General features: G+C 65.3%; 34 protein-coding genes and 1 other RNA gene (1 of these 35 cut by a window edge). 22 read left to right on the top strand and 13 right to left on the bottom strand.

The window, feature by feature from the left end:
• The first annotated feature begins 91 nt into the window (after positions 1 to 91).
• The 3 genes from mutM (at position 92) to XcodCFBP4690_RS12915 (ending at position 3,773) form a co-directional block, all read left to right on the top strand.
• Positions 92 to 907, top strand: a complete 816-nt coding sequence (gene mutM / locus XcodCFBP4690_RS12925) for a bifunctional DNA-formamidopyrimidine glycosylase/DNA-(apurinic or apyrimidinic site) lyase (RefSeq protein WP_104541316.1) — start codon at positions 92 to 94, stop codon at positions 905 to 907.
• Between the two features lie 93 nt (positions 908 to 1,000).
• Complete coding sequence (locus XcodCFBP4690_RS12920) at positions 1,001 to 2,104, top strand: DUF4380 domain-containing protein (protein WP_104541315.1); 1,104 nt, start codon at positions 1,001 to 1,003, stop codon at positions 2,102 to 2,104.
• A 67-nt stretch (positions 2,105 to 2,171) separates the two neighbouring features.
• Positions 2,172 to 3,773 (top strand): glucan biosynthesis protein D, encoded by a 1,602-nt coding sequence (locus XcodCFBP4690_RS12915; RefSeq protein ID WP_104541325.1) that lies wholly within the window; start codon positions 2,172 to 2,174, stop codon positions 3,771 to 3,773.
• A 103-nt stretch (positions 3,774 to 3,876) separates the two neighbouring features.
• On the opposite strand, the gene XcodCFBP4690_RS12910 is transcribed toward XcodCFBP4690_RS12915, so the two are convergent.
• Both XcodCFBP4690_RS12910 and XcodCFBP4690_RS12905 read right to left on the bottom strand, forming a co-directional pair.
• Positions 3,877 to 5,121, bottom strand: a complete 1,245-nt coding sequence (locus XcodCFBP4690_RS12910) for a GAF domain-containing sensor histidine kinase (RefSeq protein WP_104541314.1) — start codon at positions 5,119 to 5,121, stop codon at positions 3,877 to 3,879.
• A 261-nt stretch (positions 5,122 to 5,382) separates the two neighbouring features.
• Entirely contained in the window at positions 5,383 to 6,018 is a 636-nt protein-coding gene (locus XcodCFBP4690_RS12905) for a thymidine kinase (protein ID WP_104541313.1), read from the bottom strand.
• Between the two features lie 204 nt (positions 6,019 to 6,222).
• On the opposite strand from XcodCFBP4690_RS12905, the gene XcodCFBP4690_RS12900 reads away from it, so the two are divergent.
• The 8 genes from XcodCFBP4690_RS12900 to XcodCFBP4690_RS12865 all read left to right on the top strand — a co-directional run bounded on the left by XcodCFBP4690_RS12900 (position 6,223) and on the right by XcodCFBP4690_RS12865 (position 15,256).
• Positions 6,223 to 8,199: a UvrD-helicase domain-containing protein gene (locus XcodCFBP4690_RS12900; protein WP_104541312.1), complete on the top strand. Its 1,977-nt coding sequence runs from the start codon at positions 6,223 to 6,225 to the stop codon at positions 8,197 to 8,199.
• A gap of 176 nt (positions 8,200 to 8,375) precedes the next feature.
• Positions 8,376 to 8,912, top strand: coding sequence for a GNAT family N-acetyltransferase (locus tag XcodCFBP4690_RS12895; protein ID WP_104541324.1), 537 nt, complete (start codon positions 8,376 to 8,378; stop codon positions 8,910 to 8,912).
• Between the two features lie 49 nt (positions 8,913 to 8,961).
• The gene (locus XcodCFBP4690_RS12890) at positions 8,962 to 9,996 is read left to right on the top strand and encodes a DUF4272 domain-containing protein (RefSeq protein WP_104541311.1); all 1,035 of its coding nucleotides are present in this window, start codon (positions 8,962 to 8,964) and stop codon (positions 9,994 to 9,996) included.
• Between the two features lie 185 nt (positions 9,997 to 10,181).
• Complete coding sequence (locus tag XcodCFBP4690_RS12885) at positions 10,182 to 11,093, top strand: STM4015 family protein (protein WP_104541310.1); 912 nt, start codon at positions 10,182 to 10,184, stop codon at positions 11,091 to 11,093.
• A gap of 19 nt (positions 11,094 to 11,112) precedes the next feature.
• Entirely contained in the window at positions 11,113 to 12,228 is a 1,116-nt protein-coding gene (locus XcodCFBP4690_RS12880) for an STM4014 family protein (RefSeq protein ID WP_104541323.1), read from the top strand.
• On the top strand, positions 12,221 to 13,039 hold the full coding sequence (locus tag XcodCFBP4690_RS12875) for an STM4013/SEN3800 family hydrolase (protein ID WP_208622740.1): 819 nt from the start codon (positions 12,221 to 12,223) through the stop codon (positions 13,037 to 13,039). The genes XcodCFBP4690_RS12880 and XcodCFBP4690_RS12875 overlap by 8 nt, the downstream gene beginning before the upstream one ends.
• Positions 13,036 to 14,397 carry an STM4012 family radical SAM protein gene (locus tag XcodCFBP4690_RS12870; protein WP_104541308.1) on the top strand — a complete coding sequence of 454 codons (1,362 nt, stop codon included), beginning with the start codon at positions 13,036 to 13,038 and terminating at the stop codon, positions 14,395 to 14,397. The genes XcodCFBP4690_RS12875 and XcodCFBP4690_RS12870 overlap by 4 nt, the downstream gene beginning before the upstream one ends.
• Positions 14,398 to 14,404: 7 nt before the next feature.
• A complete protein-coding gene (locus XcodCFBP4690_RS12865; RefSeq protein ID WP_104541307.1) occupies positions 14,405 to 15,256 on the top strand; it encodes an STM4011 family radical SAM protein in 852 nt (283 codons plus the stop codon).
• Between the two features lie 13 nt (positions 15,257 to 15,269).
• On the opposite strand, the gene XcodCFBP4690_RS12860 is transcribed toward XcodCFBP4690_RS12865, so the two are convergent.
• The gene (locus XcodCFBP4690_RS12860) at positions 15,270 to 15,929 is read right to left on the bottom strand and encodes a YceH family protein (protein ID WP_104541306.1); all 660 of its coding nucleotides are present in this window, start codon (positions 15,927 to 15,929) and stop codon (positions 15,270 to 15,272) included.
• A gap of 355 nt (positions 15,930 to 16,284) precedes the next feature.
• Between XcodCFBP4690_RS12860 and XcodCFBP4690_RS12850 the strand changes: the two genes are divergently transcribed.
• The 3 genes from XcodCFBP4690_RS12850 (at position 16,285) to pyrF (ending at position 18,070) form a co-directional block, all read left to right on the top strand.
• Positions 16,285 to 16,372, top strand: a non-coding RNA gene (locus XcodCFBP4690_RS12850) — sX9 sRNA.
• A gap of 37 nt (positions 16,373 to 16,409) precedes the next feature.
• Positions 16,410 to 17,342, top strand: a complete 933-nt coding sequence (locus XcodCFBP4690_RS12845; RefSeq protein WP_104541304.1) for a 5'-nucleotidase, lipoprotein e(P4) family — start codon at positions 16,410 to 16,412, stop codon at positions 17,340 to 17,342.
• Positions 17,339 to 18,070, top strand: a complete 732-nt coding sequence (gene pyrF / locus XcodCFBP4690_RS12840; protein ID WP_104541303.1) for an orotidine-5'-phosphate decarboxylase — start codon at positions 17,339 to 17,341, stop codon at positions 18,068 to 18,070. Before XcodCFBP4690_RS12845 ends, pyrF begins: the two co-directional genes overlap by 4 nt.
• A gap of 359 nt (positions 18,071 to 18,429) precedes the next feature.
• On the opposite strand, the gene XcodCFBP4690_RS12835 is transcribed toward pyrF, so the two are convergent.
• The 4 genes from XcodCFBP4690_RS12835 to XcodCFBP4690_RS12820 form a co-directional block, all read right to left on the bottom strand.
• On the bottom strand, positions 18,430 to 19,950 hold the full coding sequence (locus tag XcodCFBP4690_RS12835; protein ID WP_104541302.1) for a tryptophan halogenase family protein: 1,521 nt from the start codon (positions 19,948 to 19,950) through the stop codon (positions 18,430 to 18,432).
• Between the two features lie 108 nt (positions 19,951 to 20,058).
• Complete coding sequence (locus tag XcodCFBP4690_RS12830) at positions 20,059 to 23,094, bottom strand: TonB-dependent receptor (RefSeq protein ID WP_104541301.1); 3,036 nt, start codon at positions 23,092 to 23,094, stop codon at positions 20,059 to 20,061.
• Between the two features lie 321 nt (positions 23,095 to 23,415).
• The gene (locus XcodCFBP4690_RS12825; RefSeq protein ID WP_104541300.1) at positions 23,416 to 26,454 is read right to left on the bottom strand and encodes a TonB-dependent receptor; all 3,039 of its coding nucleotides are present in this window, start codon (positions 26,452 to 26,454) and stop codon (positions 23,416 to 23,418) included.
• Between the two features lie 165 nt (positions 26,455 to 26,619).
• Entirely contained in the window at positions 26,620 to 27,672 is a 1,053-nt protein-coding gene (locus XcodCFBP4690_RS12820; RefSeq protein ID WP_104541299.1) for a LacI family DNA-binding transcriptional regulator, read from the bottom strand.
• Positions 27,673 to 28,078: 406 nt separating this feature from the next.
• On the opposite strand from XcodCFBP4690_RS12820, the gene XcodCFBP4690_RS12815 reads away from it, so the two are divergent.
• From XcodCFBP4690_RS12815 to XcodCFBP4690_RS12805, 3 genes are all read left to right on the top strand, one after another.
• On the top strand, positions 28,079 to 29,044 hold the full coding sequence (locus tag XcodCFBP4690_RS12815; RefSeq protein WP_104541298.1) for a hypothetical protein: 966 nt from the start codon (positions 28,079 to 28,081) through the stop codon (positions 29,042 to 29,044).
• Entirely contained in the window at positions 29,044 to 31,719 is a 2,676-nt protein-coding gene (gene plsB, locus XcodCFBP4690_RS12810) for a glycerol-3-phosphate 1-O-acyltransferase PlsB (RefSeq protein ID WP_104541297.1), read from the top strand. The genes XcodCFBP4690_RS12815 and plsB overlap by 1 nt, the downstream gene beginning before the upstream one ends.
• A 295-nt stretch (positions 31,720 to 32,014) precedes the next feature.
• Positions 32,015 to 32,995: a zinc-binding dehydrogenase gene (locus XcodCFBP4690_RS12805; protein WP_104541296.1), complete on the top strand. Its 981-nt coding sequence runs from the start codon at positions 32,015 to 32,017 to the stop codon at positions 32,993 to 32,995.
• 345 nt (positions 32,996 to 33,340) lie between these two features.
• Here the strand turns inward: XcodCFBP4690_RS12805 and XcodCFBP4690_RS12800 are convergent, their stop codons facing one another.
• Positions 33,341 to 33,544: a YdcH family protein gene (locus XcodCFBP4690_RS12800; protein ID WP_167394602.1), complete on the bottom strand. Its 204-nt coding sequence runs from the start codon at positions 33,542 to 33,544 to the stop codon at positions 33,341 to 33,343.
• A gap of 153 nt (positions 33,545 to 33,697) precedes the next feature.
• On the opposite strand from XcodCFBP4690_RS12800, the gene XcodCFBP4690_RS12795 reads away from it, so the two are divergent.
• The 3 genes from XcodCFBP4690_RS12795 (at position 33,698) to XcodCFBP4690_RS22435 (ending at position 35,897) form a co-directional block, all read left to right on the top strand.
• Positions 33,698 to 34,270 (top strand): hypothetical protein, encoded by a 573-nt coding sequence (locus XcodCFBP4690_RS12795; protein ID WP_104541294.1) that lies wholly within the window; start codon positions 33,698 to 33,700, stop codon positions 34,268 to 34,270.
• Between the two features lie 97 nt (positions 34,271 to 34,367).
• Positions 34,368 to 35,168, top strand: coding sequence for a type II toxin-antitoxin system death-on-curing family toxin (locus tag XcodCFBP4690_RS12790; RefSeq protein WP_104541293.1), 801 nt, complete (start codon positions 34,368 to 34,370; stop codon positions 35,166 to 35,168).
• 276 nt (positions 35,169 to 35,444) lie between these two features.
• A complete protein-coding gene (locus XcodCFBP4690_RS22435) occupies positions 35,445 to 35,897 on the top strand; it encodes a hypothetical protein (protein WP_167394601.1) in 453 nt (150 codons plus the stop codon).
• A 151-nt stretch (positions 35,898 to 36,048) separates the two neighbouring features.
• Here XcodCFBP4690_RS22435 and XcodCFBP4690_RS12785 read toward each other — a convergent pair whose 3' ends face one another.
• Entirely contained in the window at positions 36,049 to 36,459 is a 411-nt protein-coding gene (locus tag XcodCFBP4690_RS12785) for a hypothetical protein (RefSeq protein WP_244183643.1), read from the bottom strand.
• A gap of 854 nt (positions 36,460 to 37,313) precedes the next feature.
• On the opposite strand from XcodCFBP4690_RS12785, the gene XcodCFBP4690_RS12780 reads away from it, so the two are divergent.
• Entirely contained in the window at positions 37,314 to 37,667 is a 354-nt protein-coding gene (locus tag XcodCFBP4690_RS12780; RefSeq protein ID WP_104541292.1) for a ribonuclease E inhibitor RraB, read from the top strand.
• Between the two features lie 85 nt (positions 37,668 to 37,752).
• On the opposite strand, the gene XcodCFBP4690_RS12775 is transcribed toward XcodCFBP4690_RS12780, so the two are convergent.
• The 4 genes from XcodCFBP4690_RS12775 to XcodCFBP4690_RS12760 all read right to left on the bottom strand — a co-directional run bounded on the left by XcodCFBP4690_RS12775 (position 37,753) and on the right by XcodCFBP4690_RS12760 (position 44,003).
• Positions 37,753 to 38,286, bottom strand: coding sequence for a lipocalin family protein (locus XcodCFBP4690_RS12775; RefSeq protein ID WP_104541291.1), 534 nt, complete (start codon positions 38,284 to 38,286; stop codon positions 37,753 to 37,755).
• A 129-nt stretch (positions 38,287 to 38,415) separates the two neighbouring features.
• Positions 38,416 to 39,450 carry a glycoside hydrolase family 43 protein gene (locus tag XcodCFBP4690_RS12770; RefSeq protein ID WP_104541290.1) on the bottom strand — a complete coding sequence of 345 codons (1,035 nt, stop codon included), beginning with the start codon at positions 39,448 to 39,450 and terminating at the stop codon, positions 38,416 to 38,418.
• A gap of 30 nt (positions 39,451 to 39,480) precedes the next feature.
• Positions 39,481 to 40,971 (bottom strand): MFS transporter, encoded by a 1,491-nt coding sequence (locus tag XcodCFBP4690_RS12765; protein WP_104541289.1) that lies wholly within the window; start codon positions 40,969 to 40,971, stop codon positions 39,481 to 39,483.
• Positions 40,972 to 41,069: 98 nt separating this feature from the next.
• A complete protein-coding gene (locus XcodCFBP4690_RS12760) occupies positions 41,070 to 44,003 on the bottom strand; it encodes a TonB-dependent receptor (protein WP_167394600.1) in 2,934 nt (977 codons plus the stop codon).
• 461 nt (positions 44,004 to 44,464) lie between these two features.
• Between XcodCFBP4690_RS12760 and XcodCFBP4690_RS12755 the strand changes: the two genes are divergently transcribed.
• A protein-coding gene (locus tag XcodCFBP4690_RS12755; protein WP_208622739.1) for an MFS transporter crosses the window boundary here: on the top strand, positions 44,465 to 44,847 show its start. Its footprint extends 934 nt past the window's final position; 383 of the gene's 1,317 nt are visible here — the first part of the coding sequence; the start codon lies at positions 44,465 to 44,467; its stop codon lies off the right edge, out of view.

Here is a 44,847-nt window from a genome sequence, read left to right as displayed (position 1 = left end):
TCCGCCAATGCGGCAGCGCGCAGGTTGCTTTTGCTACGCATACCTCCATGTTCTGCTTTGCCGGGGACGACCGGCGGTACTGGATGATGCGATGCCGGAGTTGCCTGAAGTCGAAACTACTGTGCGTGGTCTGGCACCGCATCTGGTCGGGCAACGCATTCATGGCGTCATCCTGCGTCGTCCGGATCTGCGCTGGCCCATTGCCGAGCAGATCGAACGTCTGCTGCCCGGCGCCACCATCACACAGGTGCGTCGACGTGCGAAGTATGTCCTGATGGATACCGACGCTGGCGGGAGTGCGTTGCTGCACCTGGGCATGTCGGGCAGCCTGCGGGTACTGCCGGGCGATACCTTGCCGCGCGCGCACGACCACGTGGACATCAGCCTGCAGAATGGGCGTGTCCTGCGTTTCAACGACCCACGCCGGTTCGGCTGTTTGCTATGGCAGTCGGACACGCAAGCGCATGAATTGCTTGCTGACCTGGGGCCGGAACCATTATCCGATGCATTCACCGGCGATTATCTGCATGCGCTGTCGCGTGGGCGCCGCGCGGCCGTCAAGACCTATCTGATGGACCAGGCTGTGGTGGTTGGTGTCGGCAATATCTACGCGGCCGAAAGCCTGCATCGCGCGGGAATCAGTCCATTGCGCGAAGCCGGAAAGGTGTCGCTGGACCGGTATCGCCGGCTGGCCGCTGTCGTCAAAGAGATACTTGGCTACGCCATCCAGCGTGGCGGCACCACGTTGCGGGACTTTATCAACCCGGATGGCGCACCCGGCTATTTCGAGCAGGAATTGAGTGTGTATGGCCGTGAGGGCGAGCCCTGCAAACAGTGCGGGCGGGCCTTGAAGCACGCCACCATCGGGCAGCGGGCAACGGTGTGGTGCGGCAGCTGCCAGCGATAGGCGCTAGCGTGGTGGGCTGACGCCGTAGCTGGACGACTAGTGTCCTGGCAAGGACGGCGCGACAATCACGGGCCTTACGCCTGGAATTGCCACATGCCCGGAATGCCGCGCCGCTTGAAGTCGCTGTGGATAGCCGTGACGTTGACGCTGCTGCCCTGGAGCCTGGCGCAGGCCGATGCGCCGAATCACCAAGATACCGCAGCGGTGGAGCGCATCCGCCTGAGCAACGAGGTGCTGGAGCTGAGTCTGACGCCGGCATTCGGTGGGCGCGTGCTGTCCTTCAACCTGCGTGGGCAACCCAATGTGTTGAAAGTGGGAACCGCCATGGAGCGGCTGCCGGCACCGGTGGTGTCTGCCACCGCTGGCGATGTGCCGTATCTGGGACACGACGTGTGGGTGGGACCGCAGAGCCAGTGGTGGGTGCATCAGCAAGCCAATCCGCAGCGCCAGGCCGCGGCTGCGGTGTGGCCGCCGGACCCGTATCTGTCGCTGGCGACTACGCGCGTGGTCACCCATGGGCCGAGTCGGGCGAGTCTGCAAGGCGTACCCAGCCCGGTGACGGGCGTGCAGCTGGGCAAGCACATCGCGCTCTCCGGGACGCGCGCGGACACCGTGGAGCTGCGCGCCACCGCGCGCAATATCCGCAAGCAGGCGATCGCCTGGGATCTGTGGTTCAACACCCGGGTGGCAGCGAGCACGCGGGTCTTCGTGCCGGTGGCCAGCACGGCCGATGTGCGGGTGCAACCAGCAACAGAGCCGGGGACGACAGCGCCGACCTTCTCGCACCACGCAGGCGTCCTTGCACTGCGCGCCGACGCGCGTCACGACGGCCTGATCCAGCGTGGCAAGCTGTTGCTGCAGCCATCGGCAGGCTGGATGGCCGGGTTTGCCGGAACGCAGGTCCTGGTGATTCGCTTCGCGCACCAGCCATTGGCGTCGATCCATCCCGAGCAGGGTCAGGTGGAGTTGTATCTGGATGCGCCGCCACAGCATCCCGAACAGGGCTTGCTGGAAATGGAGGTGCACGCGCCGTATCGCCAGCTGGCGCCGGGCGCGCAGATGCAGGCGCAGGAGCAGTGGACGGTGTTGCCGTACGCCGGGCCCGATCAGGTGCAGGCACAGCGGCAGTTCCTGTGCAGCAAGGCCACGGAGCTGGGCCTGGACCATGCCTGCGTGGCTGCATCCGAGGGGCCTTGAACCCGCATGCGCGTCCACGCCGGGCTGTGGCTATGATGTCGCCATTCCTTAGCTCAGACCGATGCGCATGCAACGACGCCACTTCCTGAAAAATGCCGCTGCCGCCCTGGCCGCGCTCGGTTTACCGGCAGTGCCGCAGTGGGCATTGGCGGGCAAGGCCGTGGGCCTGCGTCGGCTCGGCCAGCCGCAACCCTTCGACTATGCCTGGCTCAAGGGACAGGCGCGCGCATTGGCTGCCGCACCGTACAAGAGCCACAAGCAGGTGTTGCCCGGCCCGCTGGAGGCATTGAACTGGGATCAGTATCAATCGATCCGCTATCGCCAGGATCACGCGTTGTGGGCCGACGGCAATGGCAAGTTCCAGGCGAAATTCTTCCACCTGGGGCTGTATTTCCACACGCCGGTGCATATCTACGACATCGTCGATGGCAAGGCGCAGCAACTGGCCTACGACCCGGCTGCGTTCGACTACGGCAGCAGTGGGCTGGGGGGCAAACAGCTGCCCAAGGACCTGGGATTTGCCGGCTTCCGGCTCAATACGCGCAAGGACACCGAGCGCGACTTTGCGGCGTTTCTGGGCGCGAGCTACTTCCGCGCCGTGGGCAAGGAAGGCCAGTACGGGCAGTCCGCACGCGGGCTGGCCATCGACACCGGAACCGGTGGCCCGGAGGAGTTTCCGGACTTCATTGCCTACTACCTGGAACAACCGGCCGACGCCTCCGATACCGTGGTGGTGTACGGCCTGCTGGATTCGCCCAGCGTTGCCGGCGCTTATCGCTTTGCCATCACCAATGGCGACGTGCTGGTGATGGATATCGATAGCGCGTTGTACCCGCGCAAGGCCATCGAGCGGCTGGGCATCGGCCCGTGCACCAGCATGTACCAGGTTGGCGAAAACGATAGCCGCATGGACTGGGACTGGCGGCCGGAAATCCACGACACCGATGGCCTGGCGATGTGGACCGGTGCCGGCGAATGGATCTGGCGGCCGCTGTGCAATCCGCCGCAGCTGCGTTTCAACATGTTCGTGGATGAGAACCCGCGCGGCTTCGGGCTGCTGCAGCGCGACCGCAACTTCGACCATTACCAGGACGACGGCGTGTTCTACGAGAAGCGCCCGTGCCTGTGGGTGGAGCCCAAGAGCGGCTGGGGCAAGGGGTCGGTGCAGTTGGTCGAGATTCCGACCGTGGACGAGACCTTCGACAATATCGTGGCGTTCTGGAACCCGCAGGCCAAGCCACAGCCGGGGCAGGAACTGTTGCTGGGGTATCGCCTGTACTGGGGCGCACAGCCGCCGGCCAGTTCGCCGCTGGCGCATTGCGTGGCCACCCGCACCGGGCTGGGCGGTATCGTCGGGCAAAAGCGCAGCCACTTCTCATGGCGGTTTGCGGTGGATTTTGCCGGGGGCGAGTTGCCTGCCCTGGTGAAGGAGGCAAAGACCAAGGTCGAAGCGGTGATCCAGGTGTCGCGCGGCACCACCGAAATCGTCTCCGCGCGCCCATTGTACGAGCTCAAGGGCTACCGGGCGATGTTCGACCTGGTGCCACCGGACGAGAGCACCCAGCAGATCGACATCCGTCTGTACCTGCGCGCCAATGGCAAGCCCTTGACCGAAACCTGGCTCTATCAGTGGACACCGCCACCGGCGAGCGAGCGAAAGCTGTACTGAATTCGCGTGCCGGGCATGCGGAACGTGCGTTGCCGTCGTCGATCGACGGCAACGCGCGCGACGGTGCAGGAGCGTTGCCGGCGCTGCCGCAGCGTCAGCGCGCTCAAGCCAACGTCGTGCCGTTGATCAATTGCAGGCGCGTGCGCGGCCGTGCGCAGGACAACTCCACGCCAAAGCAGGTGCCGTTCTTGCCGCTGGTGATGCGCAGCTCACCTTGGTGCGCCTGTGCGATCTGCGCGGCCATGTGCAGGCCCAGATCCACTTCCGGCACCGCGCGGCCGGCGCTATGTACGTGCGTGGAAGCGTGGAGCACATCCAGCCGGCGTGGATCGATGCCGTCCAGATTGCAGACCTCAAGCCGCAGACGGCCCTGTTCGGTGACCGCCACCGCCTTGATCAGCGAACTCTGCTGGCCCTGCACCACCGCGTTGATCATCATGCTGCCGAACATCTGCGCCAGCCGCACCGCATCGCCATGTACCGGTTCGTCGATGGCCACGTGCGTGGACAGCACCTGATTGGGATAGGCGGCACGGGTTTCGTCGACCACCTGCGAAAGCGCGTCGGACAGATCGCTGCCATTGCCGTAGTCCAGCTGCAGCCAGTCGCGCTCGATGCCGCGGGCGAAATCGCAGGCGAAGTCGATCAGCTCTTCCATGCGCTGCAAGCTGCGCTGCATCGAACGGATGGCGCCGCCCTGGCGCTGGTTGATCGGGTCGATGGCGAGCATGTCCACCACCGCGTGCATGGACTGCAGCGGGTTGCGCAGGTCGTGCCCCAGGATGCCGATGAATTCTTCGCGCAGCCGCGCCGAGGCGCCGGCGCGACCGAGTTCGCTGCGCGCGCGTTGCGATTCCTGCGCACTCTCCTCGGCGCGTTGTTCGGCCTGGATCTGTGCGCCCAGCAGCTGCGCCAGCAGCTCGACCTTCTCCACCAGCTGCCGGTCCATGACCCGTGGCAGCGGATCCAGCGCGCACAGGGTGCCGAATACGCTGCCATCGTCGAAGCGGATCGGCACCGAGACATAGCTTTCGAAACCGTACAGCCGTGGCGACGGATGGTCGCGGTAGACCGGGTCGTCCGAGGCATGGCCGAACCAGACCGCGTTGCCCTTGACCCGTACGCTGTCGCAGAACGTGGTGGCCAGCGGCAGTTCGTCGCCCGGCACCAGGCCGAAGGACAGCTCGTCGCGCACCTGGCAGGTGATCCAGCGCGCGTCGGTCACGCGCGCGACCGCGGCAAAGCCCATGCCGGTCAGACGGGTGAGAATGGTCAGGACATCCGGGACCGACGAGAGCCGGCCAACGCGCGCGATATCGGCGCGGAGCTCAGCGGGAAGCGGACCCATGCATTGCCTCCCCAGAAGTGGATGCCCGCCAGTTTACAGCACCACAGCCGGGCCTGGTCGGGCATCAGGCCGCTGCCACACAGGCATCACGATATGCCTGTCGGTCGGCGCCGGGGATGCTGCGGTGTGCATGCCCGCGCGGGTCTGGCGATGGCGATGAATGGTATAGCTGGGGAATGCGAGGCCGCGGCCGCGGTGCACGCTCCCGAGCAGCGTCCCATGCCTGCCATCGGCGTGCGAGCCGACCGGTAAGGCGGCAACCTAGCTGCTGGCAGACGGCAGCGGCAGCGCGATCTGCAACGGATCGATGCGGCCTTCGCCACGCATGATCTTCTTGAACTCGGCGCGGCTGACCGAGACGTAGCGTTCGTTGCCGCCAATCTCCACCTGCGGGCCGTCCTGCACGGCGTGGCCGTGCGCATCCACGCGGACGGTCATGGTGGCCTTGCTGCCGCTGTGGCAGATGGTCTTGATCTCTTCCAGTTCGTCGGCCCAGGCCAGCAGGAACTGGCTGCCTTCGAACAGCTCGCCGCGGAAATCCGTGCGCAGGCCGTAGCACAGCACCGGGATGCGCAGCCGGTCGACGACCTCGCTCAATTGCCAGACCTGCGCGCGGCCGAGGAATTGCGCTTCGTCCACCAGCACGCAATGCAGCGGCCCGTCGGCGGCGATGTCGCGTTCGACCAGCTGTTGCAATTCGGTGCTGCGGTCGAACGTGCGCCCGTCCGCGCGCAGTCCGATCCGCGAGGCGACCACGCCGCTGCCGGCGCGGTGATCGAGCTTGGGCGTGAGGATCAGCGTGCGCATGCCACGCTCGCGGTAGTTGTGCGCCGATTGCAGCAAGGTGGTGGTCTTGCCGGCGTTCATCGCCGAATAGTAGAAATAGAGCTTGGCCATTGGGCGATTTTAGCGGGCCGGGCGGCGGGATGCGGAAGGCAGGCGTTGTCCGGGCTGGCCGGCCGATGCAGCAGCATCAGTCGCCATCACGCATTGCGCGAACACGCTGCGGCAACGGCGGCGCTTCCCGGCGCCGCATGAACCCGCTGCGCCGGCCAGCCGCTGCCCGCCCCGGTACAATGGCGCGCTCTGTCGGAAGCCTCTATGCACGGTCTCAATCCCCCGCAAAGCGCCGCGGTGCTGCACTGCGAAGGTCCCTTGTTGGTGCTGGCCGGTGCCGGCAGCGGCAAGACGCGCGTGATCGTGGAGAAGATCGCGCACCTGATCGCCACCGGGCGCTACCCGGCCAAGCGCATCGCCGCGATCACCTTCACCAATAAATCGGCCAAGGAAATGCGCGAGCGTGTGGCCAAGCGCATCCGCGGCGACGGCGCCGATGGCCTGACCATCTGCACCTTCCATGCGATGGGGTTGAAGTTCCTGCAGATCGAACATGCCGCCGCCGGCCTGAAGCGCGGGTTCTCGATCTTCGATTCGGACGATGCCGCCGCGCAGATCAAGGACCTGATGCATGGCGCCAAGCCCGATGCGATCGAGGACGCCAAGAACCTGATCTCGCGCGCCAAGAACGCCGGGCTCTCGCCCGAGCAGGCCATGGCCGCGGCGCGCAGCAATCGCGAGAAAGAAGCCGCCAGTCTGTACGAGCGCTACCAGGCGCGGCTGACCACCTTCAATGCGGTGGACTTCGACGATCTGATCCGCCTGCCGGTGCAGATCCTGGAGGCCAACGAAGAAATCGTGCTGGGCTGGCGCGAACGCATCGGCTACCTGCTGGTGGACGAATGCCAGGACACCAACGATGCGCAATACCGGCTGCTGAAGATGCTGGCCGGCCCGCGCGGCAACTTCACCTGCGTGGGCGACGACGACCAGAGCATCTACGCCTGGCGCGGCGCCAACCCGGAAAACCTGCAGCAGATGGGGCGCGATTATCCGGCGCTGGAAATCATCAAGCTGGAGCAGAACTACCGCTGCTCCAACCGCGTGCTGCGCGCGGCCAACGCGCTGATCGCGCACAACCCGCACGAGCATTTGAAAACGCTGTGGAGCGACCAGGCCGACGGCGAGCGCATTCGCGTGTGGGAATGCCGCGACAGCGAGCACGAGGCGGAAAAGGTGGCTGCCGAGATCTCGTTCCTGGGCACCGCCAAGCAGGTGCCGTGGAGCGATTTCTGCATCCTGTTCCGCGGCAATTTCCAGTCACGGCCGCTGGAAAAGGCGCTGCAGTTGTTGCGGGTGCCATATCACCTGACCGGCGGCACAGCGTTCCTGGAGCGGCAGGAGGTCAAGGACCTGCTGTCGTGGTTGCGCCTGATCGTCAATCCGGACGATGACGCCGCCTTCCTGCGTGCGGTGCAGTCGCCCAAGCGCGAAGTGGGTGCGACCTCGCTGGCGCGACTGGCCGAGCTGGCCAGCGGCAAGTCGGTGCCGATGTCGCGTGCGGCCGAGTCGATGGGGGCATTGCAGCAGCTGCCGCCGCGTGCGGCCAACGGCCTGAGCGCGTTTACCGACATCCTGCGCGAGATGCGCCAGCACTCCACCAGCATGCCGGCGGGCGAACTGGTACGGATGCTGGCCGACAAATCCGGCCTGCTCAACGATCTGCGCAACCAGTCCAAGGACGAAACCGGCTTCCAGCGCCGCAAGCGCAACCTGGACGAATTGGCAGAATGGTTCGAAGGTGGGCCGCGCGGCGCCAGCGCCAGCGATCTGGCTGCGCAGCTGGCGCTGCTGTCGCGCAACGACAAGGACGATGGCGGCAACCAGGTGCGCATGATGACCATGCATGCATCCAAGGGCCTGGAATTCCGCTATGTGTTCATCGTCGGCTGCGAAGATGGCGTGCTGCCGCACGAAGTGAGCCTGGAAGAAGGCAATCTGCAGGAAGAGCGCCGCCTGTTGTACGTGGGCATCACCCGCGCCAAGCAGCAGTTGTGGATGAGCTACAGCAAGCTGACGCGCAAGTTCGGCGAGCATGTGCGGTTGAAGCCGAGCCGGTTCTTCGACGAGATTCCGGCAGCGGAGCTGCAGCGCGACGGCGCCGACCCGGTGGCCGATGCCGAGCGCAAGAAGGAACGCGCCAGCGCGGGGTTGGCGGCGATCCAGGCGTTGTTCGACTGAGCACGGCGGACAGCGGCTCCCCTTACGCCGCCTGCGCTCGCTGTGAGCTGGGCGACGATGGCGGTGAGGCCGCCACCGGCGACCTGCGGCAGCGGGCGTGACGGTGTGCGATGCCGTCCGGCTTGTCAGTGCCCCTGCCGCACGGCAGTCTGAGGCTCCCGCCAACCGAGCGCGCCGTGACCGTCATCCTCGAAACCGCACGCGTGCGCTTGCGTCTGCTCGACCCCGAGCGCGATGCCGAAGCGATGCTGGCGCTGGTCAACGACCCTGCGTTCATCGCCGGCATCAACGACCGCGGCATCCGCACGCGCGAACAGGCGCGCGAGCATCTGCGCGAGTGGGCGCAGGCGCATCAGCAACAACACGGCTTCGCGCACTGGGCGCTGGAAACGCGGCAGGCAAGCACCTTCATGGGCACCTTGGGCCTGCTGTGCCGCGAGACCTTGCCGATGCCGCATATCGGCTTTGCGCTGTTGCCCACGTATCGCGGCAAGGGTTATGTGACCGAAGCCGGGCGTGCGGTGCTGGCGCATGCGTACCAGGTTTTGGGACTGACGCAGGTGTGCGCGATCGTTTCGCCAGGCAATGCCGATTCGATCCGCGCGCTGGAAGCGCTGGGGCTGCGCTATGAGAGCCTGCGGGTGCTCAGTCCCGGCACCGAGGCGGTGGCGTACTACACGATCGAGCTCGGCCCTGCTGGCGTGGACAGCTGAGCGGCGCTGCGCCACCCTGCCGGCTGTTTCCATCGCAAAGGGGGCCCGCATGGCGCTGTTGATCAACGCCTATTCCACGCTGCGCACGCCGCTGTGGCCGGAGTTTCTGCCGCAGGCCGCCGTGCAGCATCGCGACCACGCCGATCCGGAACTGGCCGCGCATCTGCACGGCTTTGTCGGCTATGTGAGCCAGGCCGGCGATGGCCAGATGACCCAGGCGCGCTATCACCTGATGCGGCATGTGCAGCGGGTGCGCCAGCACTTCAGCTTCGAGTTGGACGATGCGGCGTTCGGCGCGCTGGCGCAGTGGGCCGAGCAGGCCAACGCGGTGTGCTTCCTGGCCGACGGCAGCGTGCGCGACCCGCAGGGCCGGGTGCTGATCAGCCAGGGCGAGCCGCCGTTGGATGCGCAGGCGCAGCTGCCCTATCCACCGGACGCGCTGGCGCGCCGCGCGCGCCAGCACGACCAACTGGCAGCGTTGGGTATCCGCGTGCCACCGAGCCTGCCGCCGGTACCGGGGCAGGCCGAGGCCCGCCTGCGGACGCCGGACAGCATTGCCGCGCGCATGCTGGCGTTGTTTGCGGTGGCGCTGCGGGCGGAAATCCTGGCCGCCGGCGATACGCCGCCGTCGCTGGCCGACATGGCCGAACGCCTGCCGGGACTGCAGGCTGCGCTGTCGCCGCAGGAACAGGCATTCTTCGGACACGCGCAGCCGGATGCGCAGCAACTGGCCAACTTCGGCTGGCGCTATGAAAGCCTGGCGCTGCTGCAATGGGCGGTGGGCATGACCGACACCCTGCCGCTGCCCACCGGTCTGTGCGATGTGCCCGGCGTGGCGCAGCGCGCGCTGGAGCGCGCCAAGATTCCCACGGCACCGCCGCCAACGCTGCGCCCGTTGCCCGAGCTGCTGGATGCGCTGGACCGCCACCTGCGCCTGCATTGGGCAGTGCGCCAGGCCGAGCAATCCGGTCAGACGGTCCCCGCCGGCATCGTGCCCGGCGTGGTGTACGAGCGGCATTACGCGCTCAACTGGCTGCTGCACTTCGAAGACGCCGACTGGGACGAGGTGGATACACCGACCTGAGCAATGGTCGGCGTACAGGCCTCGCCCCCGCTCGCCAGAACGTGCGGTCTCTCCTTCGAGAGAACGCGCGACCGGCCGCTGCACGGACGATCGGTGGTAGGCAATGGAACGGGCACCCCCGCTTAACGAGGTTGCCATGGACGTGCGGGTATCCTGCCCGCTCACCGAGCCAGGGAGGCAATGCAATGACTATCGGCCAGTATTCGGAATTCTATCGTGGCAAGCGGGTGGTGGACTTCAGTGTCGATCAACCGGCCAGCGGCGGCGATGTGGTGTACCGGTTGCGCCAGGAGTACGAAGGCGAGGACACCCAGGCGGGACTGCTCGACAGCCTGCTCGCGCAGGTGGATCCGGCCAGCATCCAGGCGCTGATCATCGGCGCGTGGCGCGAATCGCATGATGAAGGCCCCAACGGCTACCTGCAGCGCTTGATCGAACGCCGCGACGAACTGCCGGCGCTGCGTGCGCTGTTCGTCGGCGACATGACCTACGAAGACTGCGAGATCTCCTGGATCATCCAGACCGACTACACCCCGCTGCTGGCGGCGTTCCCGGCGTTGGAATCGCTGCGCATCCGCGGTTCCTCGCAATTGCAGCTGACGCCGTTTGCGCATGCGCAGCTGCAGGAACTGGCGATCGAATGCGGCGGTCTGCCATCGGCGATCGTGCAGGCGATCGCCGAGTCCACGCTGCCGGCCCTGCAGCACCTGGAGCTATGGCTGGGCGTGGAGGATTACGGCTACGACGGCGAGCTGGGCACCTACCAGCGGCTGCTGGCGGCGATCGGCCCCGAACGGCTGCGCTACCTGGGCCTGCGCAATGCCGCCAACACCGATGAACTGGCCAGTTGGCTGGCCACCCAGCCGTGGCTGGGCCACCTGGAGACGCTGGACCTGTCGCTGGGTACCATTGGCGATGCCGGTGCGCGCGCGCTGGTCGAAAGCACCCAGCTGGGCCAGCTGCAGCGGATCGACCTGAGCCATCACTACATCTCTGCCGAGTGGCAGGCCCGCCTGGCGACGCTGCCGGTGACGGTGATCCTGGATGAGCCGCTCGAGGAAGACGAGGACGAACGCTACGTCGCCGTCTCCGAATGAGGTGAGCGTGCCTTGGGTCGTGGTGGGGCCACGGGACAGCCGCAGGATCGCGGCCCTGCAGCAGGCATTGCAGGCGCAGGGACATCCTGCGGCGGTGGTGTTCGACTATCTGCAGCTGCTGGACACGCCGGCCCCGCTGCAGGACTGGCTGGCACGCCACCCGGCCGCGCGGGTCAAGCTCGAATCGCCTGGCGAGGCGCCCGAACTGCACCGGGCGCTCATCCTGCGCGGCTGGCGCACGTTGGGCTCGCCCGGACCTGCCCCGGCACCGCTGGCGCATGGCGAACTGGCCCATCAGCAGCTGTGGTACGCCGGGTTTGCGGACCTGCTCGCGTCGCTGCCGGCCGGCCAGTATCTGAACCCGCCCGCCGGGCTGCTGGCGATGACCGACAAACTCGCCTGCCAGCAGCGCCTGGCCGCGGCGGGCGTGGCCGTGCCCACGCTGCTGGGCAGCGTGGACAGCTATGCCGACATGCGCGCCTGCCTGCAGGTCTCCGGCTGTACCCAGGCGTTTTTCAAGCCGCGCTACGGATCGTCCGGCGCCGGCGTGCTGGCGTATCGCTGGCACCGCGATGGGCGCGAGATCGCCAGCGGTTCGGCCGAGCTGGTCCAGGACGCGGGCGGTGTGCGGGTGTTCAACGCGCTGCGGCAGCGCCGCTACACCCGCCGTACCGACATCGCACCGCTGGTGGATGCGATCGCCGCGCAGGGCGCCTATCTGGAGCGGTGGATTCCCAAGCCGCGCGCGCCCGGCTTGCCCGGCCATCACTACGACCTGCGGGTGGTTGCGCTGGACGGCGTGGCGCGCCAGCGCGTGGCCCGCGCCAGCCGCGGCCCGCTGACCAACCTGCATCTGGGCAATCGGCGCCTGCCGGCGCAGGCGTGGCAGGGCGCGGATGTGGACGCGCTGGTGTCGGCCACGGTGGCGCAGGCCGCGCGCGCGTTTGCCGACTGCCGCATGATCGGCCTGGACCTGATCCAGCGCGATGGGCGCTGCCACGTGCTGGAAGCCAACGGCTTCGGCGATCTGCTGCCGGAGCTGCGCTGGCAGGGGCGCACGACCTACGAAGACCAGGCGGCACTGGGCGATGGCGTCGCCTGCGAGGACACTGACGGGAGACGACGGCATGGCTGAGCACTTGCCGGACATGCACGCCATCGTCGGTACGCGCGACATCGTGCTGATCACCCTGGATACGCTGCGCTACGACGCCGCGCAGCGCTGCTTTGCGCGCGGCGAACTGCCGGTGCTGGCGCGCTATCTGCCGGCCGATGGCTGGGAACGGCGGCATACGCCGGGCAGTTTCACCTATGCGGCGCACATGGCGTTCTTCGCCGGCTTCCTGCCCACGCCTGCCCGCCAGGGCCCGCATCCGCGCCTGTTCGCGCTGGCCTTCGATGGCAGCGAGAGCATCGTGGCGCAGACCCGGGTGTTTGCCGACAGCGGCGACATCGTCGATGGCCTGGCGCGCTGCGGTTACCACACGCTGTGCATCGGCGGCACCGGCTTCTTCAACAAGCGCAATGCGCTGGGCGCGCAGTTGCCCGGCCTGTTCCGCGAAAGCCACTGGACGCCGGCGTTCGGCGTGACCGCGCCCGATTCGACCGAGCAGCAGGTGGCCTTGGCCTGCGCGCGGCTGGGCGACCCAGCGTTGCGCGACACGCGCTGCTTCCTGTTCATCAACGTCTCGGCGCTGCACCAGCCCAACCGGCATTACCTGCCCGGCGCCATCAACGACGATTTCGACAGCCACTGCGCCGCGCTGCGCTATGTGGATGCCGCGCTGGCGCCGCTGTTTACCGCATTGCGCGCGCGCGGTGGCGCGTTCGCCATCGTCTGTTCCGATCACGGCACTGCCTACGGCGAGGATGGCTACCACGGCCATCGCCTGGCCCACGAAGTGGTGATGACCGTGCCGTACGCCCATTTCCTGGTGACTCCATGAGCCTGCCCTCGCTGGCCGATCTGTTGGCGCTGCCGCCGTATCAGGCCTATTCGTACTCGTATCCGCACAAGACCAGTTACCGGCCGCTGCAGCCGCCCGTGCCGCTGCAGCAGGTGTGGGCCGACGAACCGCGGCAGGCGCTGTTCCTGTACCTGCATATCCCGTTCTGCTCGTACCGTTGCGGGTTCTGCAACCTGTTCGCGCTGGCGCGGCCGGCGCCGGCGCAGGTGGAGGCGTATCTGGCGCAGATGGAACGGCAACTGCAGGCCACCGTGCAGGCGCTGGGCGCGCACCGTTTCGTGCGCTTTGCCATGGGCGGCGGCACGCCGAGCTATCTGGATGCGGGGCAGTTGCAGCGGGTGTTCGACATGGTGGCGCGCCACGCGACCATTGTGCTGGACGCAATCCCGGCCAGCATCGAGGTCTCGCCGGAAACCGTGGATGCCGACCGGCTGCGGGTCTGCCGGCAGGCCGGCATCGACCGCGTCAGCATGGGCATCCAGAGTTTCAGCGCCGCCGAGGTCAGCGCGCTGGTGCGCCCGCAGCAGCGCGAGACGGTGGAGCGGGCGATCGCCATCATTCGCGAGCAGGGCATTGCCACGCTGAATCTGGACCTGATCTACGGCATCGCCGGGCAGACCGTGGACAGCTTCCTGGCCTCGATCGACAGCGCCTTGGCCTTCGCACCGGAGGAGCTGTACCTGTACCCGCTATACGTGCGGCCGATGACCGGGCTGGGCCGGATCGAGGCCAGGGCCGGCGGGCGGCGCAGCTTCGTGCTGCAGCCCGAGCCGCTGGACGCGCGCCTGGCGCTGTACCGAGCCGGGCGCGACCGGCTGCTGGCAGCCGGCTACACCCAGGTCTCGATGCGCATGTTCCGCGCCCCGCACGCCGTCGATGCCGATGCGCCGGTGTATTGCTGCCAGAGCGATGGCATGGTCGGCATCGGCTGCGGCGCGCGCTCGTATACCGCCGGGCTGCATTACTCCAGCGAATACGGGGTGAGCCGGCGCTCGGTGGCCGACATTCTCGAGCATTACCTGGCGCGCGATCCGGCCAGCTTTGCGCGTGCCGATTACGGCATTGCGCTGGATGCCGACGATGCCCGGCGGCGGCATGCGATCCAGTCGCTGCTGGTGGTGCCCGGGCTGGACCGCGACGACTTCCGCCAGCGGTTCGGCATGGACTGCCTGGACGCCCTGCCGCAGCTGCGCGAGTTGCTGGCGCTGGACCTGGCGCACTGGCAGGGCAGCCTGCTGTCGCTCACCGCCGCCGGCATGGAGCGCGCCGACACCATCGGCCCATGGCTGACCTCGGCGCCGATCGCCGAGCGCATGCAGCAGTACCAGGTCGGGTAGGCGGCCGATGCATCTGTCGTTGCTCTATCGCGGCCGGCTCAGCAGCTGCAATTACAGCTGCGATTACTGCCCGTTCGCCAAGACCTACGACAGCGCCGCCGCCCTGCACCGCGACGCGCAGGAGTTGGCGCGGTTCGTCGCCTGGGCCCAGGCGCAGACGCGGCCGTTGTCGATCCTGTTCACGCCCTGGGGCGAAGGCCTGGTGCGGCGGCATTACCGCGAGGCGATGGTGCAGCTGAGCCAGCTGCCGCAGCTGCGCCGCGTGGCGATCCAGACCAACCTGTGCGTGGGACTGCGCTGGCTGGAGTGCGCCAATCTCGATCGCCTGGCGCTGTGGTGCACCTACCACCCCAGCCAGGTCACGCGTGCGGCCTTCCTGCAGCGTTGCCAGGCATTGCGCCAGCGTGGCGTGCGCCACAGCGTGGGCATGGTGGCTTCGCACGCGCACCTGGACGAGATCGAGGCGCTACGTGCGGCGCTGCCCGACACCACGCCGATGTGGCTCAACGCCTTCGATCCGCGCCCGGCGGACTACTACACGCCCGAGCAGGTGCAGCGCTTGAGCCGGATCGATCCCCATTTCGGCTACAACCTCACTCCGCCGCCCAGCTTCGGCGCGCCCTGCCTGACCGGCGAATCGGTGGTGTCGGTGGATGGCGACGGCAACGTGCGGCGCTGCCATTTCGTCGCCACGTCGCTGGGCAATCTGTACGACGGCAGCTTCGCCGCGCAGCTGCGTGCCCGCAGCTGTCCGAACACGCGCTGCGATTGCTACATCGGCTACGTGCATCGGCCTGACCTGCCGTTCCAGGCCGACTACGCCGGCGGCGTGCTGGAACGGGTGCCGGCGATCTACTGAGCCACCCGCACGATCAGGCGCCCAGGCGGGCGTGCAGTCCGGCCAGCTGTGCACGCAGTTCCTCTAGCTGCTCTTCCAATGCCTGCACGCGCGCCTCCAGCTCGCTGCTGTCGGCGCTGCTGCGCGTCGCCGGTGCGGCGCGTGCAGCGGCGGCCTGCAAGGCTTCCACATCCAGCGCACCGCTGAGCAGGTGCGCGTAGCGATCCTCGCGCTGGCCGCTGGCGCGCGGCAGTTGCGCCGCCAGGCCGCGCTGGATCAGCCGGTCCAGGTGATGGCGCACATCGTCGGCATCGTTGAAGCGCGTCAGCCGCTCGCTGCGCGCGAACAGCTCGCCCAACGTCTGCGGCCCGCGCAACAGCAGCAGCCCGATCAACGCCACCTGCTGGCGGGTCAGGTCCAGCACGCTGCCCAGCTTGTGCTCGTAACGTTCGGCGCGCGAGGAGAACTGCTGGCGCACCAGTCCCAGCGTTTCCAGCTGGCGCAACGCGTGATGCACCACGCCGGTCTGCAGACTCAGCACCGGCTCGCGCGCGGTCTTCTGGTTGGCGGCCACCTGCGCGGCGTTGACGGTGAGCGGGTAGGCGTCCGGGGTGGTGGCCTCTTTTTCGATCAGGCAGCCAAGCACGCGGGCCTGGGCGGTATCGAGCACGGGGATGGACGATGTCTCGGTCATGCGGCAGCTCCTGGGCAATCAGCGGGGAAGGATATGCCGATCCCGTGCCGGGCGGTCTGCGCGTGTTTCGCCGTGCCGCGCTGGCTTCAGGGCCATATGGTGCGGTTGATGGTGTTGTGGCCAGCCCCCGACTGGGCGTGCAACCTGCTGCCATCGACCAGCGTGTGACGGCCCGATTGGGCAGCAAGTGCGCGCGCACCGCGGCTGGCCTGCGAGCCGACCACGCAGGCGCTGTCCTTGCCGCCCGCATGCCGCAAGCCCCGCAACGCGCCAGAAGCCGGCGTGCGCATCGGCGGCGGAAACAGGACAGGGCAGCCGTGCGAACCGGCGAGAGCGGCCAACACAACCACTGCGCAGCCGCCAGACGGGCGCGGCCGGTGCGCGACATCTTCCGGCGCGCCACCCGCGCCCACCTGACGACTGCTCGCTACGTTCTGTTGGCCGCTCTAAAATCGCGGGCTTCATTGCCGTTTCTGTCTGGTGGATGCCATGCGCCCCTCGTTTCACGCACCGATGTCCCTGCTCGCCTGCGCCGTGCTGGCGCTGTCGGCCTGCAAGCCCGCCCATCAAGACCTCGCGCAGCCGGCACCCGCCGCCGCCGCGCCCGCCGCTGCCAAGTCGGCGGCGACCGGCACGCCGGCCGGCGACGACAACCTCAATGCGGTGCTGTGGATGCAGCGCTCGGAGGAATACCGCGCCGTCGCCGAGCAGACCTATCGCGCCGCGGCCGACAAGCTGGACGCGGCGCTCGAGCAGCCCAACTGGGACGCGCTGGTACCCGAGGAACGCGGCAATGCCGCCACTGGCCTGAAGCCGGCGGTGGTGCTGGACGTGGACGAGACCGTGCTGGACAACTCGCCCTATCAGGCGCGGCTGGTGCGCGACGGCAAGGAGTACGACGAATTGAGCTGGGATCAGTGGGTGGCCGAGAAGAAGGCCAAGCCGATTCCGGGCGTGGTGGACTTCGCCAAGGCCGCCACCGCCCGTGGCATCACCCTGATCTACATCTCCAACCGCGCGGTGCATCTGAAGGACGCCACGCTGGCCAACCTGCGCAGCGCCGGCCTGCCGGTGGCCGACGACGGCGTGTTCCTGGGCCTGGGCACGGTGGTGCCTGGCTGCGAGCAGAACGGCAGCGAGAAGAACTGCCGCCGCCAGCTGGCCGGGCAGAAATATCGCGTGCTGATGCAGTTCGGCGACCAGCTCGGCGACTTCGTGCAGGTCACCGCCAATACCGGCCAAGCGCGCGGCGCGCTGCTGCAGCAGTACCACGACTGGTTCGGCGAGCGTTGGTGGATGCTGCCCAACCCCAGCTATGGCGGCTGGGAGCCGGCGCAGTTCAACAACGACTATTCGCAACCCTGGCAGACCCGCCACGACGCCAAGCGCGCCGCACTGGAGCTTGCACGATGAGCCGTCCCCCGTTGGCCCTGGCCGCGCACGAGCGGCTGATCTTCGCGCTGGACGTGCCCGGCCACGATGAAGCAATTGCCTGGGTCGACCGGCTGGGCGAGTCGGTGTCCTTCTACAAGATCGGCATGGAGCTGCTGGCCTCCGGCGAGTATTTCCACGTGCTCGATGCGCTGGCCAAGCGCAACAAACGCGTGTTCGTGGACCTGAAGTTCTTCGACATTCCCGCCACCGTGGCCGGCACCATTGCCCGGCTGTCGCAGTGGCCGGTGAGCTATTGCACCGTGCACGGTTGGCATGCCGGCATGTTGCAGGCCGCCGCCGAGGCCAACCGGGGCGACATGCGCCTGCTCGCGGTGACCGTGCTGACCTCGATGGGCCGCCCGGACCTGGCCGCGATGGGCATCGACCGCGAACCGGTGGAGGTGGTGGTGGAGCGCGCGCTGGCTGCCCAGGCCGCCGGCATCGACGGGGTGATCGCCTCCGGCCAGGAAGCCGCCCCGATCCGCCGTGCCACCGGCCCGGCGTTTTCGATCGTCTGCCCGGGCATCCGCCCCGGCGGCCCGGTGGGCGACGACCAGCAACGCACCGTGGGCGTGGCGCAGGCCTTCACCGATGGCGCCGACGCGATCGTCGTCGGCCGCCCGATCCGCCTGGCTGCCGACCCTGCGGCCGCTGCCACCGCCATCCAGGACGAGATCCGCGCGGCGGTGATACAGCACCGGGACTGAGCGGTAGTCGCTCAGTTGTCGCGACCGGCGATATAAATCAATGGCTTAGTTAGGAATAATTAAAGCATTGCTTTAATGTGAAAGTCTCGTTAACATGCCGGCGTCCGATGTCAGTCGGAAGCTGTGCCACTCATTGTCCACCGGGCTTGTCCCGGTTTTCGAAGGGATCGGGTCTTGTGCCCGATCCTTTTTTTTGGCGATTGGTCAGGCGATGGCCTGGCACGCGCGGAACTGCCACCGCCTGCGGTACACGGCAGCGGCGGGCGAGGTGACCTTGCGCATCGCCGGCCATGTCACCCGCGCATCGGTCCGATGGGTGCGCAGGGCTGCTTGGGGTCGCTTGCTGCCCGGTGATCGCGCTACCGTATCGCTGGCGCCTTGCAATAGCGGTCGATGAACTGCTGGTGGCTCGGCATTACGTCCACGCACCGGCTGATGGTCTGCGCCACGCTGGCCAGGAAGCCCTCGGCATCGGTATCCGGCACCTGGTCCACCAGCGGGTGATAGCCGGTCGGCACGATGCCCTGGCCCACCAGTACCTGCACCCAGCTTATCTCGGCGAACATCTCTTCGGCATTGCGGTAGAAGCGCCCGCTGTCGCGGAACAGCTCGAGTGCGGCCTGCAGCTCCGGGGTGATCGGCATGTGGCGGCAATGCCGCCAGAACGCGCTGTCGTCGCGCTCGGTGGCGTGGTAGTGCAGCAGCAGGAAATCGCGAATGCGGTCGAACTCGAACGCCAGCCGGTCGTTGTAGCGCTGCACCAGCACCGGGCTAATGCCCTCGCGTGGGAACAGCTCCAGCAGCTTGGAAATGCCGGATTGGATCAGGTGGATGCTGGTCGACTCCAGTGGCTCCAGGAATCCGCTGGCCAGCCCCAGCGCAACCACGTTGCGGTTCCAGAACTGCTTGCGCCGCCCGGTGGTGAAGCGCAGTGGGCGCGGGTCGGCCAGCGGTTTGCCGTCCAGGTTGGCGAGCAGCGTGGCAGCGGCTTCGTCGTCGCTGATGTGCGCGCTGCAGTACACATAGCCGTTGCCGGTGCGGTGCTGCAGCGGAATGCGCCACTGCCAGCCGGCCGCGCGCGCAGTGGAGCGCGTGTACGGCGTCGGTGGGCCGACGTTTTCGCAGGGCACCGCCAGTGCGCGATCGCACGGCAACCAGTGGGTGAAATCGTGATAGCCGGTGTGCAGCGCTTCTTCGATCAGAAGCCCACGGAAGCCGGAGCAATCGATGAACAGCTCGCCATGCACCACCTGCCCGGACGCCAGCTGCAACGATCGCACATGGCCGTTTTCCGGATGCAGCTGCACCTGCTCGACCAGCCCTTCGATGCGGGTGACGCCGCGTTGCTCAGAATACCTGCGGAGAAAGTGCGCGTACTGGCTGGCGTCGAAGTGATATGCGTAGGCGATATTGGCCAGCGGCGAGTTGGCCGGCACATCGCCGGCCGAGGTCATGAACTTGCCGCGCGCGGCCGCCACGGTATTGAGCGTATAGGCACCCAGCGGCTGCGCCGTGCCGCGCAGCTGTTGCTTGATCCAGTATTGATGGAACGGCAGCAGCCCGAGCGGATGGCCGATCTGGGTACCGAAGCCGTGGATGTACGCCGTGCCGGGGCGCTGCCAGTCGACGAACTCGATACCGAGCTTGAAGCTGCCCTGGGTCTGGCGCACGAACTCGGCTTCATTGATGCCGAGCAGGTTGTTGAAGGCCTTGATATGCGGCACGGTCGCTTCGCCCACCCCGATGGTGCCGAGCTGTTCGGATTCGATCAGCTGCACGTTGAAGGTGGGCCCAAGCACGCGCGCAAACGCGGCGGCCGCCATCCAGCCGGCGGTGCCGCCGCCGACGATGACGATGTTGCGGAGGGGAGCGGGAATCATGCCTGCACGTTCCTGAGCTGAGAGAGGACGGACAAACGAACGGGGCCAACCGGCCCCGTTACGAAAGCTCCCCACGCGTGCAGTGCACGCGCGGGGAAGGCGCACCCATCAGAACTTTGCACCGATCTCCAGCACCACGCTACGCGGCACGTAGTTGATCTCGCCATTGGTGTTGATGGCGATGTCAGGATCGAACCGCCCGTTGCTGCCGAAGCCGTTGTAGGCGTACGCGCTGTAGTTCTTGAAGTTGAACGCGTTGAGCAGGTTCACGCGTGCCGACATCTTGAAGTCGCCAACCACGGTGAACTCCTTGGTGGCCTGGAAGTCCACCGTGCGGTAGCCCCAGATATCGCCACCGACCAGGAACTTGCCGCTGCCCGGCGGCGTAACGCCGACCTGCTGGCAGGTTGCGCCATCGGGGTCGGTGAAGCCGAAGCAGGCGATGGTATTGATCGGCTCGGGCGTTGCCAGCACCAACTTGGCGCCCAGCGTCACACCCCACGGGATATCGATCGAGCCGGAGGCCACGAAGCGGTGCGCGGCCACCGCGTCGGACTTCACGAACGGATAGCCGCGAATGGTGGCCTTGTCGAAACCGTAGGGCTCGTCGATGTTGCGGTTCTGGCGTGCGCTGGTGTGGGTGTAGGACAGGGTCAGGCCCCAACCGGATTCCTTGGTGTACGGCTTGTCGGCCGACAGCAGCACCTGGCTGTTGCGCTGTTCCAGGCCGTTGGTTCCCAGGATGGTGTTCTGGTAGCCCGGCACGGGCTCGCCCCACGGCACGTTGCCGTTCTGGAAGTACGAACCATCCGGGTAACGGTTGATCAGGCCCATCGCAAAGCCGTCGTAGCTCAGGATGCGCTGGAAGGTCACATCGGTCAGCCAGTCGCCTACCTGGTTGGTGATGCCGATGCTGTACTGATCGCTGTACGGCGTCTTGAGCTTGTTGTTGAACATGAAGAGCTCGGCGCTGCCGGCCACACCGGGAATGGTATTGAGCTGGTCGATGCCGTTGAGATAGCGCGGATCGAATGCCACGCAGGTACGGTCGGCGCGGTAGCACTGCTGGGTTGCCGGATTTTCGAAATACACCGCCACTGGCGACAACGCCGCCTTGCTGGTTTCCAGTGCCAGCTGCTCGAACAGGTTGCGGTCGTACGAACGCGCCGCACCACCGTGCAGGATGGCGGCTTCGTCGCCGAAGAAGTCATACGAGAAACCGAAGCGCGGCGCCCACGCATCCTTGAAGTTCTTGCGGTTGTTGCCGGTGCTGATGTAATCGGCCACGTTGATGCCGCTGGGCAGCAGGCGGTTGGCCCACGGCTGGCCGGGGTTGTCCGGATCGTTGGCGTACAGCGCATCGACGAAGGCCTGCGAGGTGACGAAGTCGGTATAAGCCGGGGTGTCTTCGTAGTCCCAGCGCACGCCGATGTTGATCATCAGCTTGTCGGTGGCGGCCCAGTCGTCCTGCAGATAGATGCCGTACTGCTTGGACGGCGAGACCACCGTGGCGCGCTGGCCGGGCGTGTTGTACGGCGCAACGAAATCCACGCGGTAGGGCGTGGATTCCACGCTGCCACCGTTGACGCGGTAGCTGAACTGCGGATTCAACGCCGCCGCATCCTGCGAGGTCAGCTCGATGTCCTTGTAGTTCACACCCATCTTGATGGTGTGCTCGCCATGCCACTGGAAGCTGGTGAAGGTCAGATCGTTCTGGAGGAACCAGCCCTTTTGACTCTTGCGCTGCGCATTGAGGCCGCCCGCCGAGCCGGTGGTCAAAAAGGTGCGCTCATCGACATCGGTGGAACCGGCACGTGGCTGGAAATAGGTGTAGATGATGCCGTTGCCGAGCGTACGCGGGGTCGGGTTGTTCTCCGAGTTTTCCGTGCCAACGATGAGCTCGTTGTACCAGTTGTCGGCACTGTGCTGCCAACGCAGGTTGGTGCGCTTGTCCTTGTTGATCTTGTCGGTGGCCTGCGCCAGCGTGTTGGTGCCGCCCACGTTGGCAGTCTGCGTTTCGTCGCGATAAATCGTGCTTAGCTCGATGCGATCACGATCGGTGGGTTCGAAATCGATCTTGCCGAAGAACAGGTCTTCTTCGAACGGCATGTTGGCCGGGCCATACTGGCTGGCCAGGTCGGACGGCAACTGGTTGACGAACGCGGCAGCCTCTGCGCTCGGTTGCACGCTCTTGGGCGCCACGTTCTCCTTGCCCTCGTAGGCGACGAAGAAGTGCATGCGGTCCTGGATGATCGGCCCACCCAGCGCGAAGCCGTATTCCTTGGTCTGCGAATCGATCTTGCCGTTTTCTTTCTCGTCGGGCCGCTTGTCGCGCAGGTCCTGATCGGTATAGCGGTAGAACACTTCGCCGTGCAGCTCGTTGGTGCCGGACTTGGTGGCCGCAGTGATCGCCGCGCCGCTGATCTGGCCGTACTCGGCCTTGTAGTTGGAGGTGATGACCTTGTACTCGCCGATGGCGAGCTGCGGGAAGGGATTGCCCTGTGTGTCGCTCTGGCCGGCCACGCCGCCGCTGCGCACATAGCTCTTCTGGCCCACGCCATCGATGTATAGATTGCCGGCGCTGGCGTTGGACGCACCGCCGCGCAGCTTGGTGTTGCCGTTGCCGTCCACCTGAAACACCATGCCCGGTACGGTATCGGCAAACTCCAGGAAGTTGCGCGTGGCCTGCGGCAATTGCTGGATCTGGCGCGCGCTGATGGTGTTGCCCACTTCCGAGGTCTTGACGTCGCGAATCATCGGCGCGCTGACCGTCACCGTGTCCAGCGTGGTCGCATTGCCTGCGGGCGCGGTTGCCGTCTCGGTGCCGAGATCGACCGTGGCACTGGAGGCCACCGACAGGGTCACCGTGCGGCTGACGCCGTTGGATTCGACTTTGTAGGTGCCCGGCTGCAGACCGACGATGGTGTAGTTGCCATTCGCATTGACCGGTGCGCGTCGCACCGAGCCGGTGGCGACATTGGTCACGACCACTTCGCTGCCGCTCTGTGCGGAGGCGACCTGTCCGCGCAACGTGGCGTTGCTGGACTGGGCCATGGCCGGAGCGGTGGCGAACAACGACGCGGCCAGGGCGCAGCACAACAGGCTGCGCGCCGGCAGGGTGGAGACGGTACGGTGGTTCTTCATGACTTTCCCCCTCCCAGGGGTAAAGCGCGACGCAGTGGAGTGACTGGCGCGTTGGGTTGGTGCTTTGGTGTGGAACACGGAACGACAGGCAACAACAGCCGCAAGGGCTGCAAGAACGACAAAGGTCTACGGTGACGGGCGGCTGCTCCTTCAGGCACGGGTCGAGACGGGTAAAGCATTGGCGGCGCGTGGCCGGTGCAGCGCACCGGCATTCAACACACGATGCAAACAACAACGGCACGCCGGGCCGTGCGGCATGCACGATTGCCAGCACGGTCGCTCGCGCCGTGCTGGCATGGCCAATTCAGGGCTGCTATCGAACTACCAGATGATGCGCGCGCTCAGGAACAGCGTACGCGGCGGCGTGGACAGCGCACCGTACTGGTTGATGCTGACGCGCGGGTTATAGACGCCGCCCTGGCCCCAGTCGATGGCGTACTGATCGTAGTTGCGGAAGTTCAGCGCATTGATCAGATCGCCGCGCACCTGCACGGTCAACGCCTCGGTCACGTGCATGTCCTTGGACAGCGACAGATCCAGCTGGCGCGTGCCGAAGATGTCGCCGCCGGCAATGAACTTGCCGCCCGGTGCATCCACCGAGACCACGCGGATGTTGTTCGAAGGCGGGCCGCCATACAGATCGTAGGCTACCGCTTCGTTGCGCGGCGGCACCGTGGCCAGGGTCAGCTTGGCCGAGGCGCTGATGCCCCAGAACAGATCGTAGATGCCGGTGACCACCAGGCGATGGCGCGGGACCGAGTTCAGGTCCAGGAACGGATAGTCGGCAATGGTGGCCGCGTCGAAGCCGTACTGCTCGTCGTTGCCGCGATTGCCGCGGGCGCGCGAGAACGTATACGCCGCCGTCAGGCCCCAGCCGCTTTCCTTGGTATAGGCCTTGTCGGTGGACAGCAGCAACTGCGTGGTCTTGGTCTCCACGCCATTGTTGCCGATGATCAGCGCACCGAAGCCGGGCGGGGTCTGACCCCACGGCTGGCTGCCGTTCTGGAAGAAGTCGCCATTCGGGTAGCGGTTGCCCAGGGTCAGGATCAAGCCGTCCTGGCTGTGGATGTAGGACACCGTGGCCGAGTTGCTCCACTCGCCCACGCGGGTACGCAGGCCCAGCGAGTACTGGTCCGAATACGGCGTCTTCAGATCGTTGTTGAGTAGGTCGACCTCGCCGTTGCGCACGCGCGCATTGACCAGGCCGCTCAGGCTGTCCGGGTTGCTGAGATAGGCCGGGTTCCAGTTGGCGCAGGTGCCCGGCGCCGGCGTGCAGCCGTAGGATTCGGCGAAGCGGATGGTGTACTGGGACAGCGCGGATTTGACCTGCTCCAGGCCCATGATGTCGAACAGATTGCGGTCGTAGCTACGCCCGGCGCCACCGAACAGCACCAGCGATTCGTCGCCACGGAAGTCGTAAGAAAAGCCCAGGCGCGGCGCGAAGTTGTTGTTGTCCTGTTTGCGATTGCGCCCGTTGCTGATGTAGTCATTGATGTTCACTCCGCCCTTGGCCAGCTGCTCGGCATAGGTGGCGCTCACCGTCGGGTCGGTGCCCGGGCCGTTCAAGGCCGCCACCACTTCCGGCGGGGTCACGTTGTCCAGATACGAAGGAATCTTCTCGCCATCCCAGCGCACGCCGATGTTCAACTGCAGCTTGTCGTTGACGTCCCAGTCGTCCTGGATGTACAGGCCCAGCTGCTTGCTGGTGGTGGTCACCGACGGCGCCGCACCGGCAAACGGCAGGTTGAAGCGCACCTGGTATGGAATCGGTGCCGTGCCCTGGCCGTCGTTGACCGCGTAATAGAAGGACGGATTGGCGGTGGAGTTCTCGCTTTGGGTCAACTCCACTTCCTTGTACTTCACGCCCATCTTGATGACGTGGCTGCCGTGCCAGTCGATGCTGTTGAAGGTCAGGTCGTTCTGGAAGCTGGGGCCTTTCTGCCCTTTGCGTTGGATCGCCAGGCCGCTGGTGGCGTCGTCGTTGATCAGCACATCGTTCTCGGCGATGTCGCGCGTGTACACGCTCTGGCTGCCGATGGTGTAGGCGGTGGGGTTGAACAGCACGTCCTCGTATGAGATGCGCGCCTCGTTGACGTAGGTTTCGCCGAAGTGCTGCCAGCGCAGGTCGTAGCGTTCTTCGGTATTGAGATTGATCTTGGCGGCGATGGCGGTGTTGCGATCGCCAACGCTATCGCGGCTTTCTTCGTCGCGGACCTTGGCGGTCAGTTCAAGGCGATCGTTTTCGCCGATATCCCAATCGATCTTGCCGAAGTACAGGTCTTCGTTGAACGGGCGGGTGACCGAGCCCAGGCGGCTCTGCACGCCGGCCGGCAGGTCGTCCCTCAGTACGCTGAAGTTGTCCGGCACCGAGACCGGGTTGGCCGACACCTCGAAGCCCTTGCCTTCGTAACTGAAGAAGAAGTGCGCCTTGTCCTTGACGATCGGGCCGCTGAGCGCGAAACCATACTCGTCCTGGTGGGTCTTGCGCTTGCTGCCATCGGAGTTGGGCGCGCCGGCACGTTCGTCGGCCTGGCGCGCACGGAAATCGGTATTGGTGGTGCGCCCGAAGATCTCGCCGTGGAACTCGTTGCCGCCGGACTTGGTGGACGCCACGATCGCCGCCGAGCCCACCTGGTCGAACTCGGCCTTGTAGTTGGAGGTGATGACCTTGTACTCGCCGATCGCCAGCTGCGGGAACGGATTGCCCGCGCTCTGCTGCTGGCCGGACACGCCGCCGAACAGATAGCTCTTCTGGCCTACGCCATCGATGTAGACGTTGACCGCCGAACTGGCCTGCGCGCCGCCGCGGATGCGGCTGTTGCCGTTCGGGTCGGTCTCGAACTGCATGCCCGGGACGGTGTCGGCAAACTCCAGGAAGTTGCGCGTCAGCTGCGGCACCGTGTTGATCTGCTTGAGCGAGATATTGGTGCCGACTTCGGAGGTCTTGACCTCCTGCAGCGCGGTGGCGGTGACCTTGACCGTGTCCAGTGTGGTCGCTGCGCCATCGGCGGCCGGCGATGGCACCTGGCCGTCGCTGCCCAGATCCAGGCTGACCGACGAGGCCACCGACAGGGTCACCGTCTTCTCCGTGCCCGGGCCCGCATCCACCTTGTAGGTCCCCGGCGGCAGGCCGACCAGGGCATAGCTGCCATCCGCACCGGTCGCCACGCGGCGGGTGGCGCCGGTGGCGACATTGGTCGCGGTCACGGTCGTCCCGGCCTGGGACGCGGCCACCTGTCCGCGCAATGTGGCGTTGCTGGACTGGGCCATGGCCGGCGCGGCGGCCAGCAAGGAGGCGGCCAGGGCACAGCACAGCAGGCTGCGCGCCGGCAGGGTGGAGACGCTACGGTAGCTTTTCATGACTTCCCCTCCCAGGGGTCAGGCGCGTACCGGCGGAGTGGTCGGCGTGGCGCGGGGTGGTGCGTTGTTTCAGGGACGATGACGCGGTGGCGGCAATCAATCAGGAGTTATAAAAAACATAAGAAACCGCAAAGAATTCGTGAAGATGCGACGTGGCGCATGTCGTCAGTCGTCCGCTGCGGCGCGGGCGGCGCTGGAGGCGCGCACGATCAGCTCCGGCACCATCTCCGAAAACGCGGGTGGCGCCGCATCGGCCGGCGGCGGCGGGGCATCGACCAACTGCTGTCCCAGCAGCAACCGCAGCGCGCGCGCGCCCAGCCCGGCGATGTCCACCCGCATGGTGGTCAGCGCCGGCAGCACATAGCGCGCCATCGGCACGTCGTCGAAACCGGCCAGCGCGACGTCCTGCGGCACCTTCAGTCCGGCATGGCCGAGCGCGAACAGGCAACCCAGCGCCATCATGTCGTTGGCGGCGAACACCGCGTCCGGGCGGTCCTGCTGCGCCAGCGCCTGGCCGGCGCGGTAGCCGGATTCCTCGTCGAAGTTGCCCGGCAGTACCCACGGCTGCGCGTCCGCCTCCACCGCCATTTCATCGCGGTAGCCGCGCAGGCGCTCGTGCGCATCGAAATTGTCGTCCGGGCCGGCGATGAAGGCGATGCGGTGATGGCCGCATGCGCGCAGGTGGCGCGTCATCACCCGTGCACCACCGTAGTTGTCCACGTTGAGCACCGGGCGCTGGCTGGCGCTGCCGGCGCAATTGAGCAGCACCGCCGGCAGGCCGCCCGGCAGCGCGTCTTCGTGCACGCCCGAGTCGCCCAACGACGGCGACATCACCACCACTCCATCCACGCGCCCGGGCAGGCGCTGCAGCGCCCGGCGCTGCGCCTGCGGGTCGCCGTGCGAGCTGGAGACCAACAGGTGGTAGCCCTGCTCCCGCGCCACCTGGTCGATGCCGCGGATCAGTTCGGAAAAGAATTCGCCATGCAGATCCGGCAACACCACGCCAATGGTGTGGGTGCGGCGGCTGCTCAGGCTGCGCGCAGCGTGATGCGGGATGTAGTTGAGTGCGCGCGCCACCTGCAGCACGCGCTCACGGACCGACTCGGCCACGTGCTGGTGCCCATTCATGGTGCGCGACACCGTGGCCACCGACACCTGCGCCTCGCGGGCCACATCCTTGATGGTGACGCTGCCGCCTTCCGAACGTGGCCGACTCATGGCGCTTTCTCCAAAACAAGGCGGTGACGGCCGCACGCCGAAGCGGTGCGCGCTGTCGTCGGGTGCCGAACGTTCGTGTCGCACAGGCACATCCAGGTCATCGGCCCCCTCCGACGGCGACCTCGAAGCGCGATGGCGCGCACGCTAGCAGGAACTGCAAGCGCTTACATGATGCGCCGCAGCATCGAATCAAACACAGTGGGCACAAGGCTTGCGACCCGATTGATGGACAAAATTGTCCGAATGAGACAACGGCAGTCACGGCCGGACACCGGCTGGTAACCGACGAACAACGACAAAAACGTAACATCTTTGTTCCGTACCTTAGCGTACGGTAACGGCGTGCCTTGCCGCCAGTGCATTCAGACAGCAAGATGCGCCGATCGATCAGGGGAACATCGTGCGCATGCCGCCATCCACCGTCCGCGCCGGCCGGTTCCAGTCCATCGCGTGGATGTTGCTGGCCGCGCTGTGCGTCGGCGGCTGCCAGCGCAACGACACGGCCGCCGCATTGCCCGGCGCCAAGGCCGAGCCGGCCGCCGCCATGCAATCGATGACGGTGCCGCTGCGGCGCAACGACCTGGTGGCCTATGCGCGGATCCGGGTCACGCCGGTGCAGTACACCCAACTGGAAGCGGCCTGGCGCAGTGGCGCCAGCCGCTGGCCGTTGACCGAGTTGCCGTTGCCCAACGAAACCGGCGCCTTGCTGGGGTCCTTGTCGGCTCCCGATGCCGAGCGCCGCCTGCAGCAGGCCTTCGATGCACAGCTGGCCGGGCAGTCGCGGGGCATCGCCCAGGCCGCGCAGTCGCTGGGCCAGTTCGGCGTGCAGTACCTGCGCAGTCGCAGCGATTACCAGCCCGAGCAGCGTGCCCACTACGTGCAGCTGGTCGACGCGCTCAGTGCCTGGGCCGCCACCGCGCCGCTGGCCGACCGTCCGCGCGCCAAGGCCAGCATTGCCGATCTGGTGACCGCCGCGCGTGCCACCGGCATCACCTCCGATGCCGACTTGCAGCAGCTGGGCATGGAAGAAAGCCTGCGCCGGCTCGGACCGTTCTGGGCAGCATGCAAGAAGGTGCTGGAGCGCTACGACCTGTCGATCGACAACAGCCTGGATGCATTGCGCACCGGCCTGGTCAAGCAGGAGGGCAACAGCGCCCAGGTCCGGCTGCGCTATCCGCTGGCCGCGCGCGACATCGACCTGACCGTGGCGCTGATCAAGCGCGACGGCCATTGGTACCAGCAGCAGACCCAGGAGGAAGTGGCCGCCCTGCTGCGCGCGCAGTCGACACCGGGCCTACCCGAGACCGCGGCAGGCGCCGACGCTGCGCCGGCCGTGCCGGCAGACGCCGGGCAACGCCCGGCTGGGCGATAATGACGGCGATGCCAGAACAGAACCCCCTGCCGTTTCCCGACGGCCAGCCCGCCCCGACTGCCGATGCCGCCGACCCTGGCGCGACGGCGGCCGCCTCGCCGTTGCCCATGGCCACGCCGGTGCCGCCGGATGCGCCTACTGCCGCCGTACCGCTGCCGGCCGCCACCGCGCGGCAGGCCAAACGCCCCTGGTGGGCGCGCCTGCTTGGCCGGCTGGCCGATCCGTGGCTGAGCCTGACCATCGAGCCGGACCAACCGAGCCGCTACGACGACGGCACGCCGGTGGTCTACGTGCTGGAAGACTACGGCCTGTCCAGCGCGCTGATCTTGGACAAGGCCTGCCGCGAGGCCGGGCTGCCCTCGCCGCTGGTACCGTTGCCGGGCGACCCGCTGCAGCGCAAACGCGCCTATCTGGCACTGTCGCGGCGCAGCAGCAGCAATTCGCTGATTCCCGAACAACGCGGCGGCAAGACCCATTCCGATTCGCTGGCCAAGTTGCTGCAGGCGCACCGCGTGCGCGCCGACCTGGACGTGCACCTGGTGCCGGTGTCGATCTTCGTCGGCCGTGCGCCGGACAAGCAGAGCGGCTGGTTCGCGGTGCTGTTCTCGGAAAACTGGGCGCTGGTGGGCCGCTTCCGCCGCCTGTTGGCGGTGCTGCTCAATGGTCGTACCACCATCGTGCGTTTCGCCCCGCCGATCTCGCTGCGCCAGACCATGGCCGAGGGGTTGCCGCCCGAGCGCACCCTGCGCAAATTGCAGCGCGTGCTGCGCACCCACTTCCGGCGTATCCGCGAGGCCGTGATCGGGCCGGACCTGTCCACCCGCCGCCTGCTGGTGGACCAGGTGCTGGCGGCCGACTCTGTGCGCGAGGCCATCGCCACCCAGGCCAAGCGCGACAACTCCAAGCCGGTCGACGCCTGGCGCAAGGCGCATGCCTACGCCTGGGAGATTGCCGCCGACTATTCCAGCCCGGTGGTGCGCTCGGCCAGCTTCCTGCTCACCCACGTGTGGAACCGCATCTACGCCGGCGTACTGGTGCATCACCTGGACAAGCTCAAGCAGGCCGCGCCCGGGCATGAAGTGGTCTACGTGCCCAGCCACCGCAGCCACATGGATTACCTGCTGCTGAGCTACCTGCTCTACGAACGCGGCATCGTGCCGCCGCATATCGTGGCCGGCATCAACCTCAACCTGCCGGTGGTGGGCACGCTGCTGCGCAAGGGCGGCGCGTTCTTCATCCGCCGCTCGATCAAGGGCAATGCGCTGTATTCGGCCGTGCTCAGCGAATACGTCGCCCAGCTGGTGGCCGGCGGCTATTCGATCGAGTACTTCGTCGAAGGCGGGCGTTCGCGCACCGGGCGCCTGCTGCAGCCCAAGGGCGGCATGATCGCGATGACGCTGCGCGCCTATCTGCGCCAGCCGCGCAAGCCGGTGCTGTTCCAGCCGGTGTACATCGGCTACGAGAAGCTGATGGAAGGCAACAGCTATCTCGATGAACTCACCGGCCGGCCCAAGGAAAAGGAATCCATCTGGGGCCTGCTGTGGTCCATCCCCAAGGTGCTCAAGCAGAACTACGGCCAGGTGGTGGTGAACTTCGGCGAGCCGATCGCGCTCAACGACGTGCTGGCCAAACACGCGCCTGACTGGGACGGCCAACCGGTGCCCGAGGACGAAAAACCCACCTGGCTGGCACCGGCGGTGGATACCTTGTCCACCCAGATCCAGACCCGCATCAACTGCGCCGCCGACGTCAATCCGATCAACCTGCTGGCGCTGGCGCTGTTGTCCACGCCCAAGCATGCGATGGGCGAGGCCGACCTGATCGCGCAGATCGAGTTGTGCAAGAAGCTGCTGGCGGAGATGCCGTATTCGGACCGCGTCACCGTCACTCCGCATACCCCGGCGCGCATCATCACCCACGCCGAAGAGATCAACGTGCTTACCCGCGTGTCGCATCCGCTGGGCGATGTGCTTAGCGTCAGCGGCGATACCGCGGTGTTGCTGAGCTACTTCCGCAACAACGTGCTGCACCTGTTCACCGCCTCTTCGTGGGTGGCCTGCTGCTTCCAGAACAACCGCCGCATGAGCCGTGCCGGCCTGATCCGCCTGGGTCGCACGGTGTACCCGTTCCTGCAGGCCGAGCTGTTCCTGCCATGGAGCGAAGACCGCTTTGCCGAGCGCATCGAACAGACCATCGAGATGTTCGTGCGCGAAGGCCTGCTGCTCAACGTCACCGACGACGATGGCGGCATCCTGGCGCGCAATACCGGGCAGACCGACGAGGTGTTCCGCCTGCGTGCCATCGGCCATTCGCTGCAGCAGGCGTTCGAGCGCTACTACATCGCCATTTCGGTACTGGTGAAGAACGGCCCCGGCGTGCTCGGCGCCGGCGAACTGGAAAGCCTGTGCCAGCAGGCCGCGCAACGCCTGAGCCTGTTGTACGCCCCGGCTGCCCCGGAATTCTTCGACAAGACCCTGTTCCGCGGCTTCATCCAGAAACTGCGCGAGCTGCGCCTGGTGTGGCCGGACGAGAACAGCAAGCTGGTGTTCGACGAGCGGCTGGATGCATGGGCCAAGGATGCCAAGTTCATCCTCGGGCGCGAGCTGCGCCACACCATCGAACGGGTCAGCCCGGCGGCGGCCAAGCCGGAGGCGGTGGTGCCGCCGGCCGAGTAAGGCGACGGCGCGACGCCGCGGCAGCAGGGCAAAGCGGCGCTCCCCATGCCGACGACGCTCCCTTCTCCCTCCGGGAGAAGGTGCCCGAAGGGCGGATGAAGGGCGGTCAGCAAGCAAATGACCCAACTCCGCCCTCAACCAGATCCACCGCTGGCGCGCTGCACAAGGCTCGCAAACTTCACACAACGGTTCTGCCCGTTTCATCCCTCTCTTGCAGCCGTGCCGCTAGCATCGCGCTACCTTTCATAGTGATCGGGCGCGTTGCACTGATGGGCGTGCCCGGCAGGAGACTTTCATGCGCGCAGCCATCCACACCCAGTTCGGCGATCCGGCCAAGGTGCTCGAGCTCGGCGACCGTCCGGTGCCGCAGCCCGGCAAAGGCCAGGTCCGTATCGCCATGCGGTGCTCGCCGATCCACAACCACGACCTGTGGACGGTGCGTGGCAACTATGGCTACAAGCCGGAGCTGCCCGCGATCGGCGGCAGTGAAGGCTCCGGCGTGATCGACGCGCTGGGCGAGGGCGTGGAGGGCCTGCAGGTCGGCCAACGCGTGGTCGCTGCCGGCGTGCACGAGAGCTGGGCCGAGTATTTCCTCGCTTCCGCCTCCGGTGTGGTGCCGCTTCCCGATGCGCTGGACGACGACCGCGGCTGCCAGCTGATCGCCATGCCATTGAGCGCGCTGATGCTGATCGAATTCCTGCGCGTCCAGAAGGGCGACTGGATCGTGCAGAACACTGCCAACGGCGCGGTCGGCAAGACCGTCGCCATGCTGGCCGCCACCCGCGGTATCAACGTGATCAACCTGGTGCGCCGCGATGCCGGTGTGGAAGAGCTGAAGGCGCTGGGCATCGGCAATGCCGTCTCCACTGCCCGGGACGGCTGGCAGGAGCAGGTGCGCGCGCTGGCCGGCGATGCGCCGATCGTGCGCGGCGTCGACTCGGTGGCCGGTTCCGCTGCGGGCGAGCTGCTCGGCCTGCTGGCCGAGGGCGGCGAGCTGGTGTCGTTCGGCTCGATGACCGGCGAGCCGCTGCAGATCTCCAGCGGCGATGTCATCTTCAAGCAGGCCACGGTGCGCGGCTTCTGGGGCAGCAAGGTGATGCAGGCCACCCCTCCGGAGGACAAGCGCCGCATGATCGGCGAACTGCTCAAGGCGGCCCTGGATGGCAGCCTTGCCCTGCCGGTGGAAGCGGTCTACGACCTGCAGGACGCCGCCAAGGCAGCCGCCGCCAGCGCCGAACCGGGACGCCGCGGCAAGATCCTGCTGCGCGCCGGCTGAGCGCCGCACGCAGGAGTCTGATTGTCTTGCCTTGGCGCTTCCTTCTCCCGTTTGCGGGGGAAGGTGCCCGAAGGGCGCATGGGAAAGCGCCGTGCCAGCTATTCGACCCGTTCCCTTCCCCCGCATGCGGGGGAAGGTGCCCGAAGGGCGGATGGGGGAGCGCCATGCCGGCGATTCAACGCTGACAAAGTCCCGTGGAAATCGCCTACGGCGTCCGTTCCGGTTCGATGCCTGCCCACACACAGGCCATGGCCGGCTGCCACGTTCTGGCCGGGCATGTCATGACACGGGCCATGCCGCAACGATCCATGCGCACCACAAAGCAGACCCAACCGCAGGCGCGCCCTACGCCGGCTCGTCGGGCACCAGCTCCATCTCAAGCCGGAGGATGTTGTCCTTGATCTGCAGCTTGCGCTTCTTCAGCCGCTTCATCTGCAGTTCGTCTTCCAGATTGGCGGGCATGCGCTGGATTTCCTCGTCCAACGCGCGGTGTGCGCGTCGCAACTCGGCGATCTGCTCGACAATCTCGGCGGGTGAGAGGGTGTCCACGCCCCGAGCATACACAACCCCGGGCGATGCGCGTCACCTGCGCTTGCCAAGTGGCCCCGGGCTGCGACAATGCCCCGGCGCTGCTGGGGAAACGGCGGCGCACCCATCCCTCATTGCCGCGCGGCTACGGCCGTCGAGAAAGGAGTCTTCCCGATGCGTTTGCGTTCTTCCCTGCTGGCCCTGAGCCTGCTCACCACCGCCAACCTGGCCGCGGCGGCCGATGTCGCCAAGTACGACGGTTTCCTGTGCTGCAACCTGCGCACCGACGGCAGCTGGATCAGCGACAGCAACTACGCCGAAGACGGCAAGCGCGTGCTGCCGGTCGGCACTCCGGTCAGCGTCACCGGCTTTGGCCGCAACCGCGTCAACCTGAAGATCGCCGGCGAGAAGCAGTCCATCGGCAACGACTACAGCCGCGACCTGGACAACAACGCCTTCGCCGCCCGCTACATCGTCAGCGCCGATCCCAAGCTCAAGCTCGCCACCTTCCCGCCCAAGATCCGCCAGGCCATCATGGACGGCAAGCTCACCGGCGGCATGACCCGCGAACAGGTGCTGATGGCGGTCGGCTACCCGATCAGCAGCGAAAATCCGAACCTGGAAGCATCCCTGTGGCGCTACTGGCGCGACAGCTTCTCCGAGTACCAGGTGCAGTTCGGCCCGAGCGGCAAGCTGGTCAAGGTGACGGCGGATCCGCAGTTGATGAATTTGATTTGGGTGCCGTGAGATGTGCGCTTCGTCTACTCATCGCTAGTCCGGCATAAGAATCGCGGCATTTTGTTTAATTCCGCTTGCGCTAGAAACATGAACGCAAGGAGAGCATGTGGCGGTAAAACATCTGACATTTGAAGAGGTTGTTTACATACATGATGTTCTCACCGAGGATTTCTCTAGCACGAGCGATCCATTATCTCCGCCAGGGATGAGGGAGGATGGGCGACTTTTACAATCGGCAATAGACCGGCAACATGTAGGCTTTGGCGAAAAGCTAAAGTATGAAGATTCATTAGATAATGCAGCCACCCTTTGCTTTGGTGTATGCAGAAACCACGGATTCCATAATGGAAACAAGAGGTGCGCTTTAGTAAGTCTCTTGTGTCATCTGGATAAAAATGGTTTTACCGTCAAGGGTGAGGTAGAGCAAGAAGAGCTTTATAAGCTTATGTTGCGCATAGCTTCACGCCATTTCGCACCTAAAATCGCGACAGCAGATTCGGCTGATGTAGAAGTTGCATCAATTAGTCGTTGGTTGAAATCGCGGACCCGTCGCACAGATAAGGCCGAACGAGTCATAACTTATCGTGAACTTCGAAAAATCCTTCGTCGATTCAACGTGGAGCTAGAAAATCCAAAGGGTAATTTTGTTGATGTTGTTAAATATGAATGGAAAAGGTCATTCCCAATCTTTGGGAAATTAGAATGGCGGGGTCGGCGTGTCGATCATATTGCCTATCCTCGTGATGGCGCGACGGTCGGTAAGAAAATAATTAGGTCGATCCGTGAGAAATGCAAGCTCGACCAAGATAACGGGTGCGATTCGGCAAACTTCTATGGAAATGATATAGCAGTAGATCAATTTATTCAGAAATACAAGCAAACACTAAAGAGGTTGGCGAAGATATGAGTGAACTTGGGCCTACTTATAAGGTAATAATGAATCGACGCTGGGATTTGGAGGATTTATATGTATTTCCTAATAAATTCAAGCAAGTCTATTCGCTGCTCTACTTTTATGGGGGGGGAGGCTCCCGCTAATCGGGCGAGTGTGCAGTATGCACTCCTAAACTACCCGTGGCGAGGTGGTTACTCGGTAGTAAATTTTTATAATTTAATGTCTTCGCGTACTCCAGTAGAGGCTAAGCCAGTAGTTGCACAGCTTCGTTACTCCTCTCCAGGGTGGATGGATTTAGCGTTAAATGTGCCTACAGCAATTGAGGTTGCTTTGCAGCTCGCAGCTGTAGTATCTGTACCAACCCTGATTGCGAATAGGGTTCGGGCGTTGTTGACCGCTATTCGAGCTATTAAGGAGGATGCCGAAAAGTACAAAGTAAGTCGTATGGCGCTTGCATTAGAGAACGCCGAAAAACTTAACGCGCTTTCTAACGAAGTTGCAAAGTCTATGGGCTTTGATAGTTTTCAAAAAGTGATTGAGGCATCTAGAGATCCGCTCGTAAGCTCAGCAATAATTTTAGCCCATAATCGTCGTATGGAAGAGCTTGCTAATTTTGTAAAGACCGGTAAAGCTTTTCTGCCACCTGTGGCCTACCCGATGACTCCAATGCCTCCAGCGCCGGTCCAGCCTATACCACAACTTCCATTGTCTCCATCATCTCCATCTGTGAGGCAGGAGTAGACAGAGCGTTCGGACGAAGAATCCCCTCCAAATCGACGTCTCCTAAATAGTTCGGTCCTGTAACTATGCCTAGTTTTCGGCTCTTAGTTTCTTTTTCGCCGAAGCGTTCTGGTAGTTTGATCTGGAATAGAGATCCATACAAGTTTTCGCGCTATTGGCTTGCAGAGGCAATTCGCTGCTGCATTTCAGTTAATTTATCTTTTGCTGATGCGGTCAGCGCTCTTGATGCGTAAAACAAGCGGTCCGTCAGGTCGTCTCCCAATCCTAATTGCCCGCCTTCACATGCTCCCTGATTTGCATGAAGCAATTCCAGCAAACCATGTAGGCCGCAGATGCAGTGATCAAGGTGCGCGCATTGCAGCGCAGTGCCAAAACTTATCGGCAGGTCCGACCAATGTATTCCGTTGCTACCTTCCGCGCTCTGCGCTTCTGAAAGCCTGCGAAAGAAGACATTTTCTCGAATACTGTCGGCATTGATCTGCATGTCATCGCGAAGGACATCTTCACCGTCCAACTGCGGAGATGCATTTTCCTTTGCGCTGCTGGATTTGGAACGAGACATAGCGGGCCCCTTTGATAATTGGAATCCGTCGCTACGCTGCTAAACGCAGGCGACGGACGGTACGCGGTTAGCAGACCGGCCCAAAGGCAACCGGCAGGCCCGAAGGCCTCCGCGCACCGCCCGCCATAGAACTGACAGACATGACCCAGCCGATGCGACAGGCATAAAAAAACGCCGGTCATCTACGGATGGGCGCTGGTGCGCCTTTGAATTTGCGAGCTGCTAAACCCGACCACAGGAGTGACTGCGGTAGTTCGATATTCCTTATGGCAAACAGGCTTGTCAAGCAACGAATGCTGGCCTCAATGATAACCACGTGCCTGCTCATCGGATTGGTACGCTCGTGTTCATCGCGAGCAATCGTGCGAGATGGCTACCGCGAGCGTTTCACCGGAATCTCGACCGTGTGCAGCTCGCCTAACAAGGCAGGATGATGTCATGCCACACGATGTGGATCATGATCAGAGACCTCACGAGAAGTGGCGACCGGAGGACATGCCCCAAGCACAATGGAGTTTTCACCGTTGTCTGAAGTGAGCTGTGATCATCATTGATGCTCAGTCGGTTGCTATGGATGGCGCCCACTATGCATGCGGCTGCATGGTCACCACGCGACTCCAGTCGCGTGTCTAATTGAATTCGTGTGTTGAAGCCGGCGGCCAGACGACGGGTCTTGCTGCCTCCGCCCTACCCGCGATAACCGCGCTGCTCAGCGAGCCTCCTACCCTGCCTGAGTGCCTGCTCTCCAGTGTTTCTGGCGGCTCGCCATTGCTACGTCGCGTATGAATACCTAGTAAGAGCCAAGCGCTAGAATTCCTCCTCAGCCAATTGGCCGCAAAAAGATCCAAACCCCTATGCAACGACATCCGGCCCTATATCCCAACGACGACAACGGCGACACCCTCTGGCACATTGCCCAGCAAGGGGTGGATCTATCCAAGCCACGCGAGATTGCGTTCTCCGTGGTCTTCCCCACGAAGGAGTCGGCACTGGAGTTCTCGGTGACGCTGCTGCGCTTCGAGCAGAAGGTGCGGTGCTGCCACTACCCGGACAACACGACGTTTCCGATGGACGTGACGGTGTATCCGACCATGATCCCAACGTACAAGGCTATTTCGGCGTTCGAGGAAGAGCTGGCAACCGAAGCCAAGCCGCTGGGTGGCTTGAATGACGGGTGGGAATTTTCCGTGGATGACAAGGACGTCTGACGCGCATGGCATGCACTCGCCTGCGATGCGTTCACTGCGCCGCTGAGAGCGGCGCAGTTTTTTACCGCATCGGTGCCTTACTGCGTCACCGCTGCGACTGCGGGACGCGGCGCAGCTGTGACACGTCGTAGCCCATGGCGGCGATACGTTGGACAGCCTGCTGGTAGTCGGCGTCGGACACCTGTGGGGTGCGCGCCATGTACCAGACGTAGTCGCGCTTGCTGCGCGCCACGATGGTCTGCGTGTAACCCGGATCCAGCCAGGCGATCACGTATTCGGCCTTGAATGGCCAGATGAATCGCATGCTCCACAGCGCCCCATTTCCTTCCTCTGCGACCTGGCCAACCGGATGCATCGACTTGAGCGGGGCCTGGAAGCTGCCCTTGCGGAAGGTGAAGGTGGTCTGGATGCGGCCATCGGATCGCAGCGCATAATTCTCTACTGCATCGTAGGCCGTGCGTTCGGGCCGGGTGGGAATATGCGCGATCACATACCAGTCGCCCATGAAGCGCGGCACGTCCACGCTGTCTGCACGGGGCAGCGCGGAGTGCGACTCGCTACCGCTTGCACTTCCGTAGACCGCAAGGGTGAGTAACAACAGCATCGACGTCTGGCGCATGGCAACCTCTCTCAAGAGACTCAGTGCATGGGCATACGTTGCGATGGTGCCTGTGGATGCAGCGTGCAATGCACAGTCGGCTGGCAGCCCCATGAGGCACAGGCAGTAGCGCACGGGATCCCCGCCATGTCACCACGGTGAAACCGCATCCTTCCCGTAAGGGTAAATGGTCGTGATCTTTCCATCGGCGTCATGCTCCAGCGGTGTCATCTTGATGTTGCGCAGATGCGTCTGCCCGCCCGACAACACGGCGTCGTGATAGAACAGATACCACTGGCCGTCAAAGGCACAGATGGAGTGATGCGTGGTCCAGCCAATCACTGGCGCGAGCAGCACGCCTTGATAGGTGAACGGGCCGTAGGGCGAGTCGCTGGTGGCGTAGCAGATCAGGTGGGTGTCGCCGGTGGAGTACGACAGGTAGTAGCGGCCGGCGTGATGATGGACCCAGGGGCCTTCGAAGAAGCGGCGGGCGCGGTCGTCGGCGCGTAGCGGGGTGCCGTGTTCGTCGAGGATCTGCACTTCGCGCGTGGGCTCGGCCAGTTGCCGCATGTCTTCGTGCAGGCGGCCGACGCGCGGGCCGAGTGCAGGCGCTGCGCCTTCGGGCTCTTGGTGGGTCTGCGCATAGACGTTGTCGCGGTAGTGCTGCAGCTGGCCACCCCAGATGCCGCCGAAATACAGGTAGTGCTCGCCATCGGCATCGCCGAACACGGCCGGGTCGATGGAGTAGGTGCCGGCGATCGGTTCGGGTTCCGCAGTGAACGGGCCTTGCGGGCCATCGCCGACCGCCACGCCGATCTGGAAGATGCCGTCGGCGCGCTTGGCGGGGAAATACAGATAGGTCTTGCCGCTGCGCTGCGCGGCATCCGGTGCCCACATCTGCCGTTGTGCCCAGGCCACGTCGCGCACGTGCAGCGCCTGGCCCAGATCCTCGACTGGCGCCTGCGGGTGGGCCATACGGAACACGTGGTAGTCCTCCATGCCGAAGTGCGAGCCGTCGTCGCTGAAGGCCACGCCGGCATCGATGTCGTGCGAGGGATAGATGTACAGCGCACCGTCGAAGACATGCGCGGAAGGATCGGCCGTGTAGAGATGGGTGACCAGCGGTGCGGAAATGGCGGTGCGCGCCAGGGCCTGCAGGGCGGCGGCTTGCAGTTCATCGGACATGCGCGTACCTGTGCATGAGGGGGAGGGAAGTCATTGGCCCGCAACCGCGAGTGCCGCCTGGCGGCGTGCGCCAAGCTCGCGTTCGATGCGCGATTCCAGTGCCTTGTCGATCTCGTACAAGGCCAGCAGCGCGGCGCCGAGTAGGAACGGGAGGGAAGCGTAGACGCTGATGGCCAAGCGAATGCCGCCGGTCACCGCAGCATCCTGCTGCGCCAGCGCGGCATCGTAGCCGTAGAACGCCAGGATGCCGGCGACCAGCGCGCCACCGACGCTTAGGCCGATCTTCAGGCCGCACAACATTGCCGAAAAGATGATCGCAGTAGCGCGGCGGTGGTTCTTCCACTCCGAGTAATCGGCCACGTCGGCGATCATCGCCCACAGCAACGGAATGGTGATGCCATAGAAAAAGCCGTGCAGCACGTAGGAGGCGAACACCAAGCCGATGGCGGTGGGCGGGTACACGTAGAACGCCAACAGAAACAGCGTGGACACCAGCAGCGCGCCGCCGAACACGTTGCGCTTGCCATGGCGATCGGCCAGGCGCTTGGAAAAGCCGATACCCACGATCATCGCCAGGATGCCGCCGGCACTGAACACGCTGAAGGCCGAGGTCGGCGCGTCCTGCGGCCACTGCAGCGCGGTCATGCCGGCACCTGTAAGCACGCTGTTGATGCCATCGATAAAGCGGTTGAAACCTGCGCCATCGAGAAACTGCGCCAGCGCGCCGGCGTCCAGGTAGTACTTGAAATAGTAGATGTACATCCCGCCCTTCATGGCGAGATTGACGAACACCAGGATGGTCAGCGCCAGCATCACCAGCCAGGGTTTGTTGCGGACCAGATCGGCCAGGTCCTGGCGCACGCTGCTGCGTTGCTCGCTGATCGGCAACACGCGCTCGCGGGTGGTGAGAAAGGTGATCAGGAAGCACAGCGTGCCGACCGCCGCGAACAACGCCATGGTGTTGCGAAAGCCCTGCGCCTTGTCGCCATTGCCCAGGATCAGCACCAGCGGCAGCAGCAATACCTGGATCACGAACTGCGCCAGGGTCACCGCCAGAAAGCGATACGCCGACAGGCTGTTGCGCTGCTCCATGCTGCCGGTGAGCACGCCGCTGAGCGCCGAGTACGGCAGGTTGTTGGCCACATACACCAGCATCAGCAAGGTGTAGGTTGCAAAGGCATAGGCGATCTTGCCCTGCTCGCCGAGCGAGGGCGTGTTGAAGGCGGCCAGCGAGAGCGCGCCGAACGGCAGCGCCGACCACAGGATCCACGGGCGGAACTTGCCCCAGCGCGTGCGCGTGCGGTCGGCCAGGATGCCGATCAGCGGAGTGAACACGAACGCGCCCAGCAGGCCGACCACGAAGATCAACGTGGCCGCTACACCGGCAGGAATACGGAACACATCGGTATAGAAGAACGCCAGGAACGTCACCAAGGTCTGGAAGATCAGGTTGGCGGCCAGGTCGCCCAGGCTGTAGCCGATTTTTTCGCGCAGGGAGAGTGGGGAGGACGCATCGTTCATGGGGTCTGGCAAGCTCGAAGGGTGCTGCGGAGAACGCCGCAGCGCGCGCCATCCCGCCGGTTGCAGGACACCTCCCTGACAATCGGCGGGCACAGCACTCAGAAGGTACCGCGGATGCCGAGCATGACGGTGCGGCCGGGCTCGTACAGATCGTAGGTCGCGTTGGGCCAGGCGTAAGTGGTGCGCAGCGGTTCGTCGGTGATGTTGGTGACGTTGAGGGTGAGCTGGGGCTTGGACGGCAGCCAGTCCAGCGCGTAGCTGGCCGACAGGTCCAGCTGGCCGCGCGCATCGGCGTTCAGACGCGCATAGGGAATGCCGTTCTGGTTGGCGCCGGAAATCACCATGTCGTCGTTCCAGGTGTAGGACAGGCGCACCGAGGCGGCGTTCTTCTCCCAATACACCGTACCGTTCCACAGGTTCGGTGCCACGCCCACCGCGACTGCCGGCACGCCTTCGCCCTCGGACTGCTGGTTGACGTGGGTGTAGTTGAGGCTGAAGCCCAGGCCGTCGACCAGCTTGTCCAGCGGCTGCACCCAGATGGCCTCGGTGCCGCGGATATTGAGGACGCCGTCGGCGTTGACCTGGGTCTGGACGTCGACCGTCGCCACGTCCGGTCCGCCACGCTGCTGCAGGCCGGCCTGCTGGATCGGCAGCAGGCTGTCGTACGGCACGCCCAGCGCATTGAACGGAATGCGGCGCACGCCGTTGACGGTGAAGCCGCTGATGCGCTTGTTGAACAGGGTCAGGCCCACATAGCCCTCGCCGCCGGTGTACCACTCGCCGCCGAAGTCGACATTGGTGGACAGGTAGGGCGCCAGCTCGGGATTGCCCTGCGTGGCGGTCTGCGCGGAGGGGTCGCTGAAGTTGGTATTGGGCAACATCGCGCTCGGGTCCGGACGGGTGAGCGTGCGCGAGCTGGACAGGCGCAGCACCACGTTGTCGGCGACATCCCATGCCACATTGAACGAGGGCAGGGTCTCCTTGTAGTCCGATTCCAGGACCTGCCTGCTCCGAATGCCGTTGATGGTGACCGGCCCGGCGATGGTCTGGTCGGTCGTGACATAGCGCACGCCCGCATTGAAGCGCAAGGTGCGGTTCCACACTTCGGTTTCCGCATTCGTCTCGATGTAGAAACCGAGGTTTTTCTCACTGATGCCGCCGGTGGAGGCGCCGGTATTGGCCGAGTTGGATTCCGGCGCCGCATCGCGCAGCGGGTAATAGTTGGTGTCGCGCAGGAAGCGGTCGAAATCGGCGGTGATGAAGCCATCCGGGCCGGGCCTGAGATAGGTGGCCAGCACCGCGCTCGGTACGGCCGAGCCCGGGCCGCCGTTACAGACATTGCCGCCGCTGCCACGGCAGACCGCCCGTTCCCAGGCCACACTGTTGTCGAAGCCGCGGATGGTGCGCTCGGCCTGGTCGTAGGCCGCACCGAGCTTGATGTTGCGCTTGTCCTCGCCGAACTGCAGGTCGGCGCGCGCACCACGGGTTTGCGTCACGCGTTTTTCGTTCTGGATATTGACCCGGCCGCCGCTCCAGCCCCAGCCCAGGTTGGGGTCGTTGAGGTCTAGCGGGCTGCTGATGCTGGGACGGTCGCCGCCTTCGTTGCGATAGTCCACGGTGGTGAACGGCGAGGTCACCAGGATGCTTGGCGATTCGCGATCCAGCCAGCTGCGCGTGGCGTTGGCTTGAACGTTGAGCTTGATGTCCTGCTCGGCGCCGAACAGCAGTTCCGCACCGGGATTGACGCTCCAGAACTTGACGTTCTCGCGGTACGGGCGCGCCTCCAGAAAATACTGCGCATTGGCGAAGGTGGCGCTGGTGACCACGTTGTTCTGGTCCAGCTGCATGCCCAGCGGAATCATGTTGCCGTTGCGGCCGATCAGATTCATGCTGATCCGCTCGGTGGTGCGCTTGGCTTCGGAATACAGCGTGTCCAGGTAGAAATGCAGGCTGTCGGAGGGGCGCCATTCCAACGACATCACCGAGGCATCGCGGTTGCGATCGCCGCTCATGTACACGTCGCGGCCCAGCCGCGGGATCAGCGCATCGCTGATCTGGTCGATGCTCAGGCCCGGGTTGCGTGCCAGCAGCCAGGCCGCATCGATGGTGTCGCCGGTGGTCAGGCCGCTACCGGCGGTGGCCGGCACGCGATCGGGAATGCGCCAGTTGCCGCCACCGTTGACGTTGCAGACCGCCGGCTGGTTGGTGGCTGGTGTGCCTGCCGGCGGGGTGAGGCCGCATTGGGTATAGGTCAGGCCCGGGTTGGTCCAGCCCACGCTCTCGAAGCCGCGCACGCCCAGCTTGCTGCGCACCGAGGCCACCCCGAACAACGCACCGAAGGTGCCTTCTTCGTTGGTCCAGCTGCCCATGACCGCACCGCGCGGGGTGGTCTTCTCGCTGGTGCTGTTCCAGTCGGCCTGCGCCTGATAGGTGACGTGCACGCCGGGGCGATCGAACGGGCGTGCGCTGCGCATGTCCACCACACCGGAGACGCCGCCTTCGAGCATGCTGGCGGTGGGGGTCTTGCTGACGGTGAGCTGGGTGAAGAACTCGGTGGGGAACAGGTTCAGATCGACTTCGCGGTTCTGGTTCTGCGCATTCAGGCCGATCGAGGCGGTGGCGATGCTGGAGCCGTTGAGCGTGGTCTTGGTGAAGCTGGTACCCAGGCCGCGGATGGCGATGTTGAGGCCTTCGCCGTTGACGTCGCGCACCAGCTGCACGCCGGGGATACGGTTGAGCGACTCGGCGATGTTCATGTCCGGAAACTTGCCGATGTCTTCGGCGAACACAGTGTCGGCGAAACCGACCGAATCGCGCTTGGCATCGGTGGAAAACTGGATGCTGCGTCGGTAGCCGGAGACGGTGACCGTATCGAGCTGGGTCACCGCGTCGCCGTTGCCGGCCGGGTCCGTCGGCGGTGGCGCGGTGGCGGCGGCGTCGGTGGATTGGGCCCAGGCGACGCTGCTGGCCATGCCCAGCAGGATGGACCCCAACGCGCAGGACAACGCGGTTCGTGCGTAGCTGTTCTTCACCGTAATCCCCTTCCTTAACAGGTGAGCAGATGTCCTACGCATCGCCCCGGCGCAGGGAGTGCCGCTGCCAGCAGTCGGCGCGGCGATGGTGCGGTGGGGAAGAACAGGCGATCAGTGACGCTGGATGTTAGCGCTACCAAATTCGCAACATCACGCTGCAGGGCAGCATGGACGGGTGCGCCATGCGGGCCGCGTGCGAACGCCCGCGCCAGCCGCCCGCCGGAGAACGTGCGTGGCAGGCGCCGTGTTGCACTGCGCGATGGCTTTCGCCGGGCAGCGTGGTAATGGTAGCGCTATCACCCGTGGCGCAAGGCCACCCTCGTGCAGGTGCAGTGGTCGATGAAACCCTCCCAAGAACGCAGCAATCACGCGCACGGCCGGCATTGGCGCAATGCGCGCATCGCCCTCACCGCCGCCGGCGCAGCAGCGATGCGAACCGCGGCCGCCGCGCGGCCATGCGCATGAATGAGGCACCCAGGCCCGCGTTCGCCAGCACGCCGGTGGGGTTGGGTCGCGTGCGCTGGCGGGTATGCGCGCTGTTGCTGGCCGCCACCACCATCAACTATGTCGACCGCCAGGTGCTGGGCGTGCTGGCGCCGTTCCTGCAGGCCCAGATCGGCTGGAACGAGATCCAGTACGGCTACATCGTCACAGCGTTCCAGGCGGCCTACGCCCTGGGACTGTTGTGCAGCGGCGCGGTGATCGACCGCTTCGGCACCCGCATCGGCTATTCCCTGGCGATCGCGGTCTGGAGCCTGGCGGCGATGGGGCACGCGCTGGCCACCAGCGTGGTGGGCTTTGCGATTGCGCGGTTCTTCCTGGGGCTGGGCGAATCGGGCAATTT

This window comes from Xanthomonas codiaei (assembly GCF_002939785.1).
GTDB lineage: Bacteria > Pseudomonadota > Gammaproteobacteria > Xanthomonadales > Xanthomonadaceae > Xanthomonas > Xanthomonas codiaei.
The sequence above is the reverse complement of the archived record's forward strand: the minus strand, read 5'-3'. Positions and strand labels throughout refer to the sequence as shown.

Excerpts from the sequence above, each read along its gene's own strand:
- mutM (WP_104541316.1), top strand. The coding sequence starts at position 92 with ATGCCGGAGTTGCCTGAAGTCGAAACTACTGTGCGTGGTCTGGCACCG.
- XcodCFBP4690_RS12920 (WP_104541315.1), top strand. The coding sequence starts at position 1,001 with ATGCCCGGAATGCCGCGCCGCTTGAAGTCGCTGTGGATAGCCGTGACG.
- XcodCFBP4690_RS12915 (WP_104541325.1), top strand. The coding sequence starts at position 2,172 with ATGCAACGACGCCACTTCCTGAAAAATGCCGCTGCCGCCCTGGCCGCG.
- XcodCFBP4690_RS12910 (WP_104541314.1), bottom strand. The coding sequence starts at position 5,121 with ATGGGTCCGCTTCCCGCTGAGCTCCGCGCCGATATCGCGCGCGTTGGC.
- XcodCFBP4690_RS12905 (WP_104541313.1), bottom strand. The coding sequence starts at position 6,018 with ATGGCCAAGCTCTATTTCTACTATTCGGCGATGAACGCCGGCAAGACC.
- XcodCFBP4690_RS12900 (WP_104541312.1), top strand. The coding sequence starts at position 6,223 with ATGCACGGTCTCAATCCCCCGCAAAGCGCCGCGGTGCTGCACTGCGAA.
- XcodCFBP4690_RS12890 (WP_104541311.1), top strand. The coding sequence starts at position 8,962 with ATGGCGCTGTTGATCAACGCCTATTCCACGCTGCGCACGCCGCTGTGG.
- XcodCFBP4690_RS12885 (WP_104541310.1), top strand. The coding sequence starts at position 10,182 with ATGACTATCGGCCAGTATTCGGAATTCTATCGTGGCAAGCGGGTGGTG.
- XcodCFBP4690_RS12875 (WP_208622740.1), top strand. The coding sequence starts at position 12,221 with ATGGCTGAGCACTTGCCGGACATGCACGCCATCGTCGGTACGCGCGAC.
- XcodCFBP4690_RS12870 (WP_104541308.1), top strand. The coding sequence starts at position 13,036 with ATGAGCCTGCCCTCGCTGGCCGATCTGTTGGCGCTGCCGCCGTATCAG.
- XcodCFBP4690_RS12865 (WP_104541307.1), top strand. The coding sequence starts at position 14,405 with ATGCATCTGTCGTTGCTCTATCGCGGCCGGCTCAGCAGCTGCAATTAC.
- XcodCFBP4690_RS12860 (WP_104541306.1), bottom strand. The coding sequence starts at position 15,929 with ATGACCGAGACATCGTCCATCCCCGTGCTCGATACCGCCCAGGCCCGC.
- pyrF (WP_104541303.1), top strand. The coding sequence starts at position 17,339 with ATGAGCCGTCCCCCGTTGGCCCTGGCCGCGCACGAGCGGCTGATCTTC.
- XcodCFBP4690_RS12835 (WP_104541302.1), bottom strand. The coding sequence starts at position 19,950 with ATGATTCCCGCTCCCCTCCGCAACATCGTCATCGTCGGCGGCGGCACC.
- XcodCFBP4690_RS12830 (WP_104541301.1), bottom strand. The coding sequence starts at position 23,094 with ATGAAGAACCACCGTACCGTCTCCACCCTGCCGGCGCGCAGCCTGTTG.
- XcodCFBP4690_RS12825 (WP_104541300.1), bottom strand. The coding sequence starts at position 26,454 with ATGAAAAGCTACCGTAGCGTCTCCACCCTGCCGGCGCGCAGCCTGCTG.
- XcodCFBP4690_RS12820 (WP_104541299.1), bottom strand. The coding sequence starts at position 27,672 with ATGAGTCGGCCACGTTCGGAAGGCGGCAGCGTCACCATCAAGGATGTG.
- XcodCFBP4690_RS12815 (WP_104541298.1), top strand. The coding sequence starts at position 28,079 with ATGCCGCCATCCACCGTCCGCGCCGGCCGGTTCCAGTCCATCGCGTGG.
- plsB (WP_104541297.1), top strand. The coding sequence starts at position 29,044 with ATGACGGCGATGCCAGAACAGAACCCCCTGCCGTTTCCCGACGGCCAG.
- XcodCFBP4690_RS12805 (WP_104541296.1), top strand. The coding sequence starts at position 32,015 with ATGCGCGCAGCCATCCACACCCAGTTCGGCGATCCGGCCAAGGTGCTC.
- XcodCFBP4690_RS12795 (WP_104541294.1), top strand. The coding sequence starts at position 33,698 with ATGCGTTTGCGTTCTTCCCTGCTGGCCCTGAGCCTGCTCACCACCGCC.
- XcodCFBP4690_RS22435 (WP_167394601.1), top strand. The coding sequence starts at position 35,445 with ATGGATTTAGCGTTAAATGTGCCTACAGCAATTGAGGTTGCTTTGCAG.
- XcodCFBP4690_RS12785 (WP_244183643.1), bottom strand. The coding sequence starts at position 36,459 with ATGTCTCGTTCCAAATCCAGCAGCGCAAAGGAAAATGCATCTCCGCAG.
- XcodCFBP4690_RS12780 (WP_104541292.1), top strand. The coding sequence starts at position 37,314 with ATGCAACGACATCCGGCCCTATATCCCAACGACGACAACGGCGACACC.
- XcodCFBP4690_RS12775 (WP_104541291.1), bottom strand. The coding sequence starts at position 38,286 with ATGCGCCAGACGTCGATGCTGTTGTTACTCACCCTTGCGGTCTACGGA.
- XcodCFBP4690_RS12770 (WP_104541290.1), bottom strand. The coding sequence starts at position 39,450 with ATGTCCGATGAACTGCAAGCCGCCGCCCTGCAGGCCCTGGCGCGCACC.
- XcodCFBP4690_RS12765 (WP_104541289.1), bottom strand. The coding sequence starts at position 40,971 with ATGAACGATGCGTCCTCCCCACTCTCCCTGCGCGAAAAAATCGGCTAC.